At 68.6% G+C, this 53308-nt stretch carries 62 protein-coding genes and 1 pseudogene (1 of these 63 cut by a window edge); 40 read left to right on the forward strand and 23 right to left on the reverse strand.

Translation table 11 applies throughout. From position 1 onward, the window contains the following. The first annotated feature begins 278 nt into the window (after positions 1–278). The gene (locus AC07YH_RS15595) at positions 279–773 is read left to right on the forward strand and encodes a YcgN family cysteine cluster protein (protein ID WP_494747889.1); all 495 of its coding nucleotides are present in this window, start codon (positions 279–281) and stop codon (positions 771–773) included. Further along, positions 761–917, forward strand: a pseudogene (locus tag AC07YH_RS15600) (hypothetical protein); the annotation flags it as partial. The gene AC07YH_RS15595 and the pseudogene AC07YH_RS15600, both read left to right, overlap by 13 nt. Positions 918–996: 79 nt before the next feature. Here AC07YH_RS15600 and rpmE read toward each other — a convergent pair. Then, positions 997–1224: a 50S ribosomal protein L31 gene (rpmE, locus tag AC07YH_RS15605; RefSeq protein WP_454717888.1), complete on the reverse strand. Its 228-nt coding sequence runs from the start codon at positions 1222–1224 to the stop codon at positions 997–999. 124 nt (positions 1225–1348) lie between these two features. On the opposite strand from rpmE, the gene AC07YH_RS15610 reads away from it, so the two are divergent. Next, positions 1349–3202, forward strand: a complete 1854-nt coding sequence (locus AC07YH_RS15610) for an ABC transporter transmembrane domain-containing protein (protein ID WP_494747890.1) — start codon at positions 1349–1351, stop codon at positions 3200–3202. Positions 3203–3204: 2 nt separating this feature from the next. Here AC07YH_RS15610 and AC07YH_RS15615 read toward each other — a convergent pair whose 3' ends face one another. The 5 genes from AC07YH_RS15615 to AC07YH_RS15635 all read right to left on the reverse strand — a co-directional run bounded on the left by AC07YH_RS15615 (position 3205) and on the right by AC07YH_RS15635 (position 9302). Beyond that, entirely contained in the window at positions 3205–4137 is a 933-nt protein-coding gene (locus AC07YH_RS15615) for an iron-containing redox enzyme family protein (RefSeq protein ID WP_494747891.1), read from the reverse strand. Positions 4138–4271: 134 nt separating this feature from the next. After that, positions 4272–5567 (reverse strand): hypothetical protein, encoded by a 1296-nt coding sequence (locus tag AC07YH_RS15620; protein ID WP_494747892.1) that lies wholly within the window; start codon positions 5565–5567, stop codon positions 4272–4274. Between the two features lie 65 nt (positions 5568–5632). Further along, positions 5633–7297 carry a hypothetical protein gene (locus tag AC07YH_RS15625; RefSeq protein ID WP_494747893.1) on the reverse strand — a complete coding sequence of 555 codons (1665 nt, stop codon included), beginning with the start codon at positions 7295–7297 and terminating at the stop codon, positions 5633–5635. 66 nt (positions 7298–7363) lie between these two features. Then, a complete protein-coding gene (locus AC07YH_RS15630; protein ID WP_494747894.1) occupies positions 7364–8434 on the reverse strand; it encodes a glycerophosphodiester phosphodiesterase in 1071 nt (356 codons plus the stop codon). Positions 8435–8501: 67 nt separating this feature from the next. Beyond that, positions 8502–9302 carry an inositol monophosphatase family protein gene (locus tag AC07YH_RS15635; RefSeq protein WP_494747895.1) on the reverse strand — a complete coding sequence of 267 codons (801 nt, stop codon included), beginning with the start codon at positions 9300–9302 and terminating at the stop codon, positions 8502–8504. Positions 9303–9534: 232 nt separating this feature from the next. On the opposite strand from AC07YH_RS15635, the gene AC07YH_RS15640 reads away from it, so the two are divergent. The 3 genes from AC07YH_RS15640 to AC07YH_RS15650 are packed head-to-tail and all read left to right on the forward strand — an operon-like array spanning position 9535 to position 11314. Next, positions 9535–9921 carry a hypothetical protein gene (locus tag AC07YH_RS15640; RefSeq protein WP_494747896.1) on the forward strand — a complete coding sequence of 129 codons (387 nt, stop codon included), beginning with the start codon at positions 9535–9537 and terminating at the stop codon, positions 9919–9921. Between the two features lie 2 nt (positions 9922–9923). After that, the gene (locus AC07YH_RS15645; protein ID WP_494747897.1) at positions 9924–10463 is read left to right on the forward strand and encodes a hypothetical protein; all 540 of its coding nucleotides are present in this window, start codon (positions 9924–9926) and stop codon (positions 10461–10463) included. Then, a complete protein-coding gene (locus AC07YH_RS15650) occupies positions 10460–11314 on the forward strand; it encodes a sigma-70 family RNA polymerase sigma factor (RefSeq protein ID WP_494747898.1) in 855 nt (284 codons plus the stop codon). The genes AC07YH_RS15645 and AC07YH_RS15650 overlap by 4 nt, the downstream gene beginning before the upstream one ends. Positions 11315–11467: 153 nt before the next feature. Here AC07YH_RS15650 and AC07YH_RS15655 read toward each other — a convergent pair whose 3' ends face one another. Continuing rightward, the gene (locus tag AC07YH_RS15655) at positions 11468–11875 is read right to left on the reverse strand and encodes a hypothetical protein (protein ID WP_494747899.1); all 408 of its coding nucleotides are present in this window, start codon (positions 11873–11875) and stop codon (positions 11468–11470) included. An 87-nt stretch (positions 11876–11962) separates the two neighbouring features. After that, the gene (thiE, locus tag AC07YH_RS15660) at positions 11963–12607 is read right to left on the reverse strand and encodes a thiamine phosphate synthase (protein ID WP_494747900.1); all 645 of its coding nucleotides are present in this window, start codon (positions 12605–12607) and stop codon (positions 11963–11965) included. Positions 12608–12767: 160 nt separating this feature from the next. On the opposite strand from thiE, the gene AC07YH_RS15665 reads away from it, so the two are divergent. Beyond that, complete coding sequence (locus tag AC07YH_RS15665) at positions 12768–12953, forward strand: (2Fe-2S)-binding protein (protein ID WP_494618613.1); 186 nt, start codon at positions 12768–12770, stop codon at positions 12951–12953. A gap of 165 nt (positions 12954–13118) precedes the next feature. Next, positions 13119–13598 carry a bacterioferritin gene (bfr, locus tag AC07YH_RS15670; RefSeq protein WP_494618611.1) on the forward strand — a complete coding sequence of 160 codons (480 nt, stop codon included), beginning with the start codon at positions 13119–13121 and terminating at the stop codon, positions 13596–13598. 178 nt (positions 13599–13776) lie between these two features. On the opposite strand, the gene AC07YH_RS15675 is transcribed toward bfr, so the two are convergent. Beyond that, positions 13777–15186 carry a methyl-accepting chemotaxis protein gene (locus AC07YH_RS15675; protein WP_494747901.1) on the reverse strand — a complete coding sequence of 470 codons (1410 nt, stop codon included), beginning with the start codon at positions 15184–15186 and terminating at the stop codon, positions 13777–13779. A 408-nt stretch (positions 15187–15594) separates the two neighbouring features. Here AC07YH_RS15675 and AC07YH_RS15680 point away from each other — a divergent pair, with 408 nt between their 5' ends. Next, complete coding sequence (locus AC07YH_RS15680) at positions 15595–16170, forward strand: tryptophan-rich sensory protein (protein ID WP_494747902.1); 576 nt, start codon at positions 15595–15597, stop codon at positions 16168–16170. Positions 16171–16316: 146 nt separating this feature from the next. Here AC07YH_RS15680 and AC07YH_RS15685 read toward each other — a convergent pair whose 3' ends face one another. From AC07YH_RS15685 to AC07YH_RS15700, 4 genes are all read right to left on the reverse strand, one after another. Beyond that, positions 16317–16763, reverse strand: a complete 447-nt coding sequence (locus tag AC07YH_RS15685; RefSeq protein WP_494747903.1) for a DoxX family protein — start codon at positions 16761–16763, stop codon at positions 16317–16319. Further along, positions 16760–17485, reverse strand: a complete 726-nt coding sequence (locus AC07YH_RS15690; RefSeq protein WP_494747904.1) for an HvfC/BufC family peptide modification chaperone — start codon at positions 17483–17485, stop codon at positions 16760–16762. The genes AC07YH_RS15685 and AC07YH_RS15690 overlap by 4 nt, the downstream gene beginning before the upstream one ends. Next, positions 17478–18299 carry an MNIO family bufferin maturase gene (bufB, locus tag AC07YH_RS15695; protein ID WP_494747905.1) on the reverse strand — a complete coding sequence of 274 codons (822 nt, stop codon included), beginning with the start codon at positions 18297–18299 and terminating at the stop codon, positions 17478–17480. Before bufB ends, AC07YH_RS15690 begins: the two co-directional genes overlap by 8 nt. Before the next feature lie 160 nt (positions 18300–18459). Next, the gene (locus AC07YH_RS15700) at positions 18460–18744 is read right to left on the reverse strand and encodes a BufA1 family periplasmic bufferin-type metallophore (RefSeq protein WP_494747906.1); all 285 of its coding nucleotides are present in this window, start codon (positions 18742–18744) and stop codon (positions 18460–18462) included. Between the two features lie 183 nt (positions 18745–18927). Here AC07YH_RS15700 and AC07YH_RS15705 point away from each other — a divergent pair, with 183 nt between their 5' ends. The 3 genes from AC07YH_RS15705 to AC07YH_RS15715 all read left to right on the forward strand — a co-directional run bounded on the left by AC07YH_RS15705 (position 18928) and on the right by AC07YH_RS15715 (position 20938). Further along, positions 18928–19467 (forward strand): sigma-70 family RNA polymerase sigma factor, encoded by a 540-nt coding sequence (locus tag AC07YH_RS15705; protein WP_494747907.1) that lies wholly within the window; start codon positions 18928–18930, stop codon positions 19465–19467. Then, a complete protein-coding gene (gene nrsF, locus AC07YH_RS15710; protein ID WP_494747908.1) occupies positions 19454–20092 on the forward strand; it encodes an anti-sigma-F factor NrsF in 639 nt (212 codons plus the stop codon). The genes AC07YH_RS15705 and nrsF overlap by 14 nt, the downstream gene beginning before the upstream one ends. Positions 20093–20254: 162 nt before the next feature. Beyond that, on the forward strand, positions 20255–20938 hold the full coding sequence (locus tag AC07YH_RS15715) for an NrsF family protein (RefSeq protein ID WP_494747909.1): 684 nt from the start codon (positions 20255–20257) through the stop codon (positions 20936–20938). Positions 20939–20993: 55 nt separating this feature from the next. On the opposite strand, the gene fba is transcribed toward AC07YH_RS15715, so the two are convergent. The 3 genes from fba to gap all read right to left on the reverse strand — a co-directional run bounded on the left by fba (position 20994) and on the right by gap (position 24588). Next, a complete protein-coding gene (gene fba, locus AC07YH_RS15720) occupies positions 20994–22085 on the reverse strand; it encodes a class II fructose-bisphosphate aldolase (RefSeq protein WP_494747910.1) in 1092 nt (363 codons plus the stop codon). Positions 22086–22221: 136 nt separating this feature from the next. Further along, the gene (locus tag AC07YH_RS15725; protein WP_494747911.1) at positions 22222–23412 is read right to left on the reverse strand and encodes a phosphoglycerate kinase; all 1191 of its coding nucleotides are present in this window, start codon (positions 23410–23412) and stop codon (positions 22222–22224) included. 168 nt (positions 23413–23580) lie between these two features. Beyond that, entirely contained in the window at positions 23581–24588 is a 1008-nt protein-coding gene (gene gap / locus AC07YH_RS15730) for a type I glyceraldehyde-3-phosphate dehydrogenase (protein ID WP_494747912.1), read from the reverse strand. A gap of 215 nt (positions 24589–24803) precedes the next feature. Between gap and AC07YH_RS15735 the strand changes: the two genes are divergently transcribed. Together AC07YH_RS15735 and AC07YH_RS15740 are read left to right on the forward strand one after the other, a co-directional pair. Beyond that, positions 24804–25214, forward strand: coding sequence for a hypothetical protein (locus AC07YH_RS15735; RefSeq protein ID WP_494747913.1), 411 nt, complete (start codon positions 24804–24806; stop codon positions 25212–25214). Between the two features lie 3 nt (positions 25215–25217). Then, complete coding sequence (locus AC07YH_RS15740; RefSeq protein ID WP_494747914.1) at positions 25218–25544, forward strand: cell division protein ZapA; 327 nt, start codon at positions 25218–25220, stop codon at positions 25542–25544. Here AC07YH_RS15740 and AC07YH_RS15745 read toward each other — a convergent pair whose 3' ends face one another. Together AC07YH_RS15745 and AC07YH_RS15750 are read right to left on the reverse strand one after the other, a co-directional pair. Continuing rightward, a complete protein-coding gene (locus AC07YH_RS15745; RefSeq protein WP_494747915.1) occupies positions 25545–25844 on the reverse strand; it encodes a type II toxin-antitoxin system RelE/ParE family toxin in 300 nt (99 codons plus the stop codon). Further along, complete coding sequence (locus AC07YH_RS15750) at positions 25844–26125, reverse strand: type II toxin-antitoxin system ParD family antitoxin (protein ID WP_494747916.1); 282 nt, start codon at positions 26123–26125, stop codon at positions 25844–25846. Before AC07YH_RS15750 ends, AC07YH_RS15745 begins: the two co-directional genes overlap by 1 nt. 305 nt (positions 26126–26430) lie before the next feature. On the opposite strand from AC07YH_RS15750, the gene AC07YH_RS15755 reads away from it, so the two are divergent. From AC07YH_RS15755 to AC07YH_RS15765, 3 genes are all read left to right on the forward strand, one after another. Then, a complete protein-coding gene (locus AC07YH_RS15755; RefSeq protein WP_494747917.1) occupies positions 26431–27051 on the forward strand; it encodes a 5-formyltetrahydrofolate cyclo-ligase in 621 nt (206 codons plus the stop codon). Positions 27052–27060: 9 nt separating this feature from the next. Continuing rightward, on the forward strand, positions 27061–27882 hold the full coding sequence (locus AC07YH_RS15760) for a TIGR00282 family metallophosphoesterase (RefSeq protein ID WP_494747918.1): 822 nt from the start codon (positions 27061–27063) through the stop codon (positions 27880–27882). Positions 27883–27953: 71 nt separating this feature from the next. Further along, positions 27954–28367, forward strand: a complete 414-nt coding sequence (locus AC07YH_RS15765; RefSeq protein WP_494747919.1) for an organic hydroperoxide resistance protein — start codon at positions 27954–27956, stop codon at positions 28365–28367. Positions 28368–28514: 147 nt separating this feature from the next. Here AC07YH_RS15765 and AC07YH_RS15770 read toward each other — a convergent pair whose 3' ends face one another. Beyond that, positions 28515–29168: a glutathione S-transferase family protein gene (locus AC07YH_RS15770; protein WP_494747920.1), complete on the reverse strand. Its 654-nt coding sequence runs from the start codon at positions 29166–29168 to the stop codon at positions 28515–28517. A gap of 144 nt (positions 29169–29312) precedes the next feature. Between AC07YH_RS15770 and AC07YH_RS15775 the strand changes: the two genes are divergently transcribed. The 6 genes from AC07YH_RS15775 to AC07YH_RS15800 all read left to right on the forward strand — a co-directional run bounded on the left by AC07YH_RS15775 (position 29313) and on the right by AC07YH_RS15800 (position 34535). Continuing rightward, positions 29313–30068, forward strand: coding sequence for a YebC/PmpR family DNA-binding transcriptional regulator (locus tag AC07YH_RS15775; protein ID WP_494618567.1), 756 nt, complete (start codon positions 29313–29315; stop codon positions 30066–30068). Between the two features lie 67 nt (positions 30069–30135). Further along, positions 30136–31110: a phosphoribosylaminoimidazolesuccinocarboxamide synthase gene (locus AC07YH_RS15780; protein ID WP_494747921.1), complete on the forward strand. Its 975-nt coding sequence runs from the start codon at positions 30136–30138 to the stop codon at positions 31108–31110. Positions 31111–31152: 42 nt separating this feature from the next. Further along, on the forward strand, positions 31153–32085 hold the full coding sequence (locus tag AC07YH_RS15785) for a nucleoside hydrolase (RefSeq protein ID WP_494747922.1): 933 nt from the start codon (positions 31153–31155) through the stop codon (positions 32083–32085). 99 nt (positions 32086–32184) lie between these two features. Beyond that, on the forward strand, positions 32185–33021 hold the full coding sequence (locus AC07YH_RS15790; RefSeq protein WP_494747923.1) for a DUF4118 domain-containing protein: 837 nt from the start codon (positions 32185–32187) through the stop codon (positions 33019–33021). A gap of 90 nt (positions 33022–33111) precedes the next feature. Then, positions 33112–33756 (forward strand): hypothetical protein, encoded by a 645-nt coding sequence (locus AC07YH_RS15795; protein WP_494747924.1) that lies wholly within the window; start codon positions 33112–33114, stop codon positions 33754–33756. Continuing rightward, a complete protein-coding gene (locus tag AC07YH_RS15800; protein WP_494747925.1) occupies positions 33753–34535 on the forward strand; it encodes a DUF1963 domain-containing protein in 783 nt (260 codons plus the stop codon). Before AC07YH_RS15795 ends, AC07YH_RS15800 begins: the two co-directional genes overlap by 4 nt. Here AC07YH_RS15800 and AC07YH_RS15805 read toward each other — a convergent pair. From AC07YH_RS15805 to AC07YH_RS15815, 3 genes are read right to left on the reverse strand one after another with little or no spacing between them, the layout of a single operon-like run. Next, positions 34532–34813 carry a hypothetical protein gene (locus AC07YH_RS15805; protein WP_494747926.1) on the reverse strand — a complete coding sequence of 94 codons (282 nt, stop codon included), beginning with the start codon at positions 34811–34813 and terminating at the stop codon, positions 34532–34534. The genes AC07YH_RS15800 and AC07YH_RS15805 overlap by 4 nt on opposite strands. A gap of 59 nt (positions 34814–34872) precedes the next feature. After that, the gene (locus tag AC07YH_RS15810; protein WP_494747927.1) at positions 34873–35274 is read right to left on the reverse strand and encodes a GFA family protein; all 402 of its coding nucleotides are present in this window, start codon (positions 35272–35274) and stop codon (positions 34873–34875) included. Then, positions 35271–36692 carry a M20/M25/M40 family metallo-hydrolase gene (locus AC07YH_RS15815; protein WP_494747928.1) on the reverse strand — a complete coding sequence of 474 codons (1422 nt, stop codon included), beginning with the start codon at positions 36690–36692 and terminating at the stop codon, positions 35271–35273. The genes AC07YH_RS15810 and AC07YH_RS15815 overlap by 4 nt, the downstream gene beginning before the upstream one ends. A 122-nt stretch (positions 36693–36814) precedes the next feature. On the opposite strand from AC07YH_RS15815, the gene ruvC reads away from it, so the two are divergent. Genes ruvC through ruvB form a run of 3 tightly spaced genes read left to right on the forward strand, consistent with a single transcriptional unit; the run spans position 36815 to position 38969 of the window. After that, the gene (gene ruvC, locus AC07YH_RS15820) at positions 36815–37321 is read left to right on the forward strand and encodes a crossover junction endodeoxyribonuclease RuvC (protein ID WP_494747998.1); all 507 of its coding nucleotides are present in this window, start codon (positions 36815–36817) and stop codon (positions 37319–37321) included. Beyond that, positions 37318–37935: a Holliday junction branch migration protein RuvA gene (gene ruvA, locus AC07YH_RS15825; RefSeq protein ID WP_494747929.1), complete on the forward strand. Its 618-nt coding sequence runs from the start codon at positions 37318–37320 to the stop codon at positions 37933–37935. Before ruvC ends, ruvA begins: the two co-directional genes overlap by 4 nt. Continuing rightward, a complete protein-coding gene (ruvB, locus tag AC07YH_RS15830) occupies positions 37932–38969 on the forward strand; it encodes a Holliday junction branch migration DNA helicase RuvB (RefSeq protein WP_494747930.1) in 1038 nt (345 codons plus the stop codon). Before ruvA ends, ruvB begins: the two co-directional genes overlap by 4 nt. 12 nt (positions 38970–38981) lie before the next feature. Here ruvB and AC07YH_RS15835 read toward each other — a convergent pair whose 3' ends face one another. Next, on the reverse strand, positions 38982–39113 hold the full coding sequence (locus tag AC07YH_RS15835) for a hypothetical protein (protein WP_494747931.1): 132 nt from the start codon (positions 39111–39113) through the stop codon (positions 38982–38984). Positions 39114–39264: 151 nt separating this feature from the next. Here AC07YH_RS15835 and AC07YH_RS15840 point away from each other — a divergent pair, with 151 nt between their 5' ends. The 14 genes from AC07YH_RS15840 to thiD all read left to right on the forward strand — a co-directional run. After that, positions 39265–40095, forward strand: a complete 831-nt coding sequence (locus AC07YH_RS15840) for an FtsW/RodA/SpoVE family cell cycle protein (RefSeq protein WP_494747932.1) — start codon at positions 39265–39267, stop codon at positions 40093–40095. Then, positions 40092–40544, forward strand: coding sequence for a tol-pal system-associated acyl-CoA thioesterase (gene ybgC, locus AC07YH_RS15845; RefSeq protein WP_494747933.1), 453 nt, complete (start codon positions 40092–40094; stop codon positions 40542–40544). Before AC07YH_RS15840 ends, ybgC begins: the two co-directional genes overlap by 4 nt. 114 nt (positions 40545–40658) lie before the next feature. Beyond that, positions 40659–41357, forward strand: coding sequence for a protein TolQ (tolQ, locus tag AC07YH_RS15850; RefSeq protein ID WP_494618527.1), 699 nt, complete (start codon positions 40659–40661; stop codon positions 41355–41357). A 4-nt stretch (positions 41358–41361) separates the two neighbouring features. Next, positions 41362–41883, forward strand: a complete 522-nt coding sequence (locus AC07YH_RS15855) for an ExbD/TolR family protein (protein WP_494747934.1) — start codon at positions 41362–41364, stop codon at positions 41881–41883. Positions 41884–41890: 7 nt separating this feature from the next. Then, positions 41891–42706, forward strand: coding sequence for a cell envelope integrity protein TolA (gene tolA / locus AC07YH_RS15860; protein ID WP_494747935.1), 816 nt, complete (start codon positions 41891–41893; stop codon positions 42704–42706). A gap of 29 nt (positions 42707–42735) precedes the next feature. Continuing rightward, on the forward strand, positions 42736–44034 hold the full coding sequence (gene tolB, locus AC07YH_RS15865; RefSeq protein WP_494747936.1) for a Tol-Pal system beta propeller repeat protein TolB: 1299 nt from the start codon (positions 42736–42738) through the stop codon (positions 44032–44034). 193 nt (positions 44035–44227) lie between these two features. Further along, positions 44228–44794: a peptidoglycan-associated lipoprotein Pal gene (pal, locus tag AC07YH_RS15870; RefSeq protein WP_494747999.1), complete on the forward strand. Its 567-nt coding sequence runs from the start codon at positions 44228–44230 to the stop codon at positions 44792–44794. 76 nt (positions 44795–44870) lie between these two features. Next, entirely contained in the window at positions 44871–45728 is an 858-nt protein-coding gene (ybgF, locus tag AC07YH_RS15875; protein WP_494747937.1) for a tol-pal system protein YbgF, read from the forward strand. Next, the gene (gene tilS / locus AC07YH_RS15880) at positions 45719–46918 is read left to right on the forward strand and encodes a tRNA lysidine(34) synthetase TilS (protein ID WP_494747938.1); all 1200 of its coding nucleotides are present in this window, start codon (positions 45719–45721) and stop codon (positions 46916–46918) included. Before ybgF ends, tilS begins: the two co-directional genes overlap by 10 nt. A gap of 97 nt (positions 46919–47015) precedes the next feature. Then, a complete protein-coding gene (ftsH, locus tag AC07YH_RS15885) occupies positions 47016–48899 on the forward strand; it encodes an ATP-dependent zinc metalloprotease FtsH (protein WP_494747939.1) in 1884 nt (627 codons plus the stop codon). 140 nt (positions 48900–49039) lie between these two features. Beyond that, on the forward strand, positions 49040–51526 hold the full coding sequence (locus AC07YH_RS15890; RefSeq protein WP_494747940.1) for a PAS domain-containing protein: 2487 nt from the start codon (positions 49040–49042) through the stop codon (positions 51524–51526). Positions 51527–51535: 9 nt separating this feature from the next. Next, positions 51536–52348 carry a dihydropteroate synthase gene (folP, locus tag AC07YH_RS15895; RefSeq protein ID WP_494747941.1) on the forward strand — a complete coding sequence of 271 codons (813 nt, stop codon included), beginning with the start codon at positions 51536–51538 and terminating at the stop codon, positions 52346–52348. A 146-nt stretch (positions 52349–52494) separates the two neighbouring features. After that, complete coding sequence (locus AC07YH_RS15900) at positions 52495–52851, forward strand: response regulator (protein ID WP_494747942.1); 357 nt, start codon at positions 52495–52497, stop codon at positions 52849–52851. Positions 52852–52883: 32 nt separating this feature from the next. After that, positions 52884–53308: the 5' portion of a bifunctional hydroxymethylpyrimidine kinase/phosphomethylpyrimidine kinase gene (gene thiD / locus AC07YH_RS15905; protein WP_494747943.1), read on the forward strand. It continues 391 nt past the right edge of the window; the window shows 425 of its 816 coding nt (coding positions 1–425); the start codon lies at positions 52884–52886; the stop codon falls past the right edge of the window.

The following is a 53308-nucleotide window of genomic DNA, read 5'->3' on the forward strand; positions in this document are numbered from 1 at the left end:
GGCGGAGGCTGATAGGTCGGCGGCGGCGGGGGCGAGAGCCGGAAAGGGTCCTGCAGCGGGGCCTGCGGCGCCCACGGGTCATGGGCCGGCTGTTGAGGCGGTTGTTGAGGCGGCTGGGGCGGCTGCGGCGACGCGCTGGCGGCAGGCTCCGCCTGGCGCCCGTCGGGGCGCTTTGGCGGTTCCTTGTCGTCGAACTTGTAAGGCGGAAGCGTCCAGTCGTTCACGGTCTCAAGCAGGCTCTGTTTGGTCGCCGGGTAAATCGGGTTTAGGACGGCGCCATGACGCCACGCAAACCTTTCTGGGAGACGAAGACGCTCCCCGAGATGACCGTCCCCGAGTGGGAGAGCCTATGCGATGGGTGCGGCCTTTGCTGCCTCGTTCGCTTCGAAGACGAAGATACCGGCGAAATCATCCCCACGCGGGTGCACTGCCAGCTGTTCGACGAACATAGCTGCCGCTGCAAGGACTATCCGAACCGCAAGAAGACGGTGCCGGACTGCATCAAGCTGACGCCCTACAACATCGAGGACCTGCAATGGATGCCGCCGTCGTGCGGCTATCGCCGGATCCACGAGGGCAAGGACCTGCCGCGCTGGCACCCGCTGATCACCGGCGACCCCGACAGCACCCACAAGGCGGGAATCTCGGTGCGCGACCAGACGGTGTCGGAGCTGAGCTTCGCCGACGCCGAGGACGCGCTGGACTTCGTCGCGACGGACCTGATGCGGGATCGTGGGGATGATCCTTACGAGCCGGACGGTGGGGAAGACTGAGGAGCGCCCCCTCCGTCTCGTCGCGTATTCGCGCCGATCCACCTCCCCCGCAGGCGGGTGAGGAGAAAAGCGCCTTCCTCCTCACCCGTGAAACGGGGGAGGTGGCGCGAGGCGCAGCCTCGTGACGGAGGGGGCGCTACCTAGGCACCAGATACGGAAAAAGCCGGCCCGCGAACGCGGAACCGGCTTTTCGTCGCCCTTACGGCGAGAAGCGGGAAGCTTCTTACTTCTTGGCGGTGAAGCCAGCGAACTTAGCGTTGAAGCGCGAAACGCGACCGCCACGGTCCAGCATCTGGGCGTTGCCGCCGGTCCACGCCGGGTGGGTGCGCGGGTCGATGTCGAGCGCCAGGTTCGCGCCTTCCTTGCCGTAGGTCGAACGGGTTTGATAGTTCGAGCCATCCGTCAGGGTGACGGTGATGAAGTGGTAGTCGGGGTGAATGTCTTGTTTCATGGCGGCGATCCAGTCCGACTAAGCCGGCGAGTGTGAATTGGGTTAAGCGCCATTCCCACACGCGCGGGGTGGCCCTCGAAGACGGGCGGCTATAAAGAACCCGCGCGATTTTGGCAAGGGACTGTTGATGACTGACGCGAACGGCGGCGACCAGAAGGCCGAAGGCCGCCCCGGCGCGGGGGCCGAATTGGTCCAGGGCATGGCCGAGGCCAAGGCCCGCCGACCCCGCCGCAAGGACATCCGTCCGCTCGCCCACCTGCTGCCTTTCGTCAAGGCCCACAAGGGCGACGGGCTGGCGGCGGCCTTCTTCCTGCTGTTCTCGACCGGCGCGACCCTGGGCCTGACGGCGGCCTTCAAGGAAGTGATCGACCACGGATTCGCCAAGGGCGCGGGTAGCGAGATCAACAGCGCCTTCATCGGCCTGGGCGCCGTGGCCCTGGTGCTGGCGATCGCCACCGCCTGCCGATTCTTCTTCATCACCCGCCTGGGCGAGCGGGTCGTGGCGGACGTGCGCCGTGCGCTCTATGGCCACACCCTGACCCTGGACCAGCAGTATTTCCTCAAGACCCGCACGGGCGAGGTGCTGTCGCGCCTGACCACCGACGTCAGCCTGATCGAGCAGCTGGTCGGGGCCTCGGCCTCGATCGCCCTGCGCAACATCCTCAGCCTCGTGGGCGGGCTCGGCTACATGGCGGTGGTCTCGCCCAAGCTGGCGGGCTTCATCGTGCTGATGGTGCCGGTGATCCTGGCCCCGATGTTCCTGGTCGGCCGTCGCGTGCGCAAGCTGACCGTCACCGCCCAGGACCGCTTCGCCGACGCCGTGGGCTATGCCGGCGAGAGCCTGGACGCCCTGGAGACGGTGCAGGCCTTCGGGCGCGAGAAGGCCTCGGCCGGGCGCTTCGGCGGCGCGGTGGAGGAAGCCTACAAGGCCTCGGTCCGGCGCATCGTCACCCGTGCCAGCATGACTGGCATGGTCATCACCTTGGCCTTCGGCGGGATCACCCTCTTGCTATGGACCGGCGCGCGCCTGGTCATGGCCGGCGAGATGACCGGCGGCACCCTGGCCCAGTTCGCCATGCTGGCCGTGATGGCCGCCGGCGCGATCGGGGCCTTGGGCGAGGTCTGGGGCGACGTCCAGAAGGCCTCCGGGGCCATGGACCGCATCTCCGAGCTGCTGAACGCCCAGCCCGACATCGCCGCACCGCCGGCGCCCAAGACCCTGCCGGTCCCGGCCCAGGGCGCGATCGCCTTTGACAACGTGGTCTTCGCCTATCCGGGCCGTCCGGACCTGCCGGCCCTGAACGGCTTTGATCTGGCCGTGAAGCCCGGCGAGACCGTGGCCCTGGTCGGGCCTTCGGGCGCGGGCAAGAGCACCGTCCTGCGGCTCCTGCTGCGCTTCTACGACCCGCAAAGCGGCGGCATCCGTCTGGACGGCGTCGATCTGCGCGACGCCGAGCCGGCCGAGGTGCGCGAGCGCATGGCCCTGGTCGCCCAGGACTCGCCGCTTTTCTCCGGCTCGGCCACCGACAATATCCGCTTCGGCCGCGCCGACGCCACCGAGGCCGAGGTCCACGCCGCCGCCGAGGCCGCCCAGGCCGCCGGCTTCCTCTCGGCCCTGCCGCAGGGCTTCGACACCCCGGTCGGCGAGCGCGCCAAGACCCTGTCGGGCGGCCAGCGCCAACGCCTGGCCATCGCCCGCGCCCTCGTGCGCCAGGCCCCGATCCTGCTGCTGGACGAGGCCACAAGCGCCCTGGACGCCGAGAGCGAGCGCCTGGTCCAGCAGGCCCTGACAACGGCCATGGAGGGCCGCACGACCCTCGTGATCGCTCACCGCCTGGCCACCGTGCTGAAGGCCGATCGCATCGTGGTCATGGAAGAGGGCAAGGTCGTCGAGCAGGGCACGCACGCCGAGCTCTTCGCCAAGGGCGGGCTCTACGCCCGTCTGGCCAGCCTGCAGTTCGGGGTCGAGGCGGTCTAGGCCTACTCCGCCGCGTAGACCAACGGGTGGGTGTGGGCCCACAGATGGGCGCGGTAGGTGTCGAAGCACTGCTCGCCGCAGATCAGGCGCATGACCGCGCCCTCGGCGATGTACTTGGCGCGGGAGGGATCTTCCGACACCAGTGGGACCAGGGCCTCGGCGTTCCAGGCCTTGGAGTGCTCGATGTCCAGCTGGGCGTGTAAGGCGAAGTACTTGCGGGCTTCGGGACCGACGCCGACGCGCTTCAGGCCCGCATCGACACAGGCCACGCGCGTCGGGGCGGTCAGCTCCACCACGCCCAGCGCGCCGATCGACTGCCAGACATAGCGACGCGTCGTGGCGAAGGCGGTCATGACATTGGCCAGGCACAGCGATTGCCACAGGGTGGCGTCGATGGTCGGCGTCAGGCCCAGGGTCGCCGTCGTCCGCGACAGCATCGGGCCGTGCATGCCCTTGGCGCCGCCACGGCCCATCTCGTCCCAGTAGTTGCGAGCCAGCTCCAGCTTGGCGCGATCGGGGACCTTGACCTGGGTCATGGCGACCAGATCGTCGAAGCCGGCCTCGCCGGCCGCCTCCTGGGTCAGGAACCACTTGAGGTCCTCCAGCGAGGCGTCGCCGTCCAGCCAGTCGAACAACGGGTCCCATTGGCCGGGGCCGTGGTCCTTCAGCGCCTCGAACCAGGCGATGAAGCCGTCGGCGTCCTGCGGGACGTCCTCGACCAGCGGCGCGACGTGGCGGCGGAAGGCCTCGATGAACGCGCCCTCGATGCGGCGCATGTGGATTTCCTGATCCAGCTCCTCGCGCCAGCCGTCGGAGGGCGCGGCCGGCGCCAGGCGGACGTGATTCCAGTGCGCCAAGCCCTTGTGCAGGGCCTCGGCGTCAGGGAAGCGCGGGCTGAACGCGCCCAGGCGCGAAAGACGTTCGCCACCGTACACGGACACACTCCTTGATCTTGAAGGAGAGATCGCCGAGCGAGGCGACCCCTACGCCGCGAACAGGCGGCGGCGAGGGGGCAAACGGCAGTCGGGCCGGATGTGTTCCTGTGTCGGCAAAGCGACCCGGGCGGTGATTACTTCCGCAAATCCGCTGGCGTCGTCGGTTCGCTGATCACGTGTTCCATCGACGCCCAGCGGGCGGCTTCGGTCTTGCCGGCGCGGTAAACGTGGTCGCGGACCATGTCCTGGCCGAGGTTGTAGTTGATGACGTACGAGCGGTAGGTCTCGATGAACGACACCCGCTTCTCGGCGCCGCCCCGCGAATAGAGCGTGTACTTCATCAGCGCCTGGACGGCCTGCTCCTTGGTCATCTTGCCCGACAGGTATAGCGCCGCGATCGTATTGCCGGCGCTGGACAGGGCCCCCTTGGCCTCCTGCAGCTCGCCATAGGCCTTGGCGGTCTTGGGATCGAGATCCGCCAGCGGATAGAGCTTGTCGCGCTCGAAGTCGGTCTTGGCCTGGCCGGGGAAGGCCAGTTCGATGCCGAAATTGGCGCTGCCCTCGGCGATGAACGATTGCGGCGAGAACAGCGGATAGACGCTGAACTCGACCCAGCCCTTTTCCTTGGTCAGCTTCTCTTCCAGCAGGGCATTCAGCACGTGGTGGCCCGGATAGCCCTCGTGGCAGCCCAGGTCCAAGGCGCGGCTGATATAGATCGGCAGGTCGGTGTTGATCTGGATCAGGCTGTGGGCTCCGCCCTTGTACCAGTTGTAGCCGCTCCACGGCTTCTTGGTGACGAACTCCATGTCGAAGCGCTCATTGGCGGGCAGCTTGATGTGCGCTTCGGTCTTGGCCTTGCAGGCGGCGATGCCGGCCTGCATCACCGCTTCCACCTTGTCGGTCGGGATCACATAGCGGTTCTGGAAGGCGTCGACGCGGGCGGCGAGATCGCCCTTGCCCGGCACGATCTTGTCGATGCGGGCCAGGATCGGGTCATAGCGCTTCAGCGGCTTGATCACGGGGCGGACGCCGAACAGGCCCTCGGCCTCGTCCTCGAAGCTGAACTTGTCGCCGGCGATCATGGCCAGGCGGGTCTGGGCGGCCTTGAGCTGGCCGCGCATGAACACCTTGCGGCGGCGCTCGTCGGGCGAGAGGTCCTTGTCGCTGACCTTGGCCAGGTCCGCCTGCAACTGGTCGGCGGCCTTACGCAGCGCCGAGACCGGACGCGGATTGGCCTTGGCGGCGGCTTCCCAGTCCTTGGGACCGTAATAGGCGTCGACATAGCCCGGCTCGCGCTCGCCGGCCTCCAGGGTCAGGTGGACGAAATCGACGGCGATCTTGTCCAGCGCGCTGGAGGCGGGGGTGGCCAGGGCGGGGCCGCAGAGGGTCACGGCGGCGATGACCGCCAGGGCGGTGTTGCGGATTTTCATGGAGTTCCCCGAGGCAAGTCGACGGGCGGCACGCTGCACCCGCGCGACCTGCTTCGGCAAGAGCCTCAGAGGCTGGCCAACTCCAGGGCCTTGGGCTCACCGGCCCAGGCCTTGCGGGCCTCGTCCATGTGCAGGTCGGCGGCCTGCGTCATGCCCAGCTTGCGCTCGGCGCGGGAGAGTATGGCCAAGGTGACCGGGTCGCGCAGGCGCTTGGCCAGCGCCGCGCGGGCCTCGTCTGCCGCGCCCTTGGCGTCGCCGGAGGCCAGCAGGGCCAGCGCCAGGTCGCGGCGTGGCGCATACCACCAGACCGGCGGATCGGTCTGGTCGCCGAAGCGGGTCTCTTCCAGGTCGGCGGCCTTGCGGAAGGCCTTGGCGGCGACCTTGGGCTTGCCCTCCAGCATCGCCGCCCGACCCTCCAGGACGAGGCGCGCGACCTTGATGGCGTCGACGCCCATGGCGCTGAACGGACCCCAGGCCTTCAGCGCGCCGGCGTCCACCTGGACCTGGGCCAGTTCGCGCCGCACGCCGGCGACGTCGCCCTTGCGGGCCATGGCCTCGCCCCGCGCATAGCGCCACATGGCCTTCGGATAGGGCAGGGACGGTTCCGGCAGGGCCAGCACCTCTTCCGGCGTGGCGTAGCGGCCCTCGACGGAATAGGCCGTGCCGGCGACCGCCTGGTCCCAGGGCTGGTCGGGCTTCAGCGTCAGCGAATGGGTCAGGAAGGGGCGGGCGATGGCCAGGCCGCCTTCCGCGTCGCCCGACATCAGGGCCGAGCCCGCGCCGAACTGCACGTTGTGGGCGTGGTAGTAGAGCTTGTAGACGCCGTCCTCGCCCGTGAAGCCCTGGGCGGTGGCATTGGCCCGGTCCAGCTTGGCCGCCGAGAGGTTGGACTTCAGCGCGTCCTCGTAGCGGCCCACCCAGTAGTAGGTGTGCGAGGGCATGTGGACGAGGTGGCTGGCCGACGGGGCCAGGCCTTCCAGCTTGTCGGCCCACGGCTCGGCGCGGGCGGTGAAGCCGCTCATCTCGGTGGCGTGGATGTAGAAGTGGATGGCCGCGGCGCTTTGCGGGTCGCGCTTCAGCGAGGTCTCCAGCAGCTCGACCGCGCGGGGCAGGTTGGCCTTGGTCCCGGCCAGGGAGGCGGTGACCATCAGGGCGTCGGCGGCCAGGACGGCCAGCTCGTCGTCATCGGGGTTGGCGCGGGCCAGGGCGTCCATGGCCTTGGCGTAGGCGGCGTCGCCCGCGCCCTTGCCGCCGCCGTGCTCGTAGCGGGCCTTCATGGCGGCGATCAGCTCGCGCTCCAGCGGCGGGCCGTCGGCGGCCAGCACCGTGGCGCGCGCCATCAGCTCGGCCATCGCCTTCTGGACCTTGTCGTCGACCGTGTAGTTGATCGTCGCCCCGCCGGCCCAGGCCTGGCCCCACAGGCACATGGCGCAGGTAGGGTCGCGGCGCGCGGCCTCCTCGAAGGCGGCGACGGCGGACTTGTGGGCGAAGGCGTGGCCCAGCTGCAGGCCGTTGTCGAAGAAGGCCTGGGCGTCGGGCGAGGCGGTGTGGATCTTCCACGTCGCCGCGCCGTAGCCGGGCAGCAGCTTCACGGCGTTGGCGGGCGCGTCGCTGGCGGCCGGACTACCCGAGCACAGGCCCATGCCGCTGGGCGCGGGGGCGGGCGCGTCGGCCTGGGTGAAGGCCGGGATCAGGGCGAAAAGCCCCGCCGTGAAGACGATCGCGCGCATGTCAGTCATTCCCCCGAGGAGACGGGACTGTCCGCTCGATATCGTCGTTCGGTCAAGAAGGCGTGGTTAGGCGCGGGCGGCGACCGCCAGGCCCGGGAAGTCGCTGAACACGCCGTCGACGCCGGCCGCGTACAGCGCCTTGAACACCGGGGTCACGTCGCCGGGCAGGGCCAGGAAGGCCGGGTCCTTGGGATCGCCCTTCTGCAGGGTGGCGGGCAGGAAGTAGTTCTCCTGACGCACGGTCCAGGGGTGTACCTGCAGACCCGCCGCGTGGGCGTTCTTGACGAGGTCGGTGGCCGGCAGCAGCGCCTGGCCGTCATTGGGGACCACCAGGCTCCAGTTCGGACCCAGGCCGTCGGCATAGACCGCGACGTCCTTCAGGCCCTGGGCGGTGATCAGGTCGGCGTACTTGACGTTCGGCAGGTCGGCCGGACCGCCTTCGCCGTCGACCAGGAACACCAGTTTCGCCGGGGTCTTGGCGCGCAGCTTCTTCAGTGTGCCGACCTCGAAGCACTGCACGAACACCGGGGCGGTCGCCGAGTTCAGGTCGTTGGACTTCAGCTTGGCCACCAGGCGGTCGTCGGTCGGCAGGCCGATCGAGGCGAAGAAGGTCGGGTGCTTCAGTTCGGGATAGACGCCGATCGTGCGGCCGGTGCGCTTGGTCCCGGCCTTGGCGATGGCCACCACCTCGTCGAAGGTCAGGATCTGGGCCTGGCCGTCGAAGGCGGCGCTGGTCGGACGCAGCTGCGGCAGCCGCTCGCGGGCGCGCAGGGTCTTGATCTCGGCCAGGGTGAAGTCCTCGACGAACCAGCCGGTGACTTGCTGGCCGTCGATGGTCTTGGTCGTCTTGCGGGCGGCGAATTCGGGACGCTTGGCCACGTCGGTGGTGCCGCCGATCTCGTTCTCGTGGCGGGCCACCAGGTGGCCGTCCTTGGTCGGGACCAGATCGGGCTCGATGAAGTCCGCGCCCTGCTCGATGGCGCGCTCGTAGCTCAGCGCTGTGTGCTCGGGCCGCTCGCCGCTGCAGCCGCGATGGCCGATGACGAGGGGCTTTTTCGCCTGCCCGAAGGCGAGGCCCGGAAGCAGGGTGCCGGCGAGCGCGGCGGTGGTCATGGCGCGACGGGTGAGCAGGGTCATGGGGCGCGATTTAGCGCCGGGATGTGACGGTTTGGCGAGGGCTTTCGCGCCCTCGCCATCACAAATCCTACGCCGCCCGCAGCTTCTCCAGGATCTGCGGGTAGAGGTCCTGGTTGCTGGCCAGGATCGACTTGCCGTTGACGACGTCCAGGTCGTTCTCGTCGATCGTGGTGACCTTGCCGCCCGACTCCTGGATCATCAGCACGCCGGCGGCGACGTCCCAGGGATGCACGTTGCGCTCCCAGTAGGCGTCGAAGCGGCCGGCGGCGACCCAGGCCAGGTCCAGCGAGGCGGCGCCGAAGCGGCGGACGCCGGCGACCTTCTGGCTGACCTGGTGCAGCTCCTTCAGGAACTGGCCGTGGCCCGGCTTGCCGGCGAACGGCACGCCCGTGGCCAGGACGCTTTCGTCCAGGTTCCGGCGGGCGGCGACGCGTAGGCGCTTCTCGGCGCCCAGGAACGCGCCCTTGCCCTTTTCGACCCAGAACAGGTCGTTGGAGATCGGGTTGTAGGTGACGCCGGCGACGACGCCTTCGCCTTCACGCTGCAGGGCGATGTTGACCGCGAAGTGCGGGATGGCGTGCATGAAGTTGGTGGTGCCGTCCAGCGGGTCGACGATCCAGGTGTGGGTCTTGTCGGTGCCCTCGATCATGCCGCGCTCTTCGCCCAGGAAGCTGTAGCCCGGGCGGGCCTTGGTCAGGATCTCGAACAGGGTCTGTTCGGCCTTGAGGTCGGCATTGGTGACGAAGTCCGCCGCGCCCTTCTTGGAGACCTGCAGCTCCGTGACTTCGCCGAAGTCGCGAGCCAGGCCACGGGCGGCCTTCCGGGCCGCGTCGATCATGACGTTCAGGAGGGCGGAAGGGGTAGCCACGGCGTGTAATCCTCAAGGCAATGCCGTCGACGCCCGCCGGAAAGTCCGGCGGCGGAGCGGTAGGTCGACGGTGTGAAAGAACGGGCGCGGAAACTAGTCGTCCACAGGCGGGATGGCAAGGCGCCGTTGATTCGACAGGCTTAACGGCGTCTCCGGATGATTTTTCGCCGAACCGTGTCACGTCGGCGGAGCCTGTCTCGTCCTGTCTTCCGAAATCCATTCGGAGGGCGACATGCGCTGGATCGCGATCGGACTGACGGTGCTGTTCCTGGGGAACGGCCTGGTGATGCTGACCATCCCCTATCCCTGGTACCTGACCATTCCCGGGGTCATCCAGACCGGACCGTTCAACGACCACTTCGTGCGCGACATCGGCGCGACCTATCTGGCCTGCGGCATCGGGACCCTGCTGGGGGCGCTGGACCTGCGCCGGCACGCGGGCGCGGTGGCGGTCGCCGCCGCGTTCCAGGGCGTGCATGCGATCATCCACATCATCACGCCGTTCTGCGGCAGCGCCCTGCCGTGGCCGCTGCTGGCGCGGGACTTTCCGGGCGTCTTCCTGCCGACCCTGCTGACGCTGTGGCTGGCGGTGGCGGCCTTCAAGACGCGAGAGGCCTGACGATGCTGAAGGCGATCATGACCGCCGCGATCGACCGCTTCGAGACGCGCTACGCCTACGACGCGACCTATATCCGCGACCTGCTGGAGGCCAGCCCCAAGGCGCTGAACGCCTTCCGAGGCGCGCGGACCCTGGCGGGCTATCGCGAGGGCGCGCCGGCCGAGGCCCTGGCGGGGGCGGGCCTGGCGGCGACCCTGGCCGAGGACTGCGGGCCGTGCGTGCAGATCGGCGTGCGCATGGCGCAGGAGCACGGCGTGCCGCCCGACGTGCTGCGCGGGATCCTGACCGGCGACCTTGCCCTGATGGGATCGGACGCGGGCCTGGCCTTCCGCTTCGCCAAGGCCTCGCTGGCCCGCGACCTGGAGCGCTCCGACGCCCTGCGCGACGACGTGCTGGAGCGCTGGGGTCCCAAGGGCCTGTCGGCGATCGCCCTCGCCATCGCCGCCGCGCGGGTCTATCCCACGGTCAAGTACGCGATGGGCCACGGCAAGACCTGCTCACGTGTCGAGGTGGCCGGGGAGGCGGTGGCGGTGCGGAGATGACAGCTGCGGACGCGATCTTCGAGCAGCGCCGCTCGGCCATGACGGGCCTGGCCTACCGCATGCTCGGCTCGCGGGCCGAGGCCGAGGATGTCGTGCAGGACGCCTGGCTGCGCTGGCGCAAGGTCGACGCCGAGACCGTCGAGGAGCCCGGCGCCTATCTCAACCGCGTGGTCACCCGCCTGGCCCTGGACCGGATGAAATCGGCCCGCGCCCGGCGCGAGGTCTATGTCGGCGAATGGTTGCCCGAGCCGGTGGTCGAGCCCGACTTCGAGGCCGGCGGCGACGCCGACCTGTCGGTGGCCTTCCTGCTGGCTCTGGAGCGGCTGACCCCGCTGGAGCGGGCGGCGTTCCTGCTGCACGATGTCTTCGACACCCCCTTCGCCGAGATCGCCGCCGCCCTGGGCCGCAGCGAGACCGCCTGCCGCCAGCTGGCCTCACGGGCTCGCGAGCACGTACGCCGCGACCGGCCGCGCTACACGCCCAGCGTCGACGAGGAGCGCAAGCTGACCACGGCCTTCTTCCAGGCCCTGGTGACCGGCGACGAGGTGGCGCTGCGCGACCTGCTGGCCGAGGACGTGGTCTGGCACGCCGACGGCGGCGGCAAGGCCAACGCCAACCTCAACCCGATCTATGGCGCGACCAAGCTGGTGGCCATGCTGCAGGGCATCAGGCGCAAGTTCCCGCCGCCGGCCGACACGACGGTTCGCCTGGCGCGCGTCAACGGCCAGCCGGGCCTCGTCCTGGCGTCGAACGGCGTCGTCTTCCAGACCATGAGCCTGGAGATCGAGAACGGCCGCATCGCGGCGGTCTATGCGATGCGCAACCCGGAGAAGCTGGTGGGGCTGAACTGATCCTTCGCTCCACAACCGTTTCCCCGGCGAAAGCCGGGGGCCCAGATCCATCCGGAGCGGTTTGGGATGACGCGCCTTTCGGCCTCGCCAGACCCCGCGATGCTTCGGGTTCGATCTGGGTCCCGGCTTTCGCCGGGAAGACGGAGTGGGTGTTTAAGGCAGCTCCACCTTCGGCAGCGTATCCTTCGTCTCGCAGGCCAGCTTCCCGGCCTTGCCGACGGCGCCGGAGATGTCGTCGATCTTGGCTTCCTTGCGCCAGCCCTTGGGCAGGCCCTTGGAGCCGTCGAAGTCCATCCCAAGGTCCATCCACTTGTCGGCCCCGCAGTCCAGCGCGAAGACCAGGATCGGACCCTTGTTGGCCGGCCAGTTCTTGTAGGGGCCGTTGGGCTTGCCCTCGGCGACGCGGGTGACGACCAGCCCACTGGACTGGTCCACGCGCGTGAAGTCGGCGTCGTAGTAGGACTTGGTGTCCCCCGGCGCCTGTTTCCAGGTCTCCGCGGTCGCGGCGCCGGAAAACGCCAGGACCGATACGCTAAGCAAACACAACTTGAGTCGCGTCATCACTGCGTCTCCCCCTCTACTTTTGTTCGCTGGGGAGGACGCTATGCCTGTGTGCAGTGCGTCACAAGAGAACGCCGTTATTTCGCCTTATTTGCGCAGCCCCAGCCCTTCGGTGATGGCGGCGTTCAGGGCGGCGACACCGGCGTCCGGGCCTTCGGGGTGCGCCCAGACCCCGGCCGAGACGGCCAGGAAGTCCGCGCCGGCCGTGGCCAGGGGCGCGGCGTTGGCCGCCGTGATGCCGCCGATGGCCACGCACGGCGTCTCCATCGTCTCCTGCCAGATGGTCAGGATCTCGGGCTCGGCGGTGGTCGGGGCGTCCTTGGTCGTGGTCGGGAAGAAGGCCCCGAACGCGACGTAGTCGGCCCCGCCTTCCGAGGCTTCCATCGCCAGGTGGCGGCTGTCGTGGCAGGTGACGCCGACCATCCGCTGGCCCATCAGCTTGCGCGCGTCCTTCAGGGCCATGTCCGACTGGCCGACATGGACGCCGTCCACCGCCAGGCGGGCGGCGAGATCGGGGCGATCGTTGAGGATCACGGCCACGTCGCGGGCCTGGGCGATCGGCGAGAGGGCGTCGACGGCGGCGGCGATCACGTCGTCCGGCGCGTCCTTCAGGCGGATCTGCAGCGCGGCGACGTCGCCGCCTTCCAGGGCCTTGGCCAGCTGGCGGCCGAAGGCGGCCAGGTCGGTCAGGGACGGCGGGGTGATCAGGTAGAGGCGGCAATCGGCGGTCATGGCGTGGCTTTATGCCAATTTGAGCCCCTGCGCGACCGCCCAGAAGGAGAGAAGGAGTATGCGACCCTACGACGCTGCTAACCATAGTGAGAGTCAGTTGCAAAAGTCGTCGCGACCCGCTAATTGAGAATGACACTCAATCGGGTAGGGCGTTCCTTCCTTGTACGTTTGTAACTGTAACGGCATCCGCGAGCGCGAAGTGCGCGCCGCCATCGACGCTGGCGCCAGCCGTCCGGCTGACATCTTCCGTTCCAAAGGCTGCCAGGCTCAGTGCGCCAAGTGCGTATGCGAGATGCGCCAGATGATCCAGGAAAGCCGCGAAGCCCTCGCATTCGCAGCGGAATAGAGCTTGGCGCAGCCGAGTAACGGCGCGAAACTCTACTCTACGGGCTATCGCGAAGCACTCTCACAGATTTTTGTGAGCCTGCGAAACACTTGCACAGATAGCGGTTGAAGCCCGGATCGGCTTGCCCCAGGTTCCGCCCGAACAGCGAACCTTAAGGAGGCGGCCATGAAGGGCGACGCCGGCGTCATCCGTATTCTGAATGCGGTGCTCACCAACGAACTGACCGCGATCAACCAGTACTTCCTGCACGCGCGGATGTACGACAACTGGGGCTTCAAGCGCCTCGGCAAGATCATCTACGACGAATCGATCGGCGAGATGAAGCACGCCGACAAGCTGATCAACCGCATCCTGTTCCTGGAAGGGCTCCCGAACCTCCAGGACCTGCACAAGCTGAAGATCGGCGAGACCGTGCCGGAATGCCTGGCCAGCGACCTGAACGTCGAGCTGTTCAACCGCGAGCTCCTGGTCCCGGGCATCGTCGAGTGCGAGACCGTGCGCGACTATGTCAGCCGCGAGATCCTGCGCGAGATCCTGACCGACACCGAGGAGCACATCGACTTCCTCGAAATGCAGCTGGGCCTGGTCAAGTCGCTGGGCGACCAGAACTACCTGCAGAGCGCGATGGGCGAGCTGCCGGCTTAAGCCTCGCCTACGATCCGTCTCCCCGGCGAAAGCCGGGGCCCAGGTGCAAGAGCGCCCGCGATCCGGTCAGGATCGCGGGCGTTTCTGCATGCGCCTCACAGCCCTACGATCCGGGCCCCGGCTTTGGCTGGGGAAATCGGGGTTGGCGTTAGACTGGCCGCTCCATGCCGCTCGAGGTCTAGGCCGCGCGGGCGCCCGGGCGGCGGTTCTGGGCGACGGGTTGCGAGTGGTCCTGGCCGGTGTTGAAGCGCTTCACCAGGCCAGCCAGGTCATGAGCCTCGGTGCGCAGGTTGGCGGCGGCCGCCGTGGTCTCTTCCACCATGGCCGCGTTCTGCTGGGTCACGTGGTCCATCTGGTTGACGGCGCTGTTGACCTGATTGAGGGCGGTGGCCTGTTCCTGCGACGAGCGGGCGATTTCCGAGATCAGGCCGTCGATCTCCCCGACCTTGTTGACGATGCCGTCCAGCGAGGCGCCGCTTTCGCCGACCAGCTTCACGCCGCGATCGACCTGGGCGGTCGAGTTGGCGATCAGGGTCTTGATCTCCTTGGCCGCGTCGGCGGAGCGCTGGGCGAGAGCCCGGACTTCCTGGGCGACGACGGCGAAGCCACGGCCAGCTTCACCCGCGCGAGCAGCCTCGACGCCGGCGTTCAGAGCCAGAAGGTTGGTCTGGAAGGCGATCTCGTCGATCACCCCGATGATGTTGCCGATCTGGGCCGAGGACTTCTCGATCTCGCCCATGGCGTTGATGGCCTGCTGGACGACCTCGCCGGAACGGCCGGCGTCGATCCGCGCGGACGAGGCGGCGTTCGAGGCGCGCTTGGCGCCCTCGGCGCTGCGCACCACCGTGGCGGTGATCTCGTCGAGGGCGGCGGCGGTCTCTTCCAGGCTGGCGGCCTGCTGCTCGGTGCGGCGGGCCAGGTCGTCCGAGGCGAACGACACCTCGTCGATGCCGGCCTGCATGGTGTTGGTGCGCTGGGCGATGATCGAGACGGTTTCGCGCAGGCTGTCGACGGCGGTGTTGAAGTCGGCCTTGATCTGGACGTAGCGCGGATCCACCAGCGAGGTCATGTGCTCGCTGACGTCGCCGCGCGCCAGGCGGCGCAGGCCTTCGGCCACCACGGACACCAGGTTGTTGTCCTCGTCGGCCTTCTTGCGGGCGGCCTCGGCGGCGGCGCGTTCCAGCTCGACGGCGGTGATGTCGGCGGCGAACTTCACCACCTTCACCGGCTTGCCGGCCTTGTCGAAGATCGGGTTGTACGAGGCCTGGATCCAGATCTCCTGGCCGCCCTTGCCCACGCGCTTGAACTTGTCGGAGAAGAACTCGCCACTGTTCAGCCGACGCCAGAAGTCGCGGTACTCGCCGCTCTTGGCGTAGTCGGCCTCGACGAACAGGCTGTGATGGCGGCCCTGGATCTCGTTCAGGCAATAGCCCAGCGTGTTAAGGAAGTTCTCGTTGGCCGTGATGATCGTGCCGTCGAGATTGAACTCGATGACCGCCTGGCTGCGATGGATGGCGGCGATCACCGCTTCCATTTCGCCGAGCTGGGCGGTCTTGGTGTCGTCCTGGCGAGGCCTGAAGAAGGACATCGGCGTAGTTTCCCTAACGCTGAGGCCCTGGTCCGTCACCACCCTGGCGACGCCTGCTCTCCGCGCTTCGGCGAAAAGTTGCGCTCCGAACTTCAAGAGAGGCTTAACGGGGGAGCACGCTCAGGAAACGTCGGTATGGCGAAGTTTAAAAAATATCCTTGTGAAAACAACGAGATATTTTGCGTGTAAACTCGCATTGTTGCTTAACGCGACATACGGCCGCACGAGACTTTGGTATGGAACAAGGTCTGGTTGTCCTCGACGAAAGTCGAGGATCGGACATTTCGGCGGTGTTTTCGGCTGGCGCGCGGCGCGGATCACGCCATCATGAGGCGAGGGTCCTGGTCGCGCTGGAACCAAGGTTCAGCTGGGCTGTTTGACCTTGCGAGTTCACGAGGGAGTCCCGCCATGCATATCGCCAACGGAAAGTCGCGCGAGCGCGCCCTGGCCGGCCGCGAGGCTTTCGAGCTGGATCGGCGCGAGGGTCCTCACCCCGCCGTGCAGATCGCCGCCGGCGCGGCCCTGGCGGGCGGCGCGATCCTGGCGGCCCTGATGATGGGCCGTCGGCACGAGAACCTGCTGGACGACGAGATGTACGCCGTCGAGTTCGCCGAGATGCACGAGCCGGTCGCCCACCAGCCCAAGCCCCTGACCAGTCTGCTGCTGCCGCCGCTGTTCATCGCCATGACCCTGTCGGGCCTGCGCACCTGGAATGCGCCGGCCAGCCCGGCTCGTACGCGGGCGCTGACGATCTGGAGCCTGGTGCAGGGTTTCAACGCCCTGTGGCTGGGCCTGGGCGCACGCCGCGTCGGCGGGCAGCTGGGCGCGGCCACGGCCTCGCTGGCGGCCTCGGCGGCCTATGCGATCGAAGCCCGCAAGGTCGGCGGTGGCGTGGCTCCGGACCTCGGCTGGGTCGGCATCGCCAACGCCCTGACCGCGCAGCTGTGGCGCAAGCCCGTGCCGCGTATGCCGACGATTCATTAGACCCCACATCCGTCTCCCCGGCGAAAGCCGGGGCCCAGATGCAAGAGCGCCCGCGAGCCGTAGAGGATCGCGGGCGTTTCTGCATGCGCCTCACAGCCTTACGACCTGGGTCCCTGCTTTCGCCGGGAAGAACGGGGTGGAGGAGATCAAGCGATCTTCAGCAGGCGATCCAGGCTGAGCTTCCCGCCGCCGCGCGCGATCAGGAACAGCAGCAGGCCCGCCCAGGACAGGTGCGTCGGCCAGGCGTCGGGATAGACGAAGATTTCGATCACCGCGGTCATGCCCAGGAACGCCAGCGCGGAAAGCCGCGTGAACAGGCCCAGCACCAGCAGGATCGAGAACAGGTGCTCCGAATAGGTGGCCACATGCGCCGCCACGTCCGGCGGCAGCAGGGGCACGTGATACTCGGTCTCGAACAGCGAATAGGTCCCGTCGGTGATGTGCAGGACGCCATCCACCTTGGTGCGGCCCGACTGGAAGAAGATCGCCGCCACGCCGAAGCGGGTGACCAGGGCCAGGACGTCCTCGGTCAGCACCTTGCGGGCGGCTTGAGCGAAGGCGTCGAAGGGTGCGCGAAGCGTAGGGGCGGTCATCGGCTGATTTCCATGAAGGCGCCGTCGCCGATCAGGCGGGCGAAGATTGAAGAGACGTCGTCGCCCGCGCGCTCGGCGGCCTGGGCCAGGGTCTGGCCGTCGCGGCAGGCGCGGAGGAACTCGGTCTCGGCCGCGCCGATCACGCGGTGGGCGGCGCGGATGAAGAGAAGCGTCTCGGGCGTCTCGGAGAGCGCCAGGTCTTCACGGCCTTGATGGGCGGCCGCCCACAGGCTGGGCAGGCCGGCGTCGAAGGCGGCGAAGCGGATGTTGGGGTGCAGGCGCAGGCGCGTCTCGGCGAGGTCTTCCGGCGCCAGGGCGGCGAGCGCCTCGGCGGCCAGAGACGGCGCCTCGGCGGCGAACAGGCTCTCGGTGCGCAGGCGGTCGAGGTGGGCGACGCCGACCAGATAGGGCGTGTCCTGGGCCGGCGGGAAGCGGTCGAGCCAGGCGGGGAAATCCTCGCCATAGTCGAGCAGGGCGGCGTGCGTCGGCGGGGCCTCGCGGGCGAACAGCGCGGCGGCGGCGCGGAACCAGTCCTCGCCGACCATGGACGCCACGGTCGGGAAATTGGCGGCCAGGGCGTCGACGCAACCGCGGGCAATAGTGTTGCGATAGACCGAGAGGCCGGCCTCGCCCGCGCCGGGCGCCAGCCAGGGCGACAGCGCCGCGCGTTCGCCGTCGAGGGCCGCGACGAAGGCGTCCTGGAAATCGAGGAGCTCAGGCATGAACCGGCTCCAGCATCGCGGCGGCGCGGTCGCGCTCGGCCATCAGCGTCGCGAAGTCGGGGATGTCGTCGTCGCGCTCGATCAGGGTCGGGCGCGGGCCGATGCGGTCGATCAGGCGGCGATAAAGCGCCCAGACGGGCTCGGCCACGGGCGCGCCATGCGTGTCGATCAACAGGCTTGAGCCGCCTTCGTCCAGGCCGTGGCCCGCCAGGTGGATTTCGCCGATCGCCTCGGCCGGCAGGGCGTCCAGATAGGCCTCGGCGCCGTAGCCGAGATTGCTGGCGCTGACGAAGACGTTGTTGACGTCGACCAGCAGGCCGCAGCCGGTCGTCTCGACCAGGGCCTTGAGGAAATCGACCTCGTCCAGGTCGTGACCGGTCAGGGGCAGGTAGAGCGAGGGGTTCTCGATCAGCACTCGGCGATCCAGGGCGTCCTGCATCCGGCCGATATTGCCGGCGATGCGGGCCAGGGCCGCTTGGGTGCGGGGGAAGGGCAGGAGGTCGGGCTGATGCTGACCGCGATGCGTCGACCAGGCCAGGTGTTCGGAGACCACGAACGGCTCGAACCGGTCGGCCAGGCGCTTGAGGGCGGCCAGATGCTCGCGGTCCGGATCGGCGTCGGCGGCGAGCGACAGGCCCACGCCGTGCAGCGAGATCGGCCGGCGTTCGCGGATGGCCTCCAGCGCCGCCAGACGCGGTCCGCCGGCCGACATGTAGTTCTCGGGATGGACCTCGAACCACAGGCCTTCCGTCTCGCACGCGAGCGCATCGGCATAGTGCTGGGATTTGAGGCCGAGGCCGGCGGTGGGGGTCATGGGACCTATCTCAACCAAACCCGATCTTCCCGGCGAAAGCCGGGACCCAGATCTCGGGGCGCTTGGGCTGATTGGAAGAGCGCTGAGGTCGTAGAACCCACCCCAGCGCCCTTCCATCTGGGCCCCGGCTTTCGCCGGGGAGACGGTGTAAGGGGAGGGCTTAGGCCTTCGGCGTCAGCGAGCCCATGCCGGCCGGGGTCTGGATCGTCACGCAGGTGCCCTTCTTGACCATCTTCCAGGCGTTGCCCTGGTAGTCGGCCTTCGAGGTGCCGGCGCACGAGGTGCCAGCGCCGGCCTTGCAGTCGTTCTCGCCGGCCTTGGCGACGCCGTAGCACTTCTCCTGGTCGCCCTTGGCCTTCATGTGGTCATCGGCCGAGGCCATCGAGACGCCGGCCGAGAGGGCCAGGACAGCGGCGAGGGCGGCGGTGGCGGCGGTGCGGTTCATGGGGTTTCTCCTTGAGGTGTTTCTGTGGGCGCCGGGCAGCGCGTCGCCGCCCGGTCGAGGGGAGATACGAAGCGACTGGACGCGAGGTTACATCGCTCGGCGAACAAAATTTCGGCGGGGCGCTTTCCTGGGCGACACGACACCGTGTAACCATCCGCCCCTCGCGCGCGAATAGGGGTAGGCGTGACGGATACCGAGACCCGTTTGAAGGCGCTGATGCTGCGCGGGCTGGACGGCGACGCCGCGGCCTATCGCGAGTGCCTGGCCGCTCTCGGAACCCGGCTGCGCGCCTATTTCGCGCGACGGATGGCCGGCGCGCCCGGCGATGTGGAGGATCTTGTGCAGGAGACGTTGCTGGCGGTGCACCTGAAGCGGTCGACCTGGGACTCGTCCCAGTCCTTCACCGCCTGGGCGCACGCGGTGGCGCGCTACAAGTTGATCGACCACTGGCGGCGGCGAAAGGTCCGCCAGACCCTGCCGATCGAGGATCACATCGAGTTCCTGGCCGCCGACGAGCCCGAACCGGGTGTCGGGCTGGAGCTGGATCGGGCCCTGTCCACCTTGACCGAACGCCAGCGGACCCTGGTGTCGGACGTCAAGCTGACGGGTCTCTCACTGGCCGAGGCGGGCGCGAAGGCCGGCATTTCCGAGGGCGCGGCCAAGGTCGCCCTGCACCGGGCGCTGAAGGCCCTGGCTGAAAGGATGCGCCGTGCGGACGGATGATCTGATCGACGCCCTGGCCTCGGACACGGAAGTCTCGCGCGCGCCGCCGAAGCGTCTGGCGATGGTCGCTGGCCTGGGCGCCATGGCGGCTCTGGTTCTGGTGCTGGCCTGGCTGCACACGCGTCACGACCTGATGCCGGCCATGCGGGGCGGCATGTTCTGGATGAAGGCGCTCTATACGGGTCTTCTGGGACTGGCTGGCTACCTGGCCATCGAGCAGCTGGCGCGACCGACCGGTTCGGGCCGGCGCGGCTGGATCCTGGGCCTCTGCGTCCTGGCGGTGTTCGTGGTGGCCGGCGTCGTCCAGGCGATGATGAGCCCCGATATCCAGAGGGCGCTGCACATGCTGCGCGGCCATTCCTGGCACGTCTGCAGCCGCAACATCCTGATGCTGGGCCTGCCGATGTTGGGTCTGGGCCTGTGGGTGGTGCGTGGCATGGCTCCGACCCGGCCCGTGCTGGCCGGCCTGGCCACGGGTCTGTTCTCCGGCGGCGTGGCGGCGACGGTCTACGGCCTGCACTGCGCGGAGAACACCTTCACCTTCGTGGCGCTCTGGTACAGCCTTGGGGTCCTGCTCCTGGCGGCCCTGGGCGCATTGATCGGGCGCTGGGCGCTGCGCTGGTAGGCGCCAGACGTCTCTCCGGACCGCGCTACGATCAAGTTTCGTATCGTCGCCTTCCGGTCGATTGACAAACCGTCGTTACGCCACTCAAGTGCCGCCGCCTTTCGCGAATGAGACGCGGTAGGCATGGCAGCAACCGCCATACGGCTCTGTGGGGAGAGGCGCGTGACGATCGACGACACCGTCGCTCCGCCCATCTATGAAGGTGGGGACGGAGCGAGCGCGGGCGCGCCCATCTGGGCGGCCGAGACCTTGCCGTGGAGGCTGGCCGAGGTGGCCGGCGCCGGGGCCCTGACGGGCGTGTTGATGATCCTGGCCTGGCTGGACCTGCGCCCGGATTTGTCGGCCGCCGTCTTCCAACCGTTCTTCTGGGTCAAGGTCGCCTATCCCGCCGCCGTGGCAGTCCTGGCCCTGGTCGCCGCGACCTGGATCGCCCGTTGCCGGACCACCGGTCTCTTGGCGTTGGCCGGCGCGGCGGCCCTGGCCAGCGCCATGCTGATCGCCGCCGGCGTCCAGGCCTCCGGCATGACGGCGAGCGCCCTGGCGACGCTTTACTGGCCCAACGCCGCGATCTGCGTCGGCAACATCCTGGTCATCGCCGCGCCGATGCTGGCCCTGGCGATGGCCGGCCTGCGCGATATCGACCTGGAGCAGCCCGCCCTGACCGGTTTCGCCTGCGGTCTGTTTTGTGGGGGCGTCGCGGCGGCGGTCGATGGCTTGCACTGCTGGCAGGAGACCTACGCGTTCGTGGGGCCCTGGTTCACCCTGGCCATGCTGCTCAGCGGCGCGGTCGGGGCTGGCGCGGTAAAGCTGCTCGCCCGTCGCCGCCGCTTCCTCGCGGCAGAATAAAAAAGGCCTCCCGGATCGCTCCGGGAGGCCCTTCGTCTTCAATCGTCAGATCGCCTTACTCGGCGGCGGCCTTGGCCGCGGCGGCGCCGAACTTGGCGTCCAGCTCGCCAGCGGTGTAGCGCTTGGCCATGGTCGCGGTCGACAGCGCCTTGATCTTGTCGGCGTAGCCGGCCGAGCCGAACTCGACGAAGCGAGCCTGGCAGACCTTGCGCATGGCTTCCTTGGCCGGCTTCATGTAGGCGCGCGGGTCGAACTCGCCCGGCTTCTCGGCCAGCAGCTTGCGGATCGCGCCGGTGATGGCCATGCGGTTGTCGGTGTCGACATTGATCTTGCGCACGCCGTGCTTGATGCCGCGCTGGATCTCTTCGACCGGCACGCCCCAGGTCTGGGGCATCTCGCCGCCGTACTGGTTGATGATGTCCTGCAGGTCCTGCGGGACCGACGAGGAGCCGTGCATCACCAGGTGGGTGTTGGGCAGGCGGCGGTGGATTTCCTCGATCACGTTCATGGCCAGGACGTCGCCGTCCGGCTTGCGCGTGAACTTGTAGGCGCCGTGGCTGGTGCCCATGGCGATGGCCAGGGCGTCGACGCCGGTCGCCTGCACGAAGTCGACCGCTTGGTCGGGATCAGTCAGCAGCTCGTCGTGGCTCAGCTTGCCCTCGAAGCCGTGGCCGTCCTCGGCCTCGCCCATGCCGGTCTCCAACGAGCCCAGCACGCCCAGCTCGCCCTCGACCGAGACGCCGCAGCTGTGGGCCATCTGGACCACCTTGCGGGTGACATCGACATTGTACTCGTAGCTGGCCGGGGTCTTGGCGTCTTCCATCAGCGAGCCGTCCATCATCACCGAGGTGAAGCCGTACTGGATCGCCGTGGCGCAGGTCGCCGGGCCGTTGCCGTGGTCCTGGTGCATGCAGACCGGGATGTGCGGATAGATGTCGACCAGAGCGTCGATCATCTTGGCCAGCATGATGTCGTTGGCGTAGTTCCGCGCCCCGCGCGAGGCCTGGATGATGACCGGCGAGTTGACGGCTTCGGCCGCCTCCATGATCGCCAGGCCCTGTTCCATGTTGTTGATGTTGAAGGCGGGCAAGCCGTACTCATGCTCGGCGGCATGGTCCAACAGCTGGCGCAGCGTGATGCGAGCCACGTATTTCTCTCCTGCAAGCGTTAAGTGGTTGGATCGTTTCTTGTTTTTGGGGCCGTGACGCTTGTGCGTTCTCTGCCCGGGACAGTCAGTCGCCTGACCAGCGCGGATCTGCACGATCCGCGCCAGCCGGAATAGATCAGGATTCGAGCGCAGCGACGCCCGGAAGCGTCTTGCCCTCCATCCACTCTAGAAACGCGCCACCGGCGGTCGAGACGAAAGTAAATTCGGCCGATACGCCAGCGTGGTTCAGTGCGGCGACAGTATCACCGCCACCCGCCACCGCTACAAGTTTACCCGACGTTGCTAGCGAAGCAGCATGTTTCGCTGCCGAAACGGTCGCTTCGTCGAACGGAGGGACTTCGAAAACACCAAGCGGACCATTCCAGATCAGTGTGACGCTTTCATCCATGGCGGCCAGCAGGCGCTTGGCGCTTTCCGGACCGGCGTCCAGGATCAGGTCGTCGGCCTGCACGCCGTCCAGCGGACGGACAGCGGTCTCGACGCCCGGCGCGACCTTCTTGGCCACGACCACGTCGATCGGCAGCAGCAGTTCGCAGCCGGCCTCGGCGGCCTTGGCGATGATCTCGCGGGCGGTGTCGGCCAAGTCCTTTTCGCAGAGCGAGCCGCCGACGTCGTGGCCCTGGGCGAACAGGAAGGTGTTGGCCATGCCGCCGCCGATCGCCAGGCGATCCAGCTTGGCGACCAGGTTGTTGAGCAGGTCCAGCTTGGTCGAGACCTTGGAGCCGCCGACGATGCCGATCACCGGCTTCTTCGGGTTGCCCAGCGCCGCGTCCAGGGCTTCCAGCTCGCGCTGCATCGACAGGCCCGGATAGGCCGGCAGCAGCTTGGCCAGGCCTTCGGTCGAGGCGTGGGCGCGGTGGGCGGCGCTGAAGGCGTCGTTGACATAGACGTCGCCGTTGGCGGCCAGGGCCTTGGCGAAGTCGGGGTCGTTCTTCTCTTCGCCGGCGTGGAAGCGGACGTTCTCCAGCAGCGCGACGCCGCCGTTTTCCAGACCGTTGATGGCGTTGGCGGCTTCATCGCCGATGCAGTCGCTGGCGAAGGCCACCGGCTGTTCCAGCAGTTTGCTGAGCGGCTCGGCCACGAAGGCCAGGCTCATCTCCGGCACGACCTTGCCCTTGGGGCGGTCGAAGTGGGCCAGCAGGACGACCTTGGCGCCTTGCTTGGACAGGTAGGCGATGGTCGGCAGCGCCGCGCGCAGGCGGGTGTCGTCGGTGATCCTGCCGCCATCGACCGGAACGTTGAAGTCCACCCGGACCAGGGCGCGCTTGCCGGCGAGGTCGGCGGTGTCGAGGGTGCGGAAGGTCATGGGGCGTCCTGCGGTGCGTTGAACCTCGTCCTTCGACAAGCTCAGGATGAGGTTCAAGAGTGAAATCGTCAGTAGCCCTCATCCTGAGCCTGTCGAAGGACGAGGGCGGCTCCCGAGGAGCCAAGGAAAACCCCGCTCCTTGCGGGAGCGGGGCTGGGTAGGCGTTCCTTAGAGGAACTTCGCCATTTCCAGAGCGGTGTCGCTCATGCGGGTCGCGAAGCCCCACTCGTTGTCGTACCAGCTGAGCACGCGGACCAGCTTGCCCTCGATGACCTGGGTCTGGGGCAGGGCGGCCGTCGAGCTGGCGGCGATGTGGTTCAGGTCCGACGAGACCAGCGGGTCGGTCGTGGTGAACAGCACGCCCTTCATCGGACCATCGGCGGCGGCCTGCAGGGCGGCGTTGACCTCGGCGACCGTGGTGTCGCGCGAAGGCACGACCTTCAGGTCGATGACCGAGACGTTCGGGGTCGGGACGCGGATCGACGAACCGTCCAGCTTGCCCTTCAGTTCCGGCAAAACGAGGCCCAGGGCCTTGGCGGCGCCGGTCGAGGTCGGGATCATGCTCAGGGCCGCGGCGCGGGCGCGGTAGAGGTCCTTGTGCATGGTGTCCAGCGTCGGCTGGTCGCCGGTGTAGCTGTGGATCGTGGTCATGTAGCCGCGCTCGATGCCGACCAGGTCCTGCAGGACCTTGGCGACCGGAGCCAGGGCGTTGGTGGTGCACGAACCGTTCGAGACGACGATGTCGTCGGCGGTCAGGGTCTCGTGGTTGACCTTGTAGACGATGGTCTTGTCGGCGCCGTCGGCGGGGGCGGAGACCAGCACGCGCTTGGCGCCGGCTTCCAGGTGCAGGGCGGCCTTGTCGCGAGCGGTGAAGATGCCCGTGCACTCGAACGCGATGTCGACGTTGAGTTCCTTGTGCGGCAGGTCCTTGGGATCACGGATGGCCGTGACCTTGATCTTGCCCATGCCGACGTCGATCCAGTCCTCGCCCGAGGTGACCGTGCCGGGGAAGCGGCCGTGGACGCTGTCGTAGCGCAGGAGGTGGGCGTTGGTTTCGACCGGACCCAGGTCGTTGATGGCGACGACCTCGATGTCGCGGCGGCCATGCTCGGCGATGGAGCGCAGGACCAGACGTCCGATGCGGCCGAAGCCGTTGATGGCGACGCGAATAGCCATGGGTCTTTCTCCTGTTATGACCGCCGTGTCGGGTTCGACCGGCGTTCCCTATTTGGGTGCGCGTTTTGCGGGGGAAAGGCGCGAAGTCAAGACCTCAGAAACTGAGACCGGCTCAATGAATGCTGCTAAGGGCTCCGCGCCGCCCAAATCTCGCCCTGACGACTGGCATAGACGGGCTCCATCTATATGTTGCGTCGCATGATTGGAAATCGCCGATGATCCCGGCCGACGGTACGGCCCTCGACCTTGCCGTGCGCCGTCTCGAGCGCGCGGTGGCTCAGCTTGAGCAGCGCCAGGCGGCCAAGGCCGCCGAGGCCGCGCGCGCGCCTGCGGCGGCCGTGTCCTCGGCCGAGCCGGGCCTGTTCCCCGAGGTTTTCGCCGACGAAGAGCGCCTGCGCCTGGTCGCCGACCTGGAAGCCGCCCGCGAGCGTGAAAAGGCGCTGGAGGAAGCCGGCGAACAGGCCTCGGCCGCCCTGGGCCGCGCGATCGCCGAGATCCGTTCCGCCCTGGGCGACGAGTCCGTGGCCAATGACGACCACGCGCATCACGACGGCCACGCCGTCTCGCCGGAGCAGGACCAGGACCTGTTCGACGACCCCAAAGCCGACGATCGCGGGGAGGCCTGACGCATGGCCCAGGTGACCATTCACGTGAACGGCCGGCCCTATATGGTCGGTTGCGAGGACGGCCAGGAGCCGCACCTGACCGAGCTGGCCCGCCTGTTCGATCGCCAGGTCCGCCAGGTCAGCCAGGACGTCGGCCAGCTGGGCGAGACCCGGCTGTTCCTGATGGGCGCCCTGCTGATGGCCGACGAGCTGTCGGACATGAAGCTGCGCCTGGCCCACGCCAACGCCGAGATCGCCCGCCTGAACCAGGAAGGCACCAAGGCCGAGATCGCCGCCATCCGCGCCCTGGACGCGGCGGCCGAGAAGCTGGAAAAGCTGGCGGCGGAGTAATCAGTCGTCGAGGCCGGCGTCGACATCGCGCCCGCCGTGGAAGATGCGGTCGATCACGACGAAGTCCGGCGTGACGTGGAAGGCGATCTCGGTCCTTCGTTCAAAACCCAGTAGCCTCAGGCCAGGACGAATGTCATCGCGGAGCAGTCCCTGCTCCGGAAATGCCGCCAGGTTGGCGCAACGCGACTCCAGCCGAGCCATGTAGGCCATGGCCGCGTTGGGGGCGCCGCGATTGGCGATATATCGGTAAAGGTCGAAGAGGTCGTCGCGCGCTTCTGGCGAGAAGGCGACCTTCCGCATCACGGTTTGGTCTTCAACCGGCCGGCATGATGCGCGCGGATGGAGGCGAACACTTCTTCAGCTGCGATGGCGCGATTGGGATCATCGAGCATTGCGTCATAGACCGGCGCAACGTCTTCCCGCAGCCACCGCTCGACTGCGGCGTCTCGTTCCTGCAAGGCGCGAACGCCGGCGCGGACGACCTCACTAGCCGAGGCGTAGGCGCCGGCCGCGACGAGGTCGTCGATATAGCGGGACTGTTCGGCAGGAAGACTGACGGTGCGTTTGGCGACTGTGCTCATGACGGGCCTCCGCCGACACCTTAGCACGCGGTATGAAACCTGCATACCGCGCCCCGCGTCACCGCGCCGCTAGCAATCCGCCCTCCGAAGCCCTATCTTGTCAGACGGCGGGTCATGCTGTGGCTCTCGTCGAAGATTTCTTATCCCAGGGACCTTAATCTCTCTATCGGGACCTGTTCCCTCCCGTGGCCGTGGCTGCGGGAACACGGGGCCCACCTGTTACTGACAGGTTCGAGTGGATTGAAACGTCTTCACGGTTCTTCGCGGCGCCGCCACCTTTTCCCTAAACGCGCTATAGACAGGCGATGACCATCGCCGACCCCCTCGCGGCCAAGATCGCGCTGCGCGTCTTCCTGCGGAACCAGCGCAAGCAGCTGGCCCTCGAACATCCCGAAGCCGACTGGATGATCGCCGACGTGGCCCGCGAGCCGCTGGCCAAGCTGTTCCCCGATCCTGTCGGCAAGGTCGCCGCGCTCTATCACGGCCTGGGTTCGGAGGTGTCGCCGCGCATCCTGGCCGACCAGATGCGCGAGGCCGGCTGGACCCTGGCTCTCCCGGCGGTCCTGGACAAGGACGAGGGCGAGATGGTGTTCCGGTGCTGGGACGCCGGGCAGGTGCTGGTCCATGACGCCATCGGCCTGCGCTGTCCGCCGCCGGAGCAGCCCGTGCTGGAGCCGGACCTGGTCGTCACCCCGCTGCTCGCCTTTCAGGCCGACGGCCTGCGGCTGGGGCAGGGCGGCGGCTATTACGACCGGGCGCTGGAGGCCCTGCGGGCCCGCAAGCGCGTTCTCGTCCTGGGCCTGGCCTATAGTGGCCAAAAGGTCGAGAATTTGCCGCACGAGCCGCACGATCAAAGGCTGGACGCCATTCTCACCGAAAAAGAGTATATGGCCGTCAATGACATGGGCCGATCAGGGCCCGCTTAAGGACTTCTGATGCGTTTCGCCTTCTTCGGCGATGTCGTCGGCAAGTCGGGCCGCGACGGCCTGGCCGACCATCTGCCCGATCTTCGCCGCCGTCTCGGGCTCGAGTTCGTGATCATCAACGCCGAGAACGCCGCGGCCGGCTTCGGCATCACCGAGAACACCGCCCGCGAGCTGTTCGAGGCCGGCGCCGACTGCCTGACCCTGGGCAATCACAGCTGGGACCAGCGCGAGGCCCTGACCTACATCGTCCGCGAGCCGCGCCTGATCCGCCCGGCCAACTACCCGATCCTGTCCGACGCCCCGGGGCGTGGCAGCCACCTCTTCCAGACCGACAGCGGCAAGACGGTGTTCGTCGTCAACCTGCTGGGCCGCGTCCACATGGACGCCATGGACGATCCGTTCGCCGCCGCCGACCGCGAGCTGGACAAGGCGCCGCTGGGCCAGGTGGCCGACGCGGTGATCGTCGACATGCACTGCGAGGCCACGTCCGAGAAGATGGCCATGGGCCACTATTGCGACGGCCGCGCCTCGTTGGTCGTGGGCACCCACACCCACGTCCCGACCGCCGACTGCCAGGTCCTGCCGGGCGGCACCGCCTACCAGACCGACGCCGGCGCCTGCGCCGACTATGACAGCGTCATCGGCAACCAGAAGGACGAGCCGCTGCGCCGGTTCACCACCAAGATCAGCGGTGGGCGCTACACGCCGGCCTCGGGTCCGGCCACGATCTGCGGCGTGTTCGTCGAGACCGACGACCGCACGGGCCTGGCGACACGCGTCGAGCCGATCCGCGTGGGCGGGCGTCTCAAGCAGACGATCCCCGAGGTCTGAAGCAAGGCGCGATTGCTTTCGTCATGCGTTGAGCGTTGGCTGCTTCAACCACCTCAAGAGGAGTCTCCGCCATGACGGACGCCATCTACACCGCCCATGCCCACGCCGTCGGCGGCCGCAACGGAACCGCCAAGTCCGATGACGGCCATCTGGACGTCAAGCTGGCCTTCCCCAAGTCGATGGGCGGCGATGGCGCGGGGACCAATCCCGAGCAGCTGTTCGCTGCGGGCTATTCGGCCTGCTTCCTGGGCGCGCTGGGCCTGGTGGCCCGCAATCAGGGCGTCAAGCTGGGCGAGCACAGCCTCGACGCCGAGGTCGACCTGATCAAGGACGACACCAGCTTCCACGTCGGCGTGCGCCTGAAGCTGACCGCCCCGGACCTGGACCGCGAGACCGCCGAGAAGCTGCTGCATGCCGCCCATGAGGTGTGCCCGTACTCCAAGGCCACGCGCGGCAACGTGGATGTGGCGCTGGAAGTGGCCTAGTTCACCCAACCTCCGATCTCCCCGGCGAAAGCCGGGGCCCAGATCTCAAAGCGCTGGGGATGATTGGAAGGGCTCAGAGCTCTTAGCGCCCGCCCCAGTGCTCTTCCATCTGGGTCCCGGCTTTCGCCGGGAAGACGGGTTTTGGGGTTATTGAGCCGGGAAGAACTGGAAGAACGGTTCGGCCTCGGCCAGCACGCGCTGGACCGAGGGCCGGGCCTTCAGGCGTTCGAGGTAGGCCAGGCACAGCGGCCAGCGGCCCTCCAGCGGCTGAACCTTGTCGGCGTAGAACAGAGCCGGCATCGCCGCGCAGTCGGCCAGGCCGAAATCGCCGCACATCCACGAGCGGCCGTCGGCCAGCTCGGCCTCCAGGTGATCGCAAGCCCGCGCGATCTGGTCGTAGCTCTCCTGCACCCCGTGCGGGTCCTTGTTGGCCTCGGGCGGCCGGATTCGGTCGGCGATGACCCGCTGCATCGGGTGATGGATGTAGTGGTCGAAGAACCGGTCCCAGTATCGCATCCGCCAGGCGAAGTCCGGGTTCTGGGGCACGAACCGAATGCGGCCGGGATAGTGGGCGTCGAGATAGTCGAGGATGACACTGGTCTCATTGACCGTCTCGTCGCGCGCGTCGTCCCGCAGGGCCGGCATCTTGCCCATGGGCGACAGCTTGCGGAACGCTTCGCGCCCGGCCGGATCACCCAGATTCACCATCGCGTTCTCGAACGGGATGTCGTTCTCGTAGAGGCCGATCAGCACCTTCCAGCAGAACGACGACAGCGGGTGGGCGTGCAGCGTCAGGCTCATGGCGTTGGCTCTCGGATACTTAAGTTATTACCTAACTATATCCGCCAAGCGCCGCGACGCAAGCCGCTGGGGGTGACAAAACCCGCCGCCAAACGCTAGAAGCGCCCACACTCCATTTTTCAGATCAGAGACAGAGCCTCTCAAATGGCCGGCCACTCGAAATTCAAGAACATCATGCACCGCAAGGGCCGCGCCGACGCCGCGCGCTCCAAGCTGTTCTCCAAGCTGTCGCGGGAAATCACCGTCGCGGCCAAGACCGGCCTGCCCGATCCGGCCATGAACCCGCGCCTGCGCCTGGCCGTGAACAACGCCAAGGCCGAAAGCCTGCCCAAGGACGTCATCGACCGCGCGATCAAGAAGTCGCAGATGGGCGACGCGGCCGACTACTCGGAAATCCGCTACGAAGGCGTCGCCGCCGGCGGTGTCGGCATCATCGTCGAGGTGCTGACCGACAACAAGAACCGCGCCGCCGCCAACGTCCGGTCCTACTTCACCAAGATCGGCGGCAACATGGGCGCCACCGGTTCGGTGACCTTCAACTTCGATCACGTCGGCCAGATCACCTACCCGGCCAAGGCCGCGTCGGAAGACGACATGATGGAAGCCGCCATCGAGGCCGGCGCCGATGACGTCACCTCGGACATGGAAGAAGAGGGCGAAGGCCACACCATCTACACCGCCTTCGAGAGCCTGAACGAAGTGGCCGCCGCCCTGGAAGCCAAGTTCGGCGCGGCGTCGAACACCAAGATCGCCTGGCGTCCGAAGATGCAGGTGCCGGTCACCGGCGACTCGGTGGCCACCCTGATGAAGCTGCTCGACCTGCTGGACGACGACGACGACGTCCAGAACGTCTACTCGAACGAAGACATCAGCGACGAAGACCTGGCCAAGCTGGGTTGATGATTTTGGGGGAGGTCCGGTGGGCCTCCCCTCTGTGTTTCTACTGTTTCAAGTGATCGAGGCTCCGGTGACCGTCTCCGCCCCCAACGCCCTGCCAGAGACTTTGACCGTCGTCGACCTGCCGAACCTGCCCAATCACTATCGCGGCAAGGTGCGGGACAATTACGACCTGCCGGACGGCCGCCGGGTGATCGTCGCGTCGGACCGCCTCAGCGCCTTCGACCGCAACCTGTGCGCGGTGCCGTACAAGGGCCAGGTGCTGACGCAGACGGCGCGCTACTGGTTCGACGCCACGGCCGACATCTGCCCCAACCACGTGGTGGCCTATCCGGACCCGAACGTGCTGATCGGCCAGCGTCTGGAGATGCTGCCGGTCGAGCTGGTGGTGCGCGGCTATCTGGCCGGGACCACCTCGACCTCGATCCTGACCCTGTACAACAAGGGCGAGCGCGCGATGTACGGCGTGACCTTGCCCGACGGCCTGGTCGCCAACCAGCGCCTGCCCGAGCCGATCCTCACGCCCACCAGCAAGGCCGCCGACGGCGACCACGACGCGCCGCTGTCGCCCGCCCAGATCCTGGAGCAGGGCCTGCTGACCGCCGACCAGTGGGAGCAGCTTTCCGCCTACGCCCTGGCCCTGTTCGCGCGCGGCCAGGACCTGGCGGCCCAGCGCGGGCTGATCCTGGCCGACACCAAGTACGAGTTCGGCCTCGACGCCGACGGCGCCATCGTGCTGGCCGACGAAATCCACACCCCCGACAGCAGCCGCTTCTGGAAGGCTGCGACCTACGAGGCGCGACTGGCGGCGGGCGAGCGTCCCGACAGTTTCGACAAGGACTTCGTGCGCGCCTGGGTCGCCCAGCGCTGCGACCCCTATGCCGATGAGATCCCAGAGATCCCGGCCGAGCTGATCGGCCAGACCTCGGACGTCTATATCGAGGCCTTCGAGACGATCACGGGCCAGACGTTCCAGCGCCCGGCCGCCGATGAGCCGGTGCTGGAACGCGTGCGGCGGAACCTGGACGCCTATCTGGCCGGCTGAGGCGGCTTCTCGCCGTCACACCGTCCGGCTAGACTGCGCCGCATGGTTCTGCGGGTTCACATCGACACCGATTGCGGCGTGGACGACGCCCTGGCGCTGGCGCTGCTGGCCCGCGCGCGACAGGCCGTGGAAGTCGTGTCGGTCTCGGCCGTGTTCGGCAACACCTACGTGGATCAGGCCGCCGCCAACGCCCGGGGGGTGCTGCGCCTGGCCGGCTGCGGGGCCGAGGTCTATATCGGCGCCGGCTCGGGCCTGGCCCGCCGCCGGGTCGAGCGCATGCGGCCCGCCCACGGGGTCGATGGCCTGAATGGCGCGGGCTTCTCGCAGCGCTGGAAGCTGCCCGAGCTGGAGCGTGGCCACTCCGCCAACTTCCTGGCCTTCGCCGCCCGCCGCAAGGTCAGCGGCCTGTTCCTGGGGCCCCTGACCAACCTTGCCAAGGGTCTCTTGGAAGACCCCGCCGCCTTCCGCGACTGGCGCCCGACGATCATGGCCGGCGCCTTCGAGGTGGCCGGCAAGGCCGCCGGCGGCGCCGACTTCAACAGCTGGAGCGATCCAGAGGCCCTGCAGCGCGTGCTGGAGCGCGGGGTCATGCCGCGCCTGATGCCGATGGACGTCACCCACCAGGTCTCGATCACCGCCGAGGACCTCTCCAAGGGCGCGGTCTGCTGCGGCTCACCGCTGTCCCAGCGCCTGACCAAGGCCGCCGGGCCCTATATCGCCTTCCACCAGCAGGTCTGGGGCGGGCAGGGTTGCCGGCCGCACGACGCGGTGGCCGCCGCCAGCCTGGTCGCGCCCGAGCTCTTCACCTACCTGCCCGCCCGCCTTCGGGTGATCGTCGATGGCGAGCGCCTGGGCCGCGTCGAACGCATCGACGGCGCTCCGAACGCCGAGATCTGCACCGGCCTGGACGTCGCCGCCGTCAAGCGCCTGATCCTGGGCGGCCTGTTCGGCTGGAGCGCGGTCGAGGCGGCCTGAGCCTCTGGTTTTCCCTTGGAGGGCGGGCGCCACCGGTGTCGTCGTTTGTACGCGGATCGAACCTGAAGCGGGCTCGATCCAGGGGCTGGGGCGAAATCGATGTCTAAGGCGTACCTGCCGGACGCTTGGCGCTCGCCTCCGGGGCTTGGCGTCAAGCTGCTAAGGGGCGAACGGTTCTGGCGAGGGCTGATCCTGGCCATGTTCAGCGTGGTCGCGCCGATCGCCGCGGGCTGGGCCGCGGGGCGGTTCGTTCACAGCCCGGTCGCCGCCCTGCTGTTCGCGCCGCCTATCTTCCTGATCGCGCTCTGGGGAGGCTTGGCGCCGGCCGCCCTGACCATCCTGGTCGCCGTGGCGGCCTTCGACTATTGGGTCCTGCCGCCCTATCACTCGCTGTTCCTCGCCCAGGCGTCCGATCTCTGGATGGCGGCCGGCCTGGCGCCCTGCGCGATGATCGCCAGCTTCCTGGGCGTTCGCCTGCGTCGGCAGCTGCGGACGATCCGCCGACACGAGACGCGTAGCGAGGCCCTGCGCTTGCTGTCCCACGCGGTGGTGGCGCAGGGGTCGCCCGAGTCGATCTATTTCGCGGCCGTCAATGCGCTGGCGCGGGTCTATGAGGCGCCGGCCGTGGTCCTGGTCGCTTTCGAGGGGCGGTTGGAGCCGGTCGCCCGCAGCCGAGGCGCGACCGTGGAGGAGGGCGACCTGATGGCGGCGGCCTGGGCGCTGGCCAACAACTCGCCCGCCGGCCTGGCGTGCGAGGCCGGCGCGGGCAGCCGCTACGATTTCTGGCCCCTCAACACCCCGACCCTGTCGGTGGTGCTGGGCGTCCAGCGCAAGGGCAACAGCTCGGAGGAGGGGCTGCGCGATGGCGTGGTCGAGTTGGTCGCCGGCTACCTGCTGGCCAACGCCCCGCCCCGACGGCTCTACGTCGTGCGCTGAAGACCCCGAGGGAGGCTTCTCGCAACCTAGGCGCGCTGGACGTGTTCAAGCTTCGGCCCTTCAGCGGCTGCCGAGGTCGAGAGATTGCGTATGCTCAACCCAACGACGCCGCGTGCGGGCCTGTGGCTATCTGCCCTGGCCCTGTTCGTTCTGGCGGCCTGCTCGCCCAATCCCGAGAAGGAAGCCCAGCGCCAGATCGCCGACGGCCGCGCGCTGACGTCGCTGCAGAAGCAATTCGAGACGCGCCGGCAGTGCGCGCCCGTCCTGACCTCCATGCTGCCGATCGAAATCGAAGCCGACGCCCTTGATCGCCCCAGCGTCAAGGCGCTGCGCGACAACGGCCTGCTGACCGGGTTGGCGTCGGCCGATGGCAAGGTCCGCCTGACGCCGACCCCGCAGGCGGCGGGGTGGTTTCAGGAGCGTCGCTCGGCTTCCGGTAAGCCTGTGGCGTTGGAGCTTTGCTACGCCCGCCGGCAGGTCACCCGCGTATGGAGCGCGGTCGACGGGGCGGGAGCGCCGATCGCTCGGCTGCACTACGCCTTCCGCCTGACCGACGTCCCGGCCTGGGCGCGCGACCCTCGGATGGGCGCCGCCTTCCCGTTCCTGCCCCGCGCCTTGTCCGAGGAGATCACCGCCGACGAGACGATCCCCTACCGCGACGGCCAGTGGGACCTGGCCCTGTGGGAGCCGACGATCCGGCTCAAGGGCGACGTCATCGACGGCTTCTTCCCATGACGCCGGCGATCCATTTGACCGAGGCGGGCGCGGACGACCCGCGCGGATCGGCTGGCTGCACGCGGATGGGCGGCGGTCCCGACCTGCCTGAGGGCGTCGAGTGGCCGCGTGACGCCAGCGGCCTGCACCTGAACCTGCTGGCCCAGATCGACCTGGCCGACCTGCCGTTGCACGAGGCCCCGTTGCCGGAGCGCGGCCTGTTGTCGTTCTTCATCGGCACGGAGTTCGCCGACGGCCGAGTGCTGTACAGCCCCGCGGACGTCGCCCTGACCCGCCACGCGCTGCCGGACGATGCGGCGGACGTCTCGCGCGCCGTCGCCGCCATGCTGGGCTGGGACGCCGCCTTGGGCCGCATGGTCGTGGAGCGGCCTGGAGAGGATGGCCTGATCGCCGAGCCTGACGCCGACGGACGGCTACGGTTCCTCCGTGACGGCGCGCCGGTGATCGCCCTGGCCTCGGAATACGAGATCGCCGCCGAGCCGCAGCGGCTGCGTGCGCTGGCGACCGGAGACGGCCCCCAGCACCAGATGTTCGGCCAGGCAGGGAGCGAGGCGGACGGCCCGCGCTCGCCGGCCGGGCGCGCGGCCAAGCACGCCGTCGCTCAAGGCTGGACGGACCTGGTCGATCCCGCCGACTGGTTCGTGCTGTTGGCCCTGCGCTCGGGCGGCGAGGCCGGCTTCGAGTTCAACGACCACGATACGGTGATCTACGTCGCCAACCGGCGTGACACCGCCAAGGCCGACTTCACGCGGGTCTTCGCCTATATCGACCAGGGCTAGTGCGGATGGCCCCACTGGGCGGCGCGTTCGCGGACCAGCTCGCGCATGAACTCGTCCAGCCCGGCCAGGCGGCGGTCCATCTCGGCGACCGGCACGCCGTTCCAGACCGCGTGGTCATAGACCGACCGCGCCTCGCGCAGGCTGTCGCCGGCCTGGTACCGCTCGGTGATGTAGAGGGTCTCGAGCAGCTTGGTGGGACGGTCGAGCTTCTCGTGCTTCATCGACCAGTAGCTGACCATGTACTCGGCCAGGATTCCCTCATCCGACGAACTGACCATCGGCGTCTCCCTAATCACTGGACGGGAGATAGGGAGGCATCCGGCGACGTCCAGAGGCGTCAGTCGGGATCGCGCTCGAAAGTTTCGACGCCGTCCGGCAGCCGCACCCAGCCGTGCCGGCGGACCGCGTAGACCGACACCGTCGGCGGCGGGAAGTCGGGGTCGCCGAATGCCCCGACCGCCACGGAGACCCGGCCCTCGACGCCTTCCTCGGTGTGGAACAGGGTCGTGCCGCACACCGGACAGAAGCGGAACCGGAACCGCGCGCCCTGATCGCCCTCGCGGACATATTCGGTCGCCTGGCCGGTGACCTCATAAGGACCCCGGAAGCCGGCCAGCGTCGCGAAGACGCTGCCGGTCCGGCGCTGGCAGGCCAGGCAGTGGCAGACGCCCACACCCGCCGGTTCACCCTCCACGCGGATGCTCAGCTGGCCACAGGAGCACTGAGCGGTCCGGCTCATTTGCCGCCCGCATAGTCCTTGACCAGAGCGTAGAGGAAGTCGCGGCCGTCATAGAGCGACTTGACCCGGATGCGCTCGTTCAGGCCGTGGATGCCGTCGCCGTCCGACCCGCCGAACAGGCCCGAGACGCCGTAGGTCGGGATGCCGCCGGCGTTGGTGTGGACGCCGTCGGTGGCGCCGGTCAGCAGGATCGGCACGATGGGAACGCCCGGCCACAGCTTGGCGGCTTCCTTCTCGATCGGCCCCATGATGGCCGGCGTCAGGGGCGGGGGCGGCGAGACCGGGTTGGCCTCGTGAGCCAGCACGACGGTCGTGGGCGCGCCGGCCAGTTCGGCCAGCTTGGCGCGGACCTCTTCGACGGGCGTGCCGGGCAGGATGCGGCAGTTGACGTTGGCCGTGGCGCGTTGCGGCAGGGCGTTCGGCGCGTGGCCGGCATTGACCATGGTCGCCACGCAGGTGGTGCGCAGCATCGAGTTCCACATCGGGTCGGCGGTGACGACCTTCAGCGCCGCCTCGTCGTTGATGTTGGCGACCAGAGCTTTCATCGCCGTTGCCTGCTCGGCCGGCACCCGGGCCTGCATCTTGGTGAAGTAGCCGCGCGTGGCGTCGTTGAAGCGCGGCGGGAAGCCGTAGGCGCCGATCCGCGAGAGACCCGCCGACAGCTGGTAGATGGCGTTGGCCGGCACGGGACGGCTGGAGTGGCCGCCCGGATTGGTCACGGTCAGGGTGAAATCCTGATAGACCTTCTCGCCGCCCTGGACCTCCAGCACCACCGGCTTGTCGTGCTCGTCCAGCAGGCCGTCGGCGCCTTCGTTCAGGGCGAACTCGGCATCGACCAGGGGGCGGTGGTTCTTCACCAGGTCCTCGATGCCGTTATAGGCCTCGCTCTCCTCGCCGCAGGTCAGGGCCATCTTGATGTCGCGCTTGGGCTTGAAGCCGGCCTGCTTGAGGCGGACCAGGCTGTCGACCCAGATGGCCGCCTGGGCCTTGTCGTCCGAGGTGCCGCGCCCGAAGAAGTAGCCGTTCTCCTCGACCAGCTTGAACGGGTCGCGGGTCCAGTCGGCGCGGTTGGCCTCGACCACGTCGATGTGGGCGAGCAGGAGCATGGGCTTGGACTTGGCGTCGGTCCCCTTGAGGATGGCCACCAGGCTGCCCTCCTTGGGGTGGCCGTCGGCGACCACGACCTTCACGTCGGCCTCGGGGTACCCCGCCGCCTTCAGCCGCGCGCCCATGGCCTCGGCGGCGGCGGTGCAGGAACCGACCGACAGGGTGGTGTTGATCTCGACCAGCTCCTTATAGAGGTCGCGAAAGGCCAGCTGGTCGGGACGGACGGTCTTGGGCGGTTCGGCGGTCTGTGCGTGCGCCAGAACCGGCGCGGCCAGAAGCGCCGCCGTCATCATCCAAACCGACCGTTTCATCCGTACTCTCCCCAATAAAGCTTGGGCGGGAGGAGAGCTTGCCTGACCGACGCGCGCAAGGGGCGCCGTTTACCGCTCGTTAGCAATACTGGGGCTTTTCCTCGGGCGCGGATCAGACGATGTTGCGAGAACACATGATGAACGCCATTCGCATCCTCGGACTCGATCCTGGCCTCCGCCGCACCGGCTGGGGCGTCGTCAGCGTGCTCGGCTCGCGGGTGACGCACATCGCCCATGGCGTCATCGCGCCGGACGAGAAAGCCGCCTTTTCCGATCGCCTGCTGCACCTGTTCGAAGGCATCTGCGCGGTGATCGAGCAGCACCGGCCCGACGAGGCGGCGGTCGAGGAGACCTTCGTCAACACCAACGCCCAATCGACCCTGAAGCTGGGCCACGCCCGCGCGGCGGCGATGATCGCCCCGGCCCGCGCCGGGCTGCTGGTGGCCGAATATTCCAACGCCATGGTCAAGAAGGCGGTGGTCGGGACCGGCGGGGCCGACAAGAACCAGGTCGCCTTCATGATCGCGCGCCTGCTGCCGACCGCCGGCTCGCCGACGGCCGACGCCGCCGACGCTTTGGCGGTGGCCATCGCTCACGCCCACGCCCGCACGGCCCGGAGAGTCGCATGATCGGACGCCTCCGAGGGGCCGTCGCCGAGGTCGGCGAGGAAGAGGCTCTGATCGACGTCATGGGCGTCGGCTATGTCGTCCGCTGCGGTCACCGCACGCTGCAGCGCCTGCCGGCCCTGGGCGAAGAGACCCTGCTGCACATCGAGAGCCAGTGGAGCGAAAGCGCCGGCCTGCGCCTCTACGGCTTCGCCACCCGCGAGGATCGCAAGGCCTTCGTGCTGCTGCAGGCGATCCAGGGCGTCGGACCCAAGGCCGCCATGGCGGTGCTGGACGTGCTGTCGCCGGCCGAGCTGGCCAGCGCCGTCGCCCGCGAGGACAAGGCCGCCGTCGGCCGCGCCAGTGGCGTCGGGCCGAAGCTGGCTTTGCGTATCGTCACCGAGCTGAAGGACAAGCCGATCACCGACGGGCCGGTGCTGATGACCGCCCCGACTTCGTCCTCGGCGTCCGCGCCCGCCAAGCCCGCGCCGACCGGCGACGCCGTCGCCGCTCTGATGGGTCTGGGTGTCGCCGAGGTGAACGCCCGCCGCGTCGTCGAAGCCGCCGCCGCCAAGCTCGGCGACGAGGCCACCGTTCAGGCGTTGATCAAGGCCGGCCTCCAGGAGCTGGGCCGATGACCCGCGTCATCTCCGGCGAGCCCCAGCACGGCGATCTCGCGCCCGTGGACCGCGCCCTACGGCCCCAGACCCTGGCCGAGTTCGTCGGTCAGGAGCAGGCCAAGGGCAACCTCCGTATCTTCATCGAGGCCGCCAAGGGCCGGGCCGAGTCGCTCGACCACGTCCTGCTGTTCGGCCCGCCGGGCCTGGGCAAGACCACCCTGGCCCAGATCATCGCCCGCGAGCTGGGCGTCAATTTCCGCGCCACCTCGGGCCCGGTGCTGAACAAGCCCGGCGACCTGGCCGCGATCCTGACCAATCTCGAGCCGAACGACGTCCTGTTCATCGACGAAATCCATCGCTTGTCGTCCAATGTCGAGGAAATCCTCTATCCGGCCATGGAGGACCATGTGCTGGATCTCGTGATCGGTGAGGGCCCCTCGGCGCGCTCGATCCGCATCGATCTGGCGCCCTTCACCCTGGTGGCGGCGACCACGCGGGCGGGGATGCTGGCGACGCCGCTGCGCGACCGCTTCGGCATCCCGATCCGGCTGGAATTCTACACGCCCGCCGAGCTGCGCCACGTGCTGCTGGGCGCGTCCCGCAAGATGGGCGCGCCGCTGTCGGAAGACGGGGCCGACGAGATCGCCAAGCGCGCCCGGGGCACGCCGCGGGTCGCCGGTCGCCTGCTGCGCCGGGTCCGCGACTTCGCCACCGCCGACGGCGCGACCGTCATCGACCGCAAGGCCGCGGGTCTGGCCTTGGCTCGGCTTGAAGTGGACGAAGTGGGGTTGGACAGCCTCGACCGCCGCTATCTGCGCGCCCTGATCGAGCACTATGGGGGCGGTCCGGCGGGCGTGGAGACCATCGCCTACGCCATCGCCGAGGCCCGCGACGCCGTCGAGGACGTCATCGAGCCCTATCTGATGCAGCAGGGCTTCATCCAGCGCACCCCACGCGGACGGGTGGCCTGCGGCAAGGCCTATCTGCACCTGGGCCTGAACGAGCCCGCCGCGCCGGCGAAACCGGCGCAGGGCGGACTGTTCGAGGACTAGGGCGCTTGGCGACTAGACGCTGGCGACCTTCGGGGTCGCCGCGGCGGTGAGCACCAGCTTGAGCTTGGCCAGTGGGATGACCGGCAGCATCACCATGGTGATGAGCACCGCCATCATGACCGCCTGCAGGGCGTCATTGCGCATTGTGTTTGCCTCCCGCGACATCCTTGGACCTTTCTTGGACCTTCCGTTTGTACGGATTGGACGTCATCGAGTTTAAAGCACCTCCAGTGAAAAGGTTGCCTGCGACGGATTGTCTCGATCTAAGCTTGGGGCCTTACGCAGGAAGGACTTCATGAGCCGCGCGTCCGTCGCCGTCGCCTTGCAGGTCGTTGGAACGCTGGCGGTCTCGATCCTGGCCATCCGCGCGGCGGGCGGTTCGGACTCGGCGATGATCCTGCAAGGCGCGGCCGGCCTGGTCGGCGCGTTGCTGGCCATGACCATCGCCTGGCTGGTCCGGCCGCCGGGTCGCATCGCCGCCGCCGTCCTGCTGGTGCTCATCCTGATCGCCGAGATGTATGTCCTGGTAGCCGGCGTCTCGATGGGAGGCGTTCGTCGCTGGGTGGCTCTTGGACCAATCCAGCTGCACGCGGCCTCGCTGCTGGTCCCGCTGGCGGCCTGGCTCGCCGCCCAGCGGCTGGAGACGGCGACCGCCATTCCGCTTGGCGCGATCTTTCTCGTCCTGGCCGCCCAGCCCGACGCGGCGGCCGTCCTGGCCCTGACCCTGGCGCTGGGCGCCGTGGCGCTGGTGGACAGGTCCAAGCGCCGGATCGCCGGCGTCCTTGCCGCCATCGGCGCGCTCGGCGTCGCTTGGGCCCTCAGCCGTCCCGACCCGCTCCCCGCCGTAGACCACGTCGAGCTGGTCATCCGCCGCGCCTTCGAGGCCTCCCCGACCCTCGGCCCGCTCGCCGCTGTCGCCCTGATCACCGTGCCCGTGGCCATGCTCTGGCGCCGCCGCACCCCCGCCACCCTGGCCCTGGCCGCCGCCTGGGCCGGCTTCGTCCTCGCGAACCTGATCGCCAACTATCCCGCGCCGGTCATCGGGGCGGGCGCGGCGCCGGTGCTGGGGTGGCTGCTATCCGTGGGGCTGACGTTCGCGACGCCAACGGCTAAGCAGTCCTCATGACGACCCCGCCCGAACCCACTGCCGGCGTGTTCTCCGGCCGCGAGCATCAGCTGCCCGTGCGCATCTACTACGAGGACACCGACTTCTCGGGGATCGTCTATCACGCCAACTACCTGCGCTATCTGGAGCGGGGGCGCAGCGACTTCTTCCGGATGGTTGGCATCTCGCACACCGAGCTGGCCAAGGCCGACACGGCGTTCGCGATCATCCACATGACGCTGGACTTCAAGCGCTCGGCGCGGATCGACGACGCGCTGGTGGTGCGCACCACCTATGACCGGGTGAAGGGCGCGCGGCTCTATGTGACCCAGCGGGTCACACGCGGCGACGACGTGCTGATCGAGGCCAAGGGCGAGGCGGTCTGCATCACCCTGGACGGGCGTCCCCGTCGTCCGACCACGGAGATGCTGGCGCGGCTGGCGCCGTGGTTGGCGAGCGAGAGCGAATAAACAAACATCGTTTTTCGGGATCGCTCGACGATTGTCATAGTTTCACCCAAGCGTCGCTTCATGCCATACGGCGCACTGTAAGTGTTTTAGACGCCCCAACGGAGCCAAACCCGCATGGACGCCTCGGCAGCCGCCCCGAATTTCTCGTTCTTCGCTCTCTTCATGCAGGCCGACTGGGTCGTGAAGGCCGTCATGATCGGTCTGATCCTGGCGTCTCTGGGCTCGTGGGCCGTGATCCTGGACAAGCTGTTCCGCTTCGCGAACCTGAATCGCGCCGCCGACCGCTTCGAGGAGCAGGTGTCGGGCGGCCGTTCGCTGGAGGATGTCGCGGGCGAGGCCGGCGCCAATCCGCGCCACGCCCTGCCGCGCATGCTGCAGGCGGCGCTGAAGGAATGGCGCGACGCCAAGGCCAAGGGCGCGATGAGCGAGAATCAGGCCGGCTTCCTGATCGCCCGCATCGACCGCATCCTGGACGCCCAGATCGCCCGCGAGAGCACCAAGGTCGAGGAAGGCCTGGGCAGCCTGGCCATCGTCGCCACCGCCAGCCCGTTCATCGGCCTGTTCGGCACGGTCTGGGGCATCATGCACGCCTTCCAGAACATCGCGATCTCGAAGAACACCTCGCTGGCCGTCGTGGCCCCGTCGATCGCCGAGGCGCTGTTCGCCACGGCCGTCGGCCTGATCGCCGCCATCCCGGCCTATATCGCCTACAACAAGTTCTCGACCGACGCGGGCAAGTACGCCGGCCGCCTGGAAGGCTTCGCCGACGACCTGTCGACCGCGATCCAGCGTCGCCTGTCGGACCGGGTCTGAGCCCATGGCCATGTCCTCCAACGACGCCTTCGCCACGGGCGGCGGCCGAGGTCGCCGCCGTCGGGGTCGCCGCGGCAAGGGCGCCCTGTCCGAGATCAACGTCACCCCGCTGGTCGACGTGATGCTGGTGCTGCTGATCATCTTCATGATCAGCGCCCCGCTGCTGACCGCCGGCGTGCCGCTGGAGCTGCCCAAGACCGAGGCCGCCGCCCTGCAGAACCAGGACGAGCCGATCACCGTGTCGATCCGCAAGGACGGCCAGATCTTCGTCGGCGAGAAGCAGATACCGTTCGAGAACCTGGCGCCGGGCGTCTCCGCCATCGCCGGCAGCGGCTACAGCAAGCCGATCTTCGTCCGCGCCGACGGCGGAGCGACCTATGCGGTCGTCGCCCAAGTGATGGCGGGCCTGTCGAACGCGGGCTTCAACAAGATCAACCTGATCACCGAGACGGGCGGTCCCTCCACGGGCGCCGCCCCGAAGGACGCTCAGCCGGAGGGCTCGGGCGACCTGCGGCCGGCTCAGTAGAATCGGCATGAGCGCTCGCCGCGAACCCCAGATCTCTCCGGGCCTGCTGGCCTCGATCGCGCTGCACGGAGCCGTGGCGGCGCTGATCGCGTTCGGTCTGCCGTGGAAGTCGCAGAAGCCGATCACCATCGGCGAGTCGGTGCCCGTGACCATCGTCACCAATGGCCCGACCAATGTGCGTCCGGCCGAGGAAGCGCCCGAGGAGCAAACGGCCCAGGCGCCGGATCCGGTCCCGGAGGCCACCCCGCAGCCGCCGGCCCCGACGCCCGCGCCGACCCCGACGCCCGCTCCGGCGCCGCCGCCCAAGCCGACGCCGGTCCCCAAGCCGGCCGTCACGCCCACGCCCGCCAAGCCGACGCCGACGCAGAAGAAGCCGGACACCGACTTCTTCGCCTCGCTGGAAGCCTCGATCGCCAAGTCCAAGAAGGCGACGGGCAAGCCGACCGCCAATGCGCCCAAGGGGCCGGCCCGCGCGGAGACCTCGGTCTCGGCCCGTCCGGCCATGGGCGCGGCCACCGGCCTGTCCGCCGCCGCGCTGGGACGGCTGCAAGGCGAGGTCCAGGACCGCTGGAACCCCAATTGCGAGGTCGAGGGCGGCGCCAATGTCACCGTGCGGGTGGTGTTCGTGATCGGCCCCGGCGGCCGCGTCGTCGGCCAGCCGGAGTCGCCGGGCACCTCCTCGCCCGACCCCGTCGTCAAGGCGGCCTCGGACCGCGCCGTGCGCGCGCTGTTCGCCGCCTCGCCGTTCGCTTACCTGCCGCAAGACCTGTACGGTCAGAAAATCGCCCTCAACTTCAACGCAAAACAGGCCTGTTCGCGTTGATGCTGGGAAGGAAACACAAGGAGACCCCGATGCGCTTGAAAGCCCTGGTGCTGATTGCTGCTGTCCTGATGGGCGGCGTCGCGTTCGTGACCCCGGCCGCCGCGCAGATCGAGGTCGACATCAACTCCGGCGCGGTCAAGCCGCTGCCGATCGCCGTTCCGGCCTTCTCGGGCACGACGCGCGGGGCCGAGATCGCCCAGGTCATCACCGGCAATCTCGAGCGCTCGGGCCTGTTCCAGCCGCTGAACGTCTCGGCGGTTCCGGACAAGCTGCAGGACGTCAATGTCCAGCCGCGCTTTCCCGACTGGCAGGCGACCGGCGCCCAGGCGCTGATCAACGGCCAGGTCACGGTCGGTCCCGACGGCGGCCTGCGCGTCGACTTCCGCCTGTGGGACGTGTTCAGCCAGCAGCAGCTGCTGGGCCTGCAGTTTTCCTCGACGCCGGACAACTGGCGCCGCGTGGCCCACAAGATCAGCGACGCCGTCTATGAGCGCCTGACCGGTGAAAAGGGCTATTTCGACACCCGCGTGGCCTTCGTCGCCGAGAGCGGTCCCAAGCTGGCCCGCGTCAAGCGCCTGGCGATCATGGACCAGGACGGCGCCAACCCGCAGTACCTGACCGACGGCTCGTACATCGTGATGACGCCGCGCTTCTCGTCGACCAGCCAGGAACTGACCTACATGGCCCTGCGGCCGACGGGGTCGTCGATCTACCTGCTGAACCTGGAGACCAGCCGCCAGGAAACGGTTGGCAAGTTCCCGGGCATGGTGTTCGCCCCGCGCTTCTCGCCGGACGGCAGCAAGGTGGCGTTCTCGGTCGAGAAGAACGGCAACAGCGACATCTACCTGATGGACCTGCGCAGCCGCGCCACCACCCGCATCACCACCGACCCGGCCATCGACACCTCGCCGTCGTTCTCGCCGGACGGCACCAAGATCGCCTTCAATTCCGACCGTGGCGGCCAGGCCCAGCTCTATGTGATGAACACCGACGGTTCGGGCGTGCGCCGCATCTCGTATGGCGGCGGCCGCTACACCACCCCGGTCTGGAGCCCGCGCGGCGACTTCATCGCCTTCACCAAGCAGACGGGCGGCGAGTTCCACATCGGCGTCATGCGCCCGGACGGCGGCGACGAGCGCCTGCTGACCACCAGCTATCTGGACGAGGGCCCGACCTGGGCCCCCAACGGCCGGGTGCTGATGTTCTTCCGCGAGAGCTCGGCCGGCAATCCCAAGCTCTGGACGGTGGACATCACCGGCCGGATTCTGCGCCCAGCGGCCTATGGCGGTTCGGGCTCCGACCCCGCCTGGTCGCCGCTGCTGGACTGATTGGCACACAAGCGTCGCAACCTGAGCCTAAGCATAGGCGTTCAAGGCTAAGGTTGCTTGCGCGTGTTATTCGCGCCGGAAGTGAATTCGCATCGTCTGACGGACGTCTGACATCATTGTGAGACTTCGTGAGGCATTTCATGGGTCCATTCCAAGCGTTGCGCAGGTATGGATCAGGTCCAGAATTCGTAGACTGAGGAGAAACTGGATGAGCTTCGACACCCAGCGCGCCATTAGACTGGCGCTTGTCGGCGTGGCCGCCGCTTCGCTCGCCGCCTGCGCTTCGCGTCCGAAGCCCCAGCCCGTCGCCCCGGCTCCCGAGCCGACGCCGGCCGCGCCGAGCCAGCCCTACACCCCGCCGCCGGCCCCGCCGGTCGCCAGCGGCGTGCTGCCGGGCTCGGTCCAGGACTTCGTCGTCAATGTCGGCGACCGCGTCTATTTCGACACCGACGAATATTCGGTTCGCGCCGACGCCCAGCCGGTCCTGGCCGGTCAGGCCCAGTGGCTGAACCGCTACACGCAGGTCCGCATCCGCATCGAAGGCAATGCCGACGAACGCGGCACCCGCGAATACAACCTGGCTCTGGGCGCTCGTCGCGCCAACGCCATCCGCGATTTCCTGATCGGCCAAGGCGTCGCCGCGGCCCGCATCGAGACCATCTCGTTCGGCAAGGAACGCCCGATCGACGGCGGTTCGAGCGAAGAATCGTGGGCCAAGAACCGTAACGGCCACACGGCCATCACGGACGGCGCCCGCTAAGCTGCAAGTCCTAGGGCGGCTGCTCGAACGAGTAGCCGCCCTAGTTTTGTCCAGTCCCTACCGGTAAATCAGGGTCATGAAGCTGAAATCCGCTCTGCTCGCCGTCCTGTTCGCCTCGACCGCCGCGGTCGCTGTCGCCCAGACCCCGCTGCCGCCGGCCGATCCGCTGGACGACCGCTCGGCCAAGCGCGTCGAGCGCATGGAGAAGGTGGTCCGCGAGCTGCGCGCGATCGTCTTCCAGGGCCGCGACACCGGCAAGCCCGTGGTCGTGCAGCCGGCCGAGACCGACGCCCAGATCGCCGCGCTGAACGAGCGTGTCGGCGACCTGGAACAGACCCTGACCCGCCTGAACGGCCAGAACGAGGCCGCCAATTTCGAGCTGACCAAGGCCAACCGCGCCGCCGCCGACCAGAAGGCGCGCGCCGATCAGCTGGAACAGCGCCTGGCCGGGCTGGAGAAGTCGATCGCCGACATGCAGGCCGCCGCCGCCGCGCAGGTGGCCGCGCCGCCGCTGGCCGGCGGGACCCCGCCGCCGCCCGCGCCGCCGGCCGATCCGGCCGTGGCCTTCAAGCAGGCCAAGGACCTGCTGCTGGCCGGCGACTACGCCAACGCCGAGCAGGCCTTCGCCGCTTACGTGAACAACTATCCGGACAGCCCCAAGACGCCGGAAGCCCGCTACTGGCAGGGCGAGACCCTGTTCGTGCGCGAGGCCTATACCGAAGCCGCCGGCGCCTATATCGGCGCGATCCGTGGCTGGCCGCAGACCAGCTGGGCGCCCGACGCCACGCTGAAACTGGCCCGCTCGATGGTGGCCCTGAAGAAGACCACCGAGGCCTGCCGCACCCTGGACGAGCTCTCCAAGCGCTATCCGAAGGCCCCGGCCCAGGTCACCTCGCGCGCGGCCTCGACCCGCGTCGCGGCCAAGTGCGCCTAGAGACGGTTCGAGCCGCCCTCGATCGGCGGCTCGATCGCGCCTCCGCCGCGCCGCTGGCCGTCGGGTTCTCCGGCGGCGGCGATTCTTTGTTCCTGTTGAAGGCGGCTCTGAAGCTGGGACGGCCCGTGCTGGCCCTGGCTGTCGACCACCAGCTGCAGTCCGACAGCGCGCGCTGGACCGCCGATGCGGTCGCCAAGGCGCAAGCGCTGGGCGCGGAGGCTCGGGCGCTGGCCTGGACCGGCGACAAGCCCGCCACCGGCCTTCCCGCCGCCGCCCGCCGGGCGCGTCACGCGTTGCTGGCCAACGCCGCCCGCGAGGCCGGGGCCAGGGTCCTGCTGCTGGGCCACACCGCCAGCGATCTCGCCGAGGGCGCGGCCATGCGGGCCGAGGGCTCGACCGTCTCCGATCCGCGCGAGTGGGCCCCGTCGCCGGTCTGGCCGGAGGGGCGGGGCGTGTTCCTGCTGCGGCCGCTGCTGGGCTTGGGTCGCGATGACATCCGCCAGGCCCTGGCTGCCGAGGGCGAGACCTGGTTGGACGATCCGGCCAATGAAGACCTCCGCTACGCCCGGGCGCGCGCTCGGGCCTCCGGCGCGGACGAGGTCGCGCCCATCGAGACCACCCCGCGCTCGCCGCCAGCCTTCGAGGTCGATCGCGCCGGGACGATCCGTCTTCCGCGCGCCGCCGCCGCGGCCCACCTCGCCGCTGCATTGCTCTGCGCCGCCGGGACCGAGCGACCGCCGCGCGGCGAGCGCCTGACCCGGCTCGTCGAGCGCCTGCGCTCGGGCGAGACCTTCACCGCCACCCTGTCCGGCGCGCGGGTCGAGGCCGGCGAGGACGTCCTGATCTGCCGCGACGCCGGCGAGACCGCGCGGGGCGGCCTGGCGCCGCTGGACCTCGCGCCCGGCGAAACCGGCGTCTGGGACGGCCGCTGGGAGATCACCGCCGGCGCCTTGTCGTTGACCGTCGAAGCCTTGAAGGGCAAGGCCGCCAGCCTCTCGCGCGACCTCGCCGCCATCCCCGCCGCCGCGCGTCCCAGCCTGCCGCTGATCCGCCGCGACGGCGCTGTCCCGTATTCACCCGCGCTTGACGGCCCGGACCTTGCAGTTGCAGGAAACGCATGTGCGCGTCCGCTCGTTCTGGATCGGTTCAAGGCCGCGATCGGCTTGATCGACCAAGAATCCGTGACCTGATGTCACGCACGTGGCGCAACCGCTCGGGACCTCCTATCTTGGGAGGTCAAGAACCCTATTCGTTGGGCAGCCCCCACTCGCTAGGAAGACAAGGCGTATGAATTTCCGGAACCTGGCCATCTGGCTGGTGATCGTCGCGGTGCTGGCGGGCGTGTTCGTCGTCAGTCAGAACGCGCGCACGAAGAATGGCGGCGAAGTCAGCTATTCGCAGCTGCTCAAGGACGTCGATGCGGGCAGGATCAAGTCCGCCGAGATCTCGGGCCAGACGGTCGTCGCCACGACCGCCGACAAGAAGACCCTGACGGTCAACGCGCCGCTGAACTCCGACGAGCTGGTCAACCGCATGGTGGCCAAGAACGCCGACGTGAAGTTCAAGAGCGGTTCGATCAGCTTCCTGGCCATCGTGGTCCAGCTGCTGCCGATCCTGCTGGTCGTGGGCGTCTGGCTGTTCTTCATGCGCCAGATGCAGGGCGGGGCCAAAGGCGCCATGGGCTTCGGCAAGTCCAAGGCCCGGCTGCTGACCGAGAACAAGAACCGCATTACCTTCGAGGACGTCGCGGGCGTCGACGAGGCCAAGGAAGAACTGCAGGAGGTCGTCGACTTCCTGAAGGACCCGGCCAAGTTCCAGCGCCTGGGCGGCAAGATTCCCAAGGGCGCGCTGCTGGTCGGTCCTCCCGGTACGGGTAAGACCCTGATCGCCCGCGCCGTCGCGGGTGAGGCGGGCGTGCCCTTCTTCACGATCTCCGGTTCGGACTTCGTCGAGATGTTCGTCGGCGTCGGCGCCAGCCGCGTGCGCGACATGTTCGAGCAGGCCAAGAAGAACGCCCCCTGCATCATCTTCATCGACGAAATCGACGCCGTCGGTCGCCACCGCGGCGCCGGCCTGGGCGGCGGCAACGACGAGCGCGAACAGACCCTCAACCAGCTGCTGGTGGAGATGGACGGCTTCGAGGCCAACGAAGGCATCATCCTGATCGCCGCCACCAACCGTCCGGACGTCCTGGACCCCGCGCTGCTGCGTCCGGGCCGCTTCGACCGTCAGGTCGTGGTGCCGAACCCGGACGTCGCCGGTCGCGAGAAGATCATCCGCGTCCACATGAAGAACGTGCCGCTGGCCGCCGACGTCGACGTCAAGACGCTGGCGCGCGGCACCCCGGGCTTCTCGGGCGCTGACCTGGCCAACCTGGTCAATGAAGGCGCCCTGCTGGCCGCCCGCAAGAACCGCCGCATGGTCACCATGCACGACTTCGAAGCGGCCAAGGACAAGGTCATGATGGGCGCCGAGCGTCGCTCGATGGCCATGAGCGACGCCGAGAAGAAGCTGACCGCCTATCACGAGGGCGGCCACGCCCTGGTGGCCCTGCGCGTCCCCGTCGCCGATCCGGTCCACAAGGCCACGATCGTGCCGCGCGGCCGGGCCCTGGGCATGGTCATGCAGCTGCCGGAAGGCGACCGCTATTCGATGAGCTACGACATGATGACCTCGCGTCTGGCCATCATGATGGCCGGCCGTGTCGCCGAGGAGCTGATTTTCGGCAAGGAGAAGATCACCTCGGGCGCGTCCAGCGACATCAGCGCCGCCACCGGCCTGGCCCGCAACATGGTCACCCGCTGGGGCTTCTCGGACGAGCTGGGCACGGTGGCCTATGGCGACAACCAGGACGAGGTGTTCCTGGGCCACTCGGTCGCCCGCACCCAGAACGTCTCGCCCGAGACGATGATCAAGATCGACAAGGAAGTCCGCCGCCTGGTCAAGGCCGGCGAGGACGACGCCCGCAAGATCCTGACCGACGAGCTGGACAACCTGCACGTGGTCGCCAAGGCCCTGCTGGAGTTCGAGACCCTGAGCGGCGACGAGATCATCGGCGTCATGAAGGGCGAGGCCCCCAAGCGTGACGAGGACGAAAGCAACAAGGAAACAGTCGCCGCGCCGTCCCTGGTGCCGCTGTCCCCGGGCGCGGGCGCCAGCGTCACCGCCTAGGGCGGACCAGACCGAAGACGATCGAAGCCGGCCCCGAAACGGGCCGGCTTTTTTCTTGAGGTCGGCAACCCGACGCGACGTCTGATCGTTGAAGCCTGGCCATGCATGCGTGGCGCGGGGCAATCTGCTATCGGACCATCATGAGCGCGACCGACGAGCCGCAAGGCTCGCCCACCCATCTATCCACGATCCCCGCCTTCCTGACCGGAGGCGGCGAGATGGCCGTGGCGGTGGCGCAGCGCGACTGGTCGGCGACCGCCTTCGGTCCGCTGGACGCCTGGCCGCCCGGCCTGCGCATGGCCGCCTCGCTGATGCTGAACACGCCGATCCCGTCGGTGCTGATCTGGGGCGAGCAGGAGACCATCCTCTACAACGCCGCCGGCGGCGCCTTCCTGGGCGCGGCGGGGCCGGCCGCCTTGGGCCGCCGGTTCGCCGACGTGTTCCCGGTCGCCGCGGGCGTCGCCATGCTGGCCAAGGCCAGGGCCGGCGAGAGCGAGGTGCGCGAGAACGTCGCCTTTATCCGCCCGAACGGCGAGCCGGCCTGGTGCAACCTGATGCTGTCGCCCGTGCGCGGCGAGACCGGCGCGGTCGAGGGCGTGCTGTGCGTCTGCAACGACATCACCGCCCGCGTCCGCCGCGAGCAGGAGCACGACGCCGACCAGCAACGCTATCGCCTGCTGTTCGAGAGCATGGACGAGGGCTTCTGCGTCATCGAGTTCTTCGACGGGCCCGAGGGACCGCTCAGCGACTACGTCCACGTCATGGCCAACTCGGCCTACGAGCGGCACGCGGGCATCCCCAATGTGGTCGGCCAGAAGCTGCGCGAGATGGTCCCGGCCGAGGCCGACGCCTGGGTCGAGCGCTACGGCGCGGTGCTGCGCACCGGCGTGCCGATCCGCTTCGAGCAGGAGCTGGTCGCCACCGGCCGCCACCTGTCGCTGTCGTCGTTCCGCATCGAGCCGCCCGAGCTGAAGCAGGTGGCGGTGCTGTTCCAGGACGTCACCGAGCGCAAGCGGGCCGAGGCCGAGCTGCGCCGGCTGAACGAGACCCTGGAGGCCCGCGTCGCCCAGGCCCTGGCCGAGCGCCGGCAGCTGGCCGAGGTGGTCGAGGGCGCCAGCGTCTTCGTCCAGGTCTCGGACATGCACTTCAACTGGCTGGCCATCAACGCCGCCTCGGCCGACGAGTTCGAGCGCATCTTCGGCGTGCGGCCCAAGGTCGGCGACAACATGCTGGACCTGCTGGCCGACAATCCCGAGGGACGGGAGTCGGTCCACGCCATCTGGCATCGGGCCTTGACCGGCGACAGCTTCATCGAGGTCGGCGAGTTCGGCGACGAGGGCCGCGAGCGCCGCCACTACGAGATGCGCTTCCATCCGCTGCTGGACAGCGACGGGGTGCGGATCGGCGCTTACCAGTTCGTCTATGACGTCACCCAGCGCATGGCCGAGCAGGAGCGCCTGCGCAACACCGAGGAGGCCCTGCGCCAGGCCCAGAAGATGGAGGCGGTCGGCCAGCTGACCGGCGGCCTGGCCCACGACTTCAACAACCTGCTGGCCGGCATTTCGGGCTCGTTCGAAATGATCGGCGCGAGACTGGCTCAAGGCCGGACGTCCGACGTCGAGCGCTATCTGGCGGCTGGCCAGGGCGCGGCGCGGCGGGCGGCGGCCCTGACCCATCGCTTGCTGGCCTTCTCGCGTCGCCAGACCCTGGCGCCCAAGCCGGTGGTGATGAACCGCCTGCTGGCCGACTTCGTCGAGCTGGTGCGGCGCACGGTCGGGCCGGGCGTCGAGGTCGAGATGATCGCCGCCTCGGGCCTGTGGTCCAGTCTGGTCGACGCCAATCAGCTGGAAAACGCCCTGCTGAACCTGTGCATCAACGCCCGCGACGCCATGCCGGAGGGCGGCAAGATCACGCTGGAGACCGGCAACCGCTGGCTGGACACGCGCACCGCCCGCGAGCACGGGCTGGAGCCGGGTCAGTACGTCTCGGTCTGCGTCAGCGACACTGGCACGGGCATCGACAAGGCGACGCTGGAGCGGGTGTTCGACCCGTTCTTCACCACCAAGCCGATCGGCCAGGGCACGGGTCTTGGCCTGTCGATGGTCTACGGCTTCGCCCGCCAGTCGAACGGCCACGTGCGGATCTATTCCGAGGTGGGCGCCGGGACGATGGTCTGCCTCTACCTGCCGCGCCACTTGGGCGCGGAGGAGGGCGAGGTCGCCCCCGAACCCGTGGTGGGCGCGCCGGCGGCGCCGGCCGGCCAGACCGTGCTGGTGGTCGATGACGAGCCGACCGTGCGGATGCTGGTCGTCGATGCGTTGGCCGAGCTGGGCTATGCCTGCCTGGAGGCCGGCGACGGCGCGACGGGCCTGCGCATCCTGCAGACCAACGCCAAGATCGATCTGCTGATCACCGATGTCGGCCTGCCAGGCGGCTTGAACGGCCGCCAGGTCGCCGACGGAGCCCGCGCCCTGCGGCCCGAGCTGAAGGTCCTCTTCATCACCGGCTATGCCGAGAACGCGGTGCTGAACCACGGCCATATCGAGCACGGCATGGAGGTGCTGACCAAGCCCTTCGCCGTCAGCGACCTGGCCGCCCGGGTCGACCGGATGCTGCGCGAGGCGTAGAACCTCGCCATGGCTTCTACGCTTCGTCCCCGCATCATGGGGATCGTCAATGTCACGCCCGACAGCTTCTCCGACGGCGGCAAGTACCTCGGCGCCACCGCCGGCATCGAGCACGCGCGGCGGCTGATCGCCCAGGGCGCCGACATCCTCGACATCGGCGGCGAGAGCACCCGCCCGGGCGCGGCGCCGGTCTCGGAGTTCGACGAGATCCTGCGCGTGGTCCCGATCATCGAGGCGATCCGCGCGGCCAGCGACATCCCGATCTCGATCGACACCATGAAGCCCGGCGTCGCCCGCGCGGCGATCAAGGCCGGGGCGACGATCTGGAACGACGTGGCCGCCCTCCGCTTCTCGCACGACGCTCCCGAGGTCGCCGCCGAACTGGGCTGCGAGGTCGTGCTGATGCACATGCTGGGGCAGCCGGGGACCATGCAGGACGACCCGCGCTACGGCGACGTGGTCGCCGAGGTCGAGGCCTTCCTGCTGGCCCGGGCCTTCACGGCCATGGCCGCCGGGGTGGCCAAGGAGAAGATCTGGCTGGATCCCGGCATCGGCTTTGGCAAGACGGTCGAGCACAACCTGGCTCTGCTGAAGGCCCTGCCGCGCTTTGTGGCCCTAGGCTATCCGATCCTGCTGGGGGCCAGCCGCAAGCGCTTCATCGCCGGGATCGATCCGTCGGCCGGCGAGGCCATCGACCGCCTGGGCGGTTCGCTGGCGGCGCATCTCCACGGCGCGGCGGCGGGCGTGGCGGCGGTGCGGGTCCACGACGTGCGCGAGACCGTGCAAGCCCTGGATGTGCAGGCAGCGATCAAAGCTATTTGAAGTCCGACCAGGGAACCCCTTACCGCATAGGGGTTAGGTGCGTCCGCGCGCGAGTCTGGGTTGATTGCGACGCCCGGTCTCGCTTGCGGGTTGGGGAATCACCGCGCTTAAATATCTGGGGACGGCCTATCGAAAGCACCCGCAAGATGCGCCCGCGACATGCCTTGATTATCGAAGACGAGATCCTGATCGCGCTGGAAATCGAAGCGCTGCTCAAGGAGCAGGGGTTCACCAGCATCGCCATCGCCGACAGCCCGCTGGAGGCGCTGGACTGCGCCCTGAAGCGCAAACCGGATCTGATTACCGCCGATTACCGGATCGTCGACGGCACCGGGGTCGAGGCCGTGAAGATGATCATGGCCCACCTGGGGCCGATCCCGGTCGTCTATGTCACCGGCCACGCCAAGGCTCTGGCCGGGCAGGACGACGGTGTCGTGGTGCAGAAGCCGATCCGGCCGAGCGCCCTGGCGGGGGCCTGGCAGCACGCGCTGCAGGCGGCGTAGCGGACCTCCCGAATCCCGCCTAAACAGCGGGGATGTCAGACGCTCATCCCAACGCTTTCAGGGGCCGCGTCCTCGTCATCGCCGGGTCGGATTCCGGCGGCGGCGCGGGGATCCAGGCCGACATCAAGACCATCACCGCCCTGGGCGGCTACGCGGCCACCGCCATCACCGCCGTGACGGTGCAGAACACGCTGGGCGTCACGGGCGTCCATCCGATCCCGCTGGACGTGATCGCGGCTCAGGCCCGCGCGGTGCTGGACGATATCGGCGCCGACGCGATCAAGACCGGCATGTTGGGCGACGTCGGCGTCGTCGAGACCGTGGCCGCCGCCATCGATCACGCGGGCAAGGTCCCGGTGGTCGTGGACCCGGTGATGATCGCCAAGGGCGGCGCGCCGCTGCTGGCCGAGGCGGCCATCGGCGCGGTGAAGACCCTGATGATCCCCCGCGCGGCGCT

This window comes from Caulobacter sp. GW456-12-1-14-TSB4 (assembly GCF_059424195.1).

Excerpts from the sequence above, each read along its gene's own strand:
- AC07YH_RS15700 (WP_494747906.1), bottom strand. The coding sequence starts at position 18,744 with ATGAACCGCACCGCCGCCACCGCCGCCCTCGCCGCTGTCCTGGCCCTC.
- AC07YH_RS15650 (WP_494747898.1), top strand. The coding sequence starts at position 10,460 with ATGACAGCTGCGGACGCGATCTTCGAGCAGCGCCGCTCGGCCATGACG.
- tolB (WP_494747936.1), top strand. The coding sequence starts at position 42,736 with ATGCGCTTGAAAGCCCTGGTGCTGATTGCTGCTGTCCTGATGGGCGGC.
- AC07YH_RS15810 (WP_494747927.1), bottom strand. The coding sequence starts at position 35,274 with ATGAGCCGGACCGCTCAGTGCTCCTGTGGCCAGCTGAGCATCCGCGTG.
- AC07YH_RS15675 (WP_494747901.1), bottom strand. The coding sequence starts at position 15,186 with ATGTCCTTCTTCAGGCCTCGCCAGGACGACACCAAGACCGCCCAGCTC.
- tolQ (WP_494618527.1), top strand. The coding sequence starts at position 40,659 with ATGGACGCCTCGGCAGCCGCCCCGAATTTCTCGTTCTTCGCTCTCTTC.
- AC07YH_RS15625 (WP_494747893.1), bottom strand. The coding sequence starts at position 7,297 with ATGCGCGCGATCGTCTTCACGGCGGGGCTTTTCGCCCTGATCCCGGCC.
- AC07YH_RS15655 (WP_494747899.1), bottom strand. The coding sequence starts at position 11,875 with ATGACGCGACTCAAGTTGTGTTTGCTTAGCGTATCGGTCCTGGCGTTT.
- AC07YH_RS15595 (WP_494747889.1), top strand. The coding sequence starts at position 279 with ATGACGCCACGCAAACCTTTCTGGGAGACGAAGACGCTCCCCGAGATG.
- AC07YH_RS15680 (WP_494747902.1), top strand. The coding sequence starts at position 15,595 with ATGCATATCGCCAACGGAAAGTCGCGCGAGCGCGCCCTGGCCGGCCGC.
- AC07YH_RS15800 (WP_494747925.1), top strand. The coding sequence starts at position 33,753 with ATGACGCCGGCGATCCATTTGACCGAGGCGGGCGCGGACGACCCGCGC.
- AC07YH_RS15740 (WP_494747914.1), top strand. The coding sequence starts at position 25,218 with ATGGCCCAGGTGACCATTCACGTGAACGGCCGGCCCTATATGGTCGGT.
- AC07YH_RS15805 (WP_494747926.1), bottom strand. The coding sequence starts at position 34,813 with ATGGTCAGTTCGTCGGATGAGGGAATCCTGGCCGAGTACATGGTCAGC.
- AC07YH_RS15690 (WP_494747904.1), bottom strand. The coding sequence starts at position 17,485 with ATGCCTGAGCTCCTCGATTTCCAGGACGCCTTCGTCGCGGCCCTCGAC.
- AC07YH_RS15835 (WP_494747931.1), bottom strand. The coding sequence starts at position 39,113 with ATGCGCAATGACGCCCTGCAGGCGGTCATGATGGCGGTGCTCATCACC.
- gap (WP_494747912.1), bottom strand. The coding sequence starts at position 24,588 with ATGGCTATTCGCGTCGCCATCAACGGCTTCGGCCGCATCGGACGTCTG.
- AC07YH_RS15645 (WP_494747897.1), top strand. The coding sequence starts at position 9,924 with ATGCTGAAGGCGATCATGACCGCCGCGATCGACCGCTTCGAGACGCGC.
- AC07YH_RS15795 (WP_494747924.1), top strand. The coding sequence starts at position 33,112 with ATGCTCAACCCAACGACGCCGCGTGCGGGCCTGTGGCTATCTGCCCTG.
- ruvA (WP_494747929.1), top strand. The coding sequence starts at position 37,318 with ATGATCGGACGCCTCCGAGGGGCCGTCGCCGAGGTCGGCGAGGAAGAG.
- folP (WP_494747941.1), top strand. The coding sequence starts at position 51,536 with ATGGCTTCTACGCTTCGTCCCCGCATCATGGGGATCGTCAATGTCACG.
- AC07YH_RS15735 (WP_494747913.1), top strand. The coding sequence starts at position 24,804 with ATGATCCCGGCCGACGGTACGGCCCTCGACCTTGCCGTGCGCCGTCTC.
- rpmE (WP_454717888.1), bottom strand. The coding sequence starts at position 1,224 with ATGAAACAAGACATTCACCCCGACTACCACTTCATCACCGTCACCCTG.
- AC07YH_RS15750 (WP_494747916.1), bottom strand. The coding sequence starts at position 26,125 with ATGAGCACAGTCGCCAAACGCACCGTCAGTCTTCCTGCCGAACAGTCC.
- AC07YH_RS15745 (WP_494747915.1), bottom strand. The coding sequence starts at position 25,844 with ATGCGGAAGGTCGCCTTCTCGCCAGAAGCGCGCGACGACCTCTTCGAC.
- thiE (WP_494747900.1), bottom strand. The coding sequence starts at position 12,607 with ATGACCGCCGATTGCCGCCTCTACCTGATCACCCCGCCGTCCCTGACC.
- AC07YH_RS15760 (WP_494747918.1), top strand. The coding sequence starts at position 27,061 with ATGCGTTTCGCCTTCTTCGGCGATGTCGTCGGCAAGTCGGGCCGCGAC.
- bufB (WP_494747905.1), bottom strand. The coding sequence starts at position 18,299 with ATGACCCCCACCGCCGGCCTCGGCCTCAAATCCCAGCACTATGCCGAT.
- AC07YH_RS15620 (WP_494747892.1), bottom strand. The coding sequence starts at position 5,567 with ATGAAAATCCGCAACACCGCCCTGGCGGTCATCGCCGCCGTGACCCTC.
- AC07YH_RS15785 (WP_494747922.1), top strand. The coding sequence starts at position 31,153 with ATGGTTCTGCGGGTTCACATCGACACCGATTGCGGCGTGGACGACGCC.
- AC07YH_RS15770 (WP_494747920.1), bottom strand. The coding sequence starts at position 29,168 with ATGAGCCTGACGCTGCACGCCCACCCGCTGTCGTCGTTCTGCTGGAAG.
- ruvB (WP_494747930.1), top strand. The coding sequence starts at position 37,932 with ATGACCCGCGTCATCTCCGGCGAGCCCCAGCACGGCGATCTCGCGCCC.
- AC07YH_RS15775 (WP_494618567.1), top strand. The coding sequence starts at position 29,313 with ATGGCCGGCCACTCGAAATTCAAGAACATCATGCACCGCAAGGGCCGC.
- AC07YH_RS15900 (WP_494747942.1), top strand. The coding sequence starts at position 52,495 with ATGCGCCCGCGACATGCCTTGATTATCGAAGACGAGATCCTGATCGCG.
- ybgC (WP_494747933.1), top strand. The coding sequence starts at position 40,092 with ATGACGACCCCGCCCGAACCCACTGCCGGCGTGTTCTCCGGCCGCGAG.
- tolA (WP_494747935.1), top strand. The coding sequence starts at position 41,891 with ATGAGCGCTCGCCGCGAACCCCAGATCTCTCCGGGCCTGCTGGCCTCG.
- AC07YH_RS15815 (WP_494747928.1), bottom strand. The coding sequence starts at position 36,692 with ATGAAACGGTCGGTTTGGATGATGACGGCGGCGCTTCTGGCCGCGCCG.
- AC07YH_RS15725 (WP_494747911.1), bottom strand. The coding sequence starts at position 23,412 with ATGACCTTCCGCACCCTCGACACCGCCGACCTCGCCGGCAAGCGCGCC.
- AC07YH_RS15790 (WP_494747923.1), top strand. The coding sequence starts at position 32,185 with ATGTCTAAGGCGTACCTGCCGGACGCTTGGCGCTCGCCTCCGGGGCTT.
- AC07YH_RS15685 (WP_494747903.1), bottom strand. The coding sequence starts at position 16,763 with ATGACCGCCCCTACGCTTCGCGCACCCTTCGACGCCTTCGCTCAAGCC.
- ybgF (WP_494747937.1), top strand. The coding sequence starts at position 44,871 with ATGAAGCTGAAATCCGCTCTGCTCGCCGTCCTGTTCGCCTCGACCGCC.
- AC07YH_RS15890 (WP_494747940.1), top strand. The coding sequence starts at position 49,040 with ATGAGCGCGACCGACGAGCCGCAAGGCTCGCCCACCCATCTATCCACG.
- AC07YH_RS15630 (WP_494747894.1), bottom strand. The coding sequence starts at position 8,434 with ATGACCCTGCTCACCCGTCGCGCCATGACCACCGCCGCGCTCGCCGGC.
- bfr (WP_494618611.1), top strand. The coding sequence starts at position 13,119 with ATGAAGGGCGACGCCGGCGTCATCCGTATTCTGAATGCGGTGCTCACC.
- AC07YH_RS15840 (WP_494747932.1), top strand. The coding sequence starts at position 39,265 with ATGAGCCGCGCGTCCGTCGCCGTCGCCTTGCAGGTCGTTGGAACGCTG.
- AC07YH_RS15755 (WP_494747917.1), top strand. The coding sequence starts at position 26,431 with ATGACCATCGCCGACCCCCTCGCGGCCAAGATCGCGCTGCGCGTCTTC.
- AC07YH_RS15640 (WP_494747896.1), top strand. The coding sequence starts at position 9,535 with ATGCGCTGGATCGCGATCGGACTGACGGTGCTGTTCCTGGGGAACGGC.
- AC07YH_RS15855 (WP_494747934.1), top strand. The coding sequence starts at position 41,362 with ATGGCCATGTCCTCCAACGACGCCTTCGCCACGGGCGGCGGCCGAGGT.
- AC07YH_RS15765 (WP_494747919.1), top strand. The coding sequence starts at position 27,954 with ATGACGGACGCCATCTACACCGCCCATGCCCACGCCGTCGGCGGCCGC.
- ftsH (WP_494747939.1), top strand. The coding sequence starts at position 47,016 with ATGAATTTCCGGAACCTGGCCATCTGGCTGGTGATCGTCGCGGTGCTG.